The sequence below is a fragment of the Microvirga sp. 17 mud 1-3 genome (genome assembly GCF_003151255.1).
Lineage (GTDB): Bacteria > Pseudomonadota > Alphaproteobacteria > Rhizobiales > Beijerinckiaceae > Microvirga.
Window position 1 is genome coordinate 2,375,862 of record NZ_CP029481.1, and the last position, 55,201, is coordinate 2,431,062.

Sequence of the window (55,201 nt, forward strand, 5' to 3'; positions counted from 1 at the left end):
CGAGCCAACGCTCCGCAAGTGCTCGCGCCTCTGCCTTTCCCATACGACGAACCTTACGCAGGCCCAGCATCACGTTGCCGGCGGCTGTGAGGTGGGGGAAGAGATTGAAACTCTGGAACACCATTCCGGTCATCGACCGCTGGCGGGACAGCTCCCGATCGCTCAAACGGTGGCGGCGGCCGTTCTTTGTGCTGTAGCCGATGGTTTCTCCATCGAGCACGATGTCGCCGCTCTGGAACTCCTCGAGGAGGTTGACGCATCGCAGCAGCGTGGTCTTGCCCGATCCGCTCGATCCGATGATCGACACGACCTCTCCCTTATGAAGGGCCAGGTCGACGCCTTTGAGAACCTCTACGGCACCGAAGCGCTTGTGCAATCCGCGGATCTCGAGCAGCGGGCGTGTGGTTTCCATGGTCAGCGCCCCTGTACGCGTCGCTCGACGGCTTTGCCGAGCTGATCTAGAAAGATATTGGCGAGGAGATAGAGTGCTCCTGCGAAGACGTAGAACTCGATGGTCATGAAGGTGCGTCCGATGACTTCCTGGGTTCTAAGGAGAAGTTCGCCCACGCCGATGATCGAAAGGAGGCTGGAGCCCTTGATGAGTTCGACCCCCGTGTTGATCCATGGTGGCAGAGCGCTCCGCAGAGCCTGCGGCAGGAGGACATATGCAAGGGTCTGAGGAAATGTGAGGCCGATGCTGCGGGCCGCCTCGGCCTGGCCTGGCGGAATCGCCTGCAGGGCACCACGCATCAATTCGCCGATATGGGCTCCCGCGAAAAGCGACAGCGCAAGAACGCCGGCCTGAGTCGCGCTCAGGCTGACCCCGGCGACGGACGGGATGTAGAAGGCCGCGAGGATCAGGACCAGGACGGGCGTGCCCCGCATCACGTCCACATAAACCCGGAAGGGAAAGCGGACGATGGCCGGACCATAGACAAGCTGAATCCCGCAGATGCATCCGAGGACGGTACCGAAAAGGATGGCGGCGGACGCGACCTCGATCGTGAGCAGGAAACCTTCCCACAACGGCCAACGGGCGATCCAGATCTGGTTCAGGAACGGCTGCATGGGCTCAGAATTTCGGAAACAGACGTTCGAGGCGGCGCAGGAGCGCCGCGATGGCGAAACAGGTCGCGATATAGAGCCCGCTGGCGACGATCCACGTCTCCACGACGCGGAAAGTATCGACGTTGATCTTGCGTGCCTGGAATGTCAGCTCCGGAACCGCGATGGCGGCCGCAATCGAGCTGTCCTTGAACATGCCGATAAAGGTGTTGCCCATAGACGGAAGGGCATTACGCATCATGATCGGCGCGACAACCCACACGTTGGTCTGCACCCGTGTGAGCCCGATGGCCCGGGATGCCTCCACCACGCCTTTCGGCACGGCGACGAGGCCGGCGCGGAAGACTTCAGTGAGGTAAGCTCCTGCGTAGAGTGCGAGCGCTCCGATGAAGCTCTCATACTTGTCGAACCGGATCCCGAGCTGCGGAAGTGCGAAATATACGAGCAGGACCAGCACGAGGAGCGGCAGGTTCCGGATCAGCATCACGTAACCTCCCACCAGCACGCGTGCGATACGGGACGAACTGACGCTCGCAAAGGCCGCGACAAGCCCGATCAAGGTGCCGCATGCCACCGCCGCGACCGCCAAACCGAGACCGAGGGCGAGCCCCGACAACAGGTTGCCGAAGCTCGCCCAGACTGCTCCGAACTGAAGCGAGTATCCCATGAGCCGGGTGTCGAGGCCTACCGGAACTCGGACGGGAAGCCGATCTTCGGCTCCGGCGGCGTCTCGCCGAACCAGCGCTCGAAGGCGGCCTTATACAGCGGGAACGTGGTGCCCGTCATGGATTCACGGATGGCGACATTGACGAAGTTCAGCCAATCCTGATCGCCCTGCTTGACGATGCAGGAATAGGTCTGCGGGTTCCAGCTGAAGCCCGAATCCACGTACCGGCCGGCGTTCTGCTTCATGTAGTAGCGCAGGGACGAGGAATCCGTCGCGGCAGCGTCGGCCCGCCCTGAATTAAGGGCCTGGTACATGAGGTCGACGCTCTCGAACTGGTCGACCTTCGCCTCGGGAAGCGCATCATGAACCATCTTTTCCGCGAAGACGTTCTGGAGCACCGAGACCGTCACCTTGTTCCCGGCAGCCTTGAGAGCAGCGTAGTCGGCATAGCGGCCTCCCGAGACGAGCATGAGGCTGACGCCCTCGCGATAATACGGGATCGTGAAGGCCACCTGCTGCGCCCGCGCCGCCGTCACTGTCACGAACTGGCACGCGATGTCGACCTTGCCCGTTACGATGTTCGGAATACGGGCGTCGGAAGCTTGATTGACGAACTCGATCTTAGAGGGGTCATCGAACAGGCCTTGAGCGATGATCTTGGCGATCTCGATATCGAAACCGACCAAGTCGCCCTTCTCGTCACGGAAATGCCACGGGGGATTGGTGCTCCCGGTGCCGACGATGAGCTTTCCGCGGCTGAGAACTTCCTTCAGCTTTCCCTGGGCGGATGCGGTCTGGGCCGGCAGCATCGCCAGCGCGCACAAACCGATCCCGGCAGCAACCTTGATCGTCCACTTCAACACGGCATTCCCCTCTGGCTCGTTGTCCGCCCCGCGCCGCACCGCTTGCTCGCGCGCCCCCAAGACATTGTTGCGCGGTCGCGGTGCCTGCATGAGCCAGCGAAGCATTTGGCAGTTTCGGCCCCACTACAAGCGCGGGCTGTTCCACGGGACGAAACATATGAGAAGGGTCGTGAGCGAGTGCTCACGTGCGAGGTATCCCGAACGGCGCATGGTGTTGCCGCCTCGCTAACTTCTGAGCAAGGTCGCCCAACATGCCGAATGTGGTAATGCCCTCGATCGACACCTTTGCGATCAAGCGGCGTGATTCCTAAAACGGGGAGCTTGTCGCTTACGCGATTTCGGCGCGACTTCCTGCCCTGCCGCCTCCTAGTTAAGACGCAAAGGGCGGTGCTACCCTTCCAGGGCGCCGATCATCTCCACCCGCGTCGCATGTCGGCCGCCCTCGAATTCAGCGTTCAGGAACGCATCCACGATATCGAGCGCCAGCCCTTCGCCCACGATGCGCGCACCCATCGAGAGCATGTTGGCATCGTTGTGCTGGCGGATCATCCGGGCCGAGAATGTGTCGGCGCAGACGCCGCACCGGATGCCCTTCACCTTGTTCGCCGCCATCATGATGCCCTGGCCGGTGCCGCACAGGATGATGCCGAACCGGCAATCGCCGGACGCGACGAGCCGTGCCGCCGCTTCGCCGTGCGTTGGATAGGGCGTGCTCTCCGGCGTCGTCGGCCCGATATCGACCACCTCCCAGCCATGCGCCGCGATATGAGCCGCGATGGACTGCCGGAGCTGAATGGCGGCGTGGTCGCTGGAGAGGACGATGCGTTTGCTGGCTGTCATGAAGAACTCGTTTCGTGTCCTGAAGCAATTTGACGGCTTGGTCGAGTTGAACCGTCTCGGCCCGTCACTCCCACTCAGTTATAAACGAGAAGAAAAACAACTTTATAATCAATTTGGGCCGCTCATTAGGCCACCAATCAGATTTTCCTCACGAACTCCGACTTCAAGCTCATTGCTCCGAATCCATCGATCTTGCAGTCAATATCATGATCCCCATCGACCAGGCGGATATTCTTGACCTTGGTCCCCATCTTCACGACACCGCCCGATCCCTTGAGTTTCAGGTCTTTGATGACGGTGACGTTATCTCCATCTTGCAGCACGTTTCCGGCGGCGTCACGGTGAACACTTTCGTCCGACTCGGCCACGGCCTCGGCTTGAATCAACCATTCGTAGCCGCATTCGGCGCAGACGTAGAGCCCGCCACCATCTTCATAGGTGAGGCTGGACTGGCATTGGGGACAGGGGGGTAGATTACTCATAACAAACAATCCTAGAAACCCGCTCCGGCATACCCGAGAGCCTTCCCGATACCATGCCGGCATCATTGACCCGGTCATGGTATCAGCGCTTTTTCAACGGTATGCCTTCCGGATACCATGAGAAATGCCCTTGATGGTGTGGGAGATATAGCTATTGAGGCAAAATTTTTGAAATTGAATCAAAAATTTATACATCAATCTCACTCCCACTCGATGGTGCCGGGCGGTTTCGAGGTGATGTCGTAGGTGACGCGGTTGATGCCTTTGACCTCGTTGATGATGCGGGTCGCCACATTGCCCAGGAAGGCCATGTCGAAGGGGAAGAAATCCGCCGTCATGCCGTCGACGGAGGTGACGGCGCGCAGCGCGCAGACGTGGTCATAGGTGCGTCCGTCGCCCATGACGCCCACGGTCTTGACCGGCAGCAGCACCGCGAAGGCCTGCCAGATCGTGTCGTAGAGGCCCGCCTTGCGGATCTCGTCGAGATAGATCGCATCGGCCTTGCGCAGGATCTCGAGCTTCTCGCGGGTGATCGTGCCCGGCACGCGGATGGCGAGGCCCGGCCCCGGGAAGGGATGACGGGCTACGAAGGCCTCCGGCAGGCCGAGCTCGCGGCCGAGCACCCGCACCTCGTCCTTGAAGAGCTCGCGCAGGGGTTCCACGAGCTTCATCTTCATGCGCTCGGGCAGGCCGCCCACATTGTGGTGGCTCTTGATGGTGACGGAGGGGCCACCCGTGAAGGACACGCTCTCGATCACGTCCGGATAGAGGGTCCCCTGCGCGAGGAAATCGGCGCCGCCGATCTTCTTTGCCTCCTCGTCGAACACGTCGATGAAGAGCTTGCCGATGGTCTTGCGCTTCACCTCGGGGTCGGACACGCCTTCCAGCGCGCCGATGAAAAGGTCCTGGGCCTGAACGTGCACGAGGGGGATGTTGTAGGAATCCCGGAACAGGCCCACCACCTGATCGGCCTCGCCCATGCGAAGGAGGCCGTGATCCACGAACACGCAGGTGAGCTGGTCGCCGATGGCCTCGTGGATGAGCACGGCCGCCACGGCTGAATCGACGCCACCCGACAGACCGCAGATCACTCGCCCCTTTCCGACCTGGGCGCGGATGCGCTCGATGGCCTCCTCTCGGAAGGCCTTCATGGTCCAGTCGCCCCGGCATCCGGCAATGTCGCGCACGAAGTTGCGGATCAGCAGCTCGCCCTGCGGGGTATGCACCACCTCCGGGTGGAACTGCACCGCATAGAACTTGCGGCCCTCATCCGCGGTGATCGCGAAGGGGGCGTTGGGCGAGGAAGCCAGAGGCTCGAAGCCCTCAGGCAGCCGGGTCACGCGGTCGCCGTGGCTCATCCAGACCGGATATTTCTTGCCGACCTGCCAGACGCCCTGGAAGAGCGGGCTCTCGGTGAGGATCTCGATCTCGGCCCGGCCGAACTCGGAATGGTGCCCGCTTTCCACCTCGCCGCCGAGCTGCGCCGCCATGGTCTGCTGGCCGTAGCAGATGCCGAAGACCGGGGTACCGGAATCGAACAGCTCCTGGGGCGCCCGCGGCGAGGTCTCCATCGTGACCGATTCCGGTCCGCCGGACAGGATCACGCCCTTCGGCTTCATCTCCCGGAAGGCCTCGGCCGCCTTCTGGAACGGCACCACCTCCGAATAGACCCCCTCCTCGCGCACCCTGCGCGCGATGAGCTGGGTCACCTGGGAGCCGAAATCGACGATGAGGATCTTGTCGTGGGTCTGGGTCATGGGACGGTCTGGGGCCTCGGGGTCGGAAGCGATGCGAGTATGCGGCTCACTTATGGATTTCTGGTGAGGACGGCAACGTAGAAGCCATCCGTGCCAGTGCGTAGAGGAGTCATTTGCCAGCCGAGCTTTGTCGGGCGCAGGACTTTTTCCAAATCCGGCATCCCGGCCCGTGCGAGGATCTCCCGCCCCGGAACGGGATGGAATTGCTCCTGGCGTTCAAGAAAGGCCGAGAGCGCCTCGTCATTCTCCTCCGGCAGGATGGAGCATGTGATGTAGACGATGCGTCCACCAGGACGGACGAGGGCAGCGGCCCGGTCCAGCACCGCCTGCTGCTCCTTGCGGCGGACCTCCAGGCTGCCGGGTCGGAGCCGCCATTTGGCGTCCGGGTTGCGGCGCCAGGTGCCGACGCCCGTGCAGGGCGCGTCCACCAGGACGCAGTCGATCCGCCCGTCGAGATCCGTGACCGCATCGGCGCGGCCGCGCGGTGTGCGGACCTGGACGTTGCGGACGCCCGCACGGGCAAGACGCTCGTGAATGGGCGCGAGGCGGCGGGCATCGTTGTCGGTGGCGTAGATCTGGCCGTGATTGTCCATCATCGCCGCGAGCGCGAGGGTCTTGCCGCCCCCGCCGGCGCAGAGGTCGACTACTTGATCGCCGGGCTGCACGGCGGACAGGAGGCTTGCGAGCTGCGAGCCCTCGTCCTGGATCTCGATCCAGCCCTTGAGGAATTCCGGCTCGGCCTGGATCGCCGGGCCACGGCCATCCTCGCCGGGGGCGATCCGGAGGCCTAATGGCGAAAGGGGCGTCTCGACGGCACCGAGATGCGGCAGGGCATCGTGCGCCTGCTCCCGCGAGGCCGCCTTGAGAGTATTCACCCGCAAGTCCAGCGGCGCACGGGCTGTCAGCGCCTGCATCTCGGGCACGAGATCGTCGCCGAAGAGGCGCTCCAGGGACGGTGCGATCCAGTCCGGAAAGTCTCCGGCAGCGGGTGCGGGTGCCCCGTCGAGAGTGGCGTTCGTCAGCCTTTCCCGCTCGGCCTCGGTGAGTGGTTCGGGCGCGAAGCGCTCGCCCGAGAACAGGCCCGCAATGGCCTCGACGTCGAGGCCGCGCTGGAGCCGGAGCGTTCCGAGCATGACGGCGCGGGGTGTCCCCTCGCCCATGATCCAGGCGGCGGACGCCTTCCGGCGCAGGGCGTCATAGACGAGGCTCGCGATGGCGGCCCGGTCCTTGGACCCGGCGAAGCGGTGGGACAGGCCCCAATCCTTCAGGGCATCCGCGGCCGGGCGGCGGCGGGCGTCAATGTCGGACAGAACCTCGATGGCGGCGGCGATGCGGGCTGCAGGTGTCATAGGAATACAACACTCGACCTTGGCCGTGGAAATGACACAATATTACCAATCTTCGATCCCGTTCCGAACCGATGCCGGAAGGGCGCGTGCACGATGCACGCGGCTTTCAACCAGGGCTTCTTGGAGCTTCTCACGATGTCGATCAAGCTGACTCGCATCCTTGCCGTCGGTCTCACTCTTGCTATCGCAGCCTGCGCCACCACTCCGCCCCCGGCGGTGGACATGAACCCGCCTCCACGCAAGGCGATGGACGCGAAGACGCAGCTCGAAAGCGGCCGCAAATTCTAAAACGCGATGGCGGGACGGGTCCGGGATCCGTCCCGCCATCGAAAGGCTTTTAGGCCCTGCCCGGCCAGATCACACGCCCAGTTCAGCGGCAAAGATCCGCAGGGCGAAGATGATCCACATGATGAGCAGGATCAGCACGCCGGCCACGAAGGCCATGAAGCGCCGCGGCACCCGGTTCGACGTGACGTGGATCCCCGCATGGACGAGCCGCGTCACGACGAAGAGCCAGGAGAGGATCACGAAGACCAGGTCCGCCTTCTTGGTGATCAGTGCGAGTGCCACCAGAACGTAGAACAGAACCGGGACTTCGAGCTGGTTATGGTAGGCGTTGGACACCTTGGTAACCTGATCCGGCCAGTTGCGCTCGCCGAGCGCGATGTCCCGGATCTTCACGTTGCCGGCCCGGAGAACCCCCATGCGGGAGCGCCCGGTCCAGAACAGAAGGACGAAGGTGAGCCCGACCAGGACGAAGACCGGGAGAAGGACGGCGGTGATGCTCATGCGGAACCCTTGTCAGCCCGGTTTTCGGGCCAAGCTTAGCTGCGGCCCGGATAATTAGGGCTTTCCCGCGTGATCGTCACGTCGTGCACGTGGCTTTCGCGCAGGCCCGCATTGGTGATGCGGATGAACTGTGCCTTTTCGCGGAACTCCACAAGGGTCCGGGCGCCCACATAGCCCATGGAGGCGCGCAGGCCGCCGGCGAGCTGGTGCAGGACTCCGGCGGTCGGGCCCTTATAGGCCACCTGCCCCTCGACACCTTCGGGAACGAGCTTCAGGGTGTCGCGCACCTCCGCCTGGAAGTAGCGGTCCGCCGAGCCCCGCGCCATGGCGCCGACCGAGCCCATGCCGCGATAGGCCTTGTAGGAGCGCCCCTGGTAGAGGAAAACCTCGCCCGGGGTCTCGTCGGTGCCCGCAAGCAGGGAGCCGACCATGGCCGTGGAGGCGCCGGCCGCAAGGGCCTTGGCGAGATCGCCCGATACCTTGATGCCGCCATCCGCGATGACCGGGATGCCCGCTTCGGACGCCGCCTCGACGGCCTCCATGATGGCCGTGAGCTGGGGCACGCCGACGCCCGCCACGATGCGGGTGGTGCAGATGGAGCCGGGCCCGATGCCGACCTTCACGGCATCGGCCCCGGCATCGATGAGGGCCTTGGCGCCCTCGCGGGTCGCCACATTGCCGGCGATGACCTGGACGGCGTTCGAGAGCTTCTTCACCCGGCTCACGCTTTCCAGCACCCGGACCGAATGGCCGTGGGCGGTGTCGACCACGATCACGTCGACGCCCGCGTCGATCAGGCGCTCGGAGCGCTCGAAGCCCTGGTCGCCCGTGGTGGTGGCGGCGGCGACCCGCAGGCGGCCCTGCTCATCCTTGGCGGCGTTCGGATAGGCGACCTGCTTTTCGATGTCCTTTACGGTGATGAGGCCGATGCAGCGGTAGTGGTCATCCACCACCAGAAGCTTCTCGATGCGGAACTGGTGCAGAAGGCGGCGGGCCTCGTCCTGGCTCACGCCTTCACGGACCGTAATCAGCCGGTCTTTGGTCATAAGCTCGGAAACCGGCTGGGCAGGATTGTTGGCGAAGCGTACGTCCCGATTGGTAATGATGCCGACAAGCTTTCCCTTCGAGCCGCCGGGCCCGCGTTCCACCACCGGGATGCCCGAGATGCCGTTGTGCTTCATCACGGCCAGGGCTTCGGCCAGGGTCTCGTCCGGATGGATCGTGATGGGGTTCATCACCATACCGGACTCGTAGCGCTTGACGAGGCGGACCTGATCGGCCTGGGCCTCCGGATCGAGATTGCGGTGGATAACCCCGATGCCGCCGGCCTGGGCCATGGCGATGGCCATGCGGCCCTCCGTGACCGTGTCCATGGCCGAGGCGATGATCGGGAGGTTGAGGCGGATGGACTGGGTGAGCTGGGTGGCCAGCTCCACCTCGCTGGGCATGACCTCGGAGCGTCCGGGCCGCAGCAGCACATCGTCGAAGGTCAATCCCTCGATGAAACGATCGGCGATTGAGGCCATGGCCAACTCCTGGTTTTCGAGAATGGGGCGCCGGGGCAGCGGCGACGAGTTGGCGAGGGTCCGTAGCATGGGCGGCCCTATTCGCAAAGCGGTAAAACCCTGTTGGAAAAGAAGATCTGCCGTGCGACGGACCCGCTAGGCAAGCGGCCCACTTGCGGGTAATTGCCAAAGGTCATGCGCCAATCCCGCCTCCTGCCTCTCATCATCGCGACAGCGCTTTTCATGGAGAACACGGACTCGACCGTGATCGCCACCTCGCTGCCCATGATTGCGCAGGATATCGGCGAGGATCCCATCGCGCTCAAGCTGGCGCTCACCTCCTATCTGGTAGGGCTTGCGATCTTCATCCCGATCTCGGGCTGGATGGCCGACCGGTTCGGCTCCAAGACGATCTTCCGGGCCGCCATCGCGGTCTTCATGGCCGGCTCCCTGGCCTGCGCCGCGGCCGGATCGCTCGGCGGCTTCGTCCTCGCCCGCTTCATTCAGGGCATGGGCGGCGCCATGATGGTGCCGGTCGGGCGCCTCGTCCTCTTGCGCAGCGTACCGCGCAACGAGGTGGTCCAGGCCCTCGCGACCTTGACCATTCCGGCCCTGATTGGGCCCATCGCCGGACCTCCCTTAGGCGGCTTCATCACCACCTACTTCGACTGGCGCTGGATCTTTTTCATCAACATCCCCATCGGCATCCTCGGCATCGTGCTGGCAACGATCTTCGTCCCCGAGATCAAGGAAGAGGAGACGCCGCCCTTCGATTTCGTCGGCTTTCTCCTGGCCGGAGCGGGATTCGCCCTTCTGATGCTCGGCTTCGCGTCGGGCGGGCGCCACCTGATCCCGCCCTCCGTCTCGCTGGCCTGCGCGCTGATCGGGGCCTTGGGCATCCTCCTCTTCATCCGCCATGCCCGGCGCACGCCCCATCCGGTCCTCCGGCTCGACCTCTTCAAGATCAAGACCTTCCGGGCAAGCGTGACGGGCGGCTCCCTGTTCCGGGTCGGCGTCGGGGCCATTCCGTTTCTCCTGCCTTTGATGCTCCAGGTCGGATTCGGCCTCTCGCCGCTTGCGTCCGGCTCGCTCACCTTCATCGCGGCCGTGGGCGCCCTGTTCATGAAGACCATGGCGAAGCGCATCCTCGAACAGGTCGGGTTTAAGCGCCTCCTGACCATCAATGCGGTCATTGGTGGAGCCTTCATCGCGACCAACGGGTTCTTCACCCCCTCGACACCCCATTGGCTGATCATGATCATCCTGTTCATCGGCGGATGCTTCCGGTCGCTCCAGTTCACGAGCATCAATGCCCTCGCGTTCGCGGACATTTCGAACCGGGACATGAGCTACGCCACCAGCCTGTCGAGCGTCTCGCAGCAGCTCGCCCTCAGCATGGGCGTGGCGCTGGGCGCCTTCGCGCTCGAGGCTGCCTCGGAATTCCACGGGTCGTCCACCATCGTGGCGCATGATTTCGGACCGGCCTTCTGGATCGTGGCCGGGGTGGCCACGCTTTCGACCTTCGCGTTCATGCGCCTGCCGCACGATGCGGGGGCCGAGATGTCCGGTCACAAATCTTTGAAGCTCCAGCCGGCGACCGGCCTGGGCGACGGCACCCGGGCGCCTTAATATTCCCATTCGTTCGGGAACCGGAGGGCCGCCATGGACCAGCGCATCATCGATCTCTACGACCACTTCACCCATGGCGGCATGAACCGCCGCGCCTTCCTCGACAAGCTGACGAGCCTTGCCGGAAGCGCCGCGGCAGCCGCTGCCCTCCTGCCCATCCTGCAGAACGACTACGCCAGGGCAGACACGGTAGACGAGAAGGACCCGCGCATCGCCGCCACGACTGTCGACATTCCCGGCGTTCAGGGGCTCAAAGGCTACCTCGTCCGTCCGAAATCCGCCGGCGGCAAACTCCCGACCGTCCTCGTGATCCACGAGAACCGGGGCCTCAACCCGCATATCAAGGATGTCACGCGCCGGGTGGCGACCGAAGGCTTCATTGCGCTCGGCCTCGATTACCTGTCGCCCATGGGCGGCACGCCGGCTGATGAAGACAAGGGCCGGGAGATGATCGGCCAGCTCAAGCAGCCGGACGTGATCGCCGCCGGCAAGGCGGCCGTGGCCTATCTGAAGGCCCTGCCCGACGGCAACGGCAAGGTCGGCGCGGTCGGCTTCTGCTGGGGCGGTGGCGCAGTCAACAACCTCGCGGTGGCGGATCCGGACCTTTCCGCCGGTGTCGCCTATTACGGCGCCCAGCCGAAGGCCGAGGACGTGCCGAAGATCAAGGCTGCTCTCCTGCTCCATTACGCGGGGCTCGACGAGCGCATCAACGCGGGCATCCCGGCCTATGAAGCGGCCCTCAAGCACGCCGGCAAGACCTACGAGCTCTATGTCTACGAAGGCGCGAACCACGCCTTCAACAACGACACCAACGAAGCCCGCTACGACAAGGCAGCAGCCGACCTCGCCTGGAACCGCACGGTGGCCTTCCTGAAGAAGCACCTCGGCTGAGAGTTGCCCGCGTCGCTTCGAGGGAGAGGCGACGGTGAATGTCTTCAGCATAGCTGGGGCGCTGCGTGACCTGGTTCCCTCTCCACAAGTGGGAGGAGAGTAGGTCGGCGCTTTCTGACGAACACCCAAGGTCAGTGGGGAGGATTGTCCTCGAAAGCCTCAACCTGGATGCGGCGGCCGAGCATGAAGGCGTCGGCGACGAGGCGGAAGGGAGCGTCGTCCACCTCCGACCGTCCCTCGGCCAGCAGGGTCTCGAAGCGGCGGTATATGGCCGGGTATTCTTCGGATTCTTCCTCCACCACGAGGGAGCCGTCGATCTCCAGGCGGCTGCCGCCATGGGAGAGCTTGAGCAGAGGCCCGCCGACGCAATCGACCTCGATATCCCAGGTCTGCGGCCCGGTCTGCCGCCAGTCGAACACGGCCTGCAGATCCGTGTCCTCCGGGCCGGTCGACAGGCGCAGGTCTGCCGCGATGGGCGCATCCCGGTTGGCCGGGAACGCGAGGTCCGCCTGCCGGATGAAGACGGGCGTCGGCATGATCTTGGTCACGATAGACAGGGCGTTGATGCCCGGATCGAACACGCCGAATCCGCCCGCCTCCCAGATCCATTGCTGGCCGGGATGCCAGTGCCGCACGTCCTCTTTCCAGGTGACGAGGAGGCGCCGGACCGTGCGCCCTGCCAAGGCGTCGCGGGCTACGTCCACGCCCCGGTTATACTGGGCGTGCCATGTGGTGAAGACGACCTTGCGCATTTCGTTCGCAAGTCGGCGAAGATCCTCGAGTTCGCTCAACGTGGCAGCAGGGGGCTTTTCGAGGAGGACATGTTTTCCGGCTTCCAACGCATCCCGCGCGATGAGGTGGCGCACCTGTGGAGGTGTGCAGATCGCGACCGCGTCGAGGTCCGTCACCTCACGAAGCATCTCCCGGTAATCCGTGAAGGTGTGCCGTGCCTCGTCCGGCTTGAGGCCGCGCTGGCTGGCCACGGCGGTGAGCTCGAGGTTCGGATTGGCGCGGATGGCCGGCAGGTGCTGATCCTGCGCGATCTTGCCGAAGCCGATGATGCCGATCCTGTGAACCATGCCCTGCCCTCCTGCCCTTCGTGGCCGGCCCGAAAATGGTGCTTCAGGACAAAGGCGACCTGTCAGCACCGCCCCGGAAACCGGTGGCCATCACATAGAGTTCCGACGAGTCGGCGCGGCTCGCCGCCGGCTTCACGTGCCGAACCGTGGCGAAATCGCGCTTGAGATCGGCGAGAAGCTGGCTCTCGGTGCCGCCCTGGAAGACCTTGGCGATGAACACGCCGCCCGGTGCCATGATCTCCCGCGCAAACGCGATAGCGGCCTCCGCAAGCCCCATGATGCGCAGGTGATCCGTCTTTTTGTGGCCAGTCGTGTTGGCGGCCATGTCAGACATGACGATGTCGGCCGGCCCGCCGAGCATCTCAATGAGCTTGTCGGGTGCGGACTCGTCCAGGAAGTCGAGCTGCACGAACTCTACCCCCGGCATCGGGTCGATGGGCAGGAGGTCGATTCCCACGACCCGGCCCTTCTCGCCCACCTTGCGGGCCGCGATCTGCGACCAGCCGCCGGGCGCGGCGCCGAGATCGACCACCCGCTGACCGGATTTCAGGATGTGGTACTTCTCGTCGATCTCCAGGAGCTTGTAAGCCGCCCGCGAGCGGTAACCCTCGCGCTTCGCCCGCGCCACATATGGGTCGTTCAGCTGCCGCTCGAGCCACTTCTGGGACGAGAGCGAGCGCTTGTTGGCAGTCTTCACGCGCTGCTTGAGGGTGCGCGACCCTGCTCCGGACTTTGGAGTACTCACCGACGGTTCTCCCGCCATACGCTGTCTTCACGCATCATGTTCATCAAAATTCCTTCGCGCAGCCCTCGGTCGGCGATGCGCAGGCGGTCCGAGGGAAAAGCCCGCCGGATCGCCTCCAGGATGGCGCAGCCCGCAAGGACGAGATCCGCCCTGTCGCGGCCGACGCAAGGATTGGCGGCGCGCTCCTGGAAATCGGATCCGAGCAGGCCCTCAATGACCGCCGTGATGTCCCGGTTCCGCATCCACATACCATCCACCCGCCGCCGGTCATAGCGGGGAAGGCCGAGATGGATGCCGCCGACGGTTGTGACCGTGCCGGACGTGCCGAGCAGGTGAAAATTCGGCGCCCTCCCGGCCTCCGCCGCCACCAGCGCAAAGTCGAGCAGGAGTTCGGTAACCTCCTCGACCATGGCCTCGAAGCTCTCGGGCGTCACGTCGATGCCCCCGTGACGTTCAGCCAGGGTCACGACGCCCACAGGCAACGAATCCCAGGCGCGGATGCGCTTGCAGGGATCGGCGAACATATGCGGTGCCTGCCCGTCGAGCCAGGCGATCTCGGTCGAGCCGCCACCGATATCGAAGACAATGACGGATTCGGCCCTCGGATCGACCAGGGAGGCACAGCCCGTGACGGCAAGATACGCCTCGGTCTTCCGGTCAACGATTTCGAGTTCCAAATCCAGGTCGGCGCGCACCCGCTCCACGAAAGCGAGACCGTTGGTCGCAAGACGGCACGCCTCCGTGGCTACGAGACGGGCACGCCTCACGCCTTTTGCGGCCATCTTGTCACGGCAGATGCGCAGGGCGTCGAGCGTCCGCTCGATCGCGTCCTCGCTCAGGTGATTGCCGAATCCCAGACCCTCGCCGAGACGCACGATCCGCGAGAACGCGTCCACGACCCGAAACCCGGAATGAGCGGGCTCGGCGATGAGCAGCCGGCAATTGTTGGTGCCGAGATCCAGGGCCGCATAGCTGCGCGCGGAACGACGGCGTCCATTCCGCCGCCCCGCGACCCCAAGCGGACGATCCCCGCGCCACGGCACATCCTTCACGCGGTCCGCGAGCGGATTCGGTCTGTCCCCCTCTGCCTCGGCGATCGCATCGTATTTAACGGTCAAAACTACATCCCCGGCATCGAACGGATGCCTGTTTGGCCCGAAGAGTAACAACCCCTTTGACACTCTGCCAAGGGTCGGGGATGCGTTTTGGACGGCGCAGAGGGAGAGTCTCAGACGGACAATCCGCGGAAGCGGTCGGTCAGATCGGTGAGAATATCAGCGCCCACATTGGCGAAGGCGACGCGCAGGTGCCCCTCCTGCCCCGGTCCGAAATAGCTTCCCGGCAGGCACAGGACGCCGCGCTCCGTGGCGAGCTTTTCGGCGACGGCTTGGGAGGATACGCCCGCAAAGGGGTGTCGAAGATAGGCGAAATAGGCGCCGACCGATTCGATCTTCCACTCGGGCAGCGGCTCCAGGGCGCGATGGAACGTGGCCGCACGCACGTTGATCTCGGCCCGGTTGGCCTCGCGCCAGTCCCGCAGAGCGTCGATGGCCCAGGGCAAAGCCGCCTGCGCGGTGCGCGGTGCGCAGATCTGGATGCAGTCGAGGATCTTCCCCAATTGCTCGATCAGCCCCGCATCCGCCACGACGGCGCCCATGCGGTGGCCGGGAATCGCATAGGATTTGGAGAACGAGTAGAGCTGGATCACGGTCGGGCGCCAGTTGGGTGTCGCGAACAGACCGTGGGCGCGGTTGATGCCGGCTGGCAGGAAATCCCGATAAGTCTCGTCGATAACGAGATAAATCCCGCGCCGACGGCACAGGTCCGCGAAGGCTTCGATCACGTGAGCCGGATAGACGGCGCCAGTCGGGTTGTTGGGCGTGACGAGGACGAGGGCCTTCACCTTGTCGTCGATCAGGGCCTCGGCATCCTCGACCCGCGGCACGAATCCCGCCTCCGGCCGACATGGGAGGGGCTTGGCCTCGATTCCCAGCATGTCGAGGCTCATCTGGTGGTTGAAGTACCAGGGAGTGGGCAGCAGCACTGCGTCACCCTGGCGGGCGAGGAGCATCATGACGGCGAAGAAGGCCATGTTGCAACCGGCCGTGATGGCCGTGTCGGCAGGCGCAATCGGCCCTTCGTAGATCCGCGACAGCTCGGCCGCATAGGCCTCCCGCGGGCCGGAATCGCCGTCGATGGGCCCATATTGCGCACCGGCCGGGGAGCCTGCCGAGGCGGCAAGGCGCTCCAGCATCCCCGGATGCGGCGCATTCCCGGGCACGGCCTGGGACAGGTTGATGAGCGGGCCGCGGGACCCGTCATAGCGCTTTGTCCAGGCCTGCGCCTCCGGGATCGGAGGGCTCCCGACATCCGCGATCAGGGGATTGATGGGGTTCAGGGCGGCGCTGGCCATGGGAACGATTCACCTTGGAATAAAAAAGGATGGGCTTCCGGCGAAAATTCACCGAAAAAGCCCATCCTTCAAGAAAGGATTCCCGGCGAAACGCCAGGAGGACGCAAAGCCGGCTTAGTCCTTCGCGCGCTCTACGTAGGAGCCGTCCTCGGTCATGATGACCACGCGGGTGCCAGCCTGGATATGGGGCGGCACCATGGTGCGCACGCCGTTCGACAGCATGGCGGGCTTGTAGGACGAGGAGGCAGTCTGGCCCTTCACGACCGGCTCGGTCTCGGTGATCTCGAGGGTAACGCGGGCCGGCAGCTCGATGGCGATCGGAACGCCGTTATGGGTCGAGAGCATCACGGCCATGCCTTCCTGGAGGTAGGGCTTCTGGTCGCCGATGATGTCCTCCGGAACGGCCACTTGGTCGTAGGTCTCCGGGTTCATGAAGTGGAAGCCCTCGCCGTCCTCGTACAGGAAGGTGTGCTCGCGATCCTCCACGAAGGCCCGCTCGACCTGCTCAGTGGTGCGGTAGCGCTCGGAGACCTTCACGCCGTCGGAAATCCGGCGCATGTCGAGCTGGGTCACCGGGGTGCCCTTGCCGGGATGGATGTTCTGGGCGGTAAGGACCACATAGAGCCGGCCGTCGATGTCGACGACGTTGCCTTTGCGGAGCGTTGAGGCAATGACCTTCACGGGAAGCTTTCCTTGTGACAGATAGGCGCGTCCCGAGGCCGGCAATCCAGCCCCCGAGGGACGCTCGAAAATGTTATTCGGTGCCGCAACTAGCCTATCTTCGCGAAAATCGCCAGCCTGACCGCACAACCCCCTGAGACAAACCCTTGGAACGGACCAACGCCCAGCCCGCTGCCTCCCCCTGGTGGACGCCCCATGTCCATGCGGACCGGCGCCCGTTTCTCCTGGCCCGCAACCGGATCCAGGCTGCCTTCCGGCGCTTTTTCGAGGAGCGCGATTTCATCGAGGTCGATACGGCCACGCTCCAGGTCTCGCCCGGCAATGAGGCCCATCTCCATGCCTTCGCGACCGAGGCCGTCGGCATGGGCGGCGCCGCAACCCCGCTCTATCTGCACACCTCGCCGGAATTCGCCTGCAAGAAGCTCCTGGCCGCCGGCGAGACGCGGATCGCCTGCTTCGCCCATGTCTATCGCAACCGGGAGCGCGGCCCCCTGCACCATCCGGAATTCACCATGCTCGAATGGTACCGGTCGGGCGAGACCTACGAGGCCCTGATGCGGGACTGTGCCGAACTCCTCGGTCTCGCGGCCGAGAAGGCCGGCACCCGCACGCTCACGTACCGAGGTCGGACGGTGGATCCCTTCGAGGAACCGGAGCGCCTGAGCGTCGCGGAGGCCTTCCGGCGCTACGCTTCCATCGATCTCCTGGCCTCCATCGACCGGAGCGGTGCGACCGACCGGGAGCGCCTCGCCGCCTCCCTCGAGGAAGCGGGCCTGCGGGTCGCGGCGGACGATACCTGGGCCGACCTCTTCAGCCGGGTCATCGTCGAGAAGGTCGAGCCGCATCTCGGCCTGGAGCGGGCCACGATCCTGGACGAGTATCCGGTTGCGGAAGCGGCCCTCGCCCGTCCGGCCTCCGGCGACCAGCGGGTGGCGGAGCGGTTCGAACTCTATGCCTGCGGGGTCGAGCTCGCCAACGCCTTCGGGGAGCTGACCGATCCGGCCGAGCAGCGCCGCCGTTTCCAGGCCGAAATGGCCGAGAAGATGCGCGTCTATGGGGAAAGCTACCCGCTGGACGAGGATTTCCTGGCCGCCCTCACCCTGATGCCCCAGGCGAGCGGCATCGCGCTCGGCTTCGACCGGCTCGTGATGCTGGCGACCGGCGCCTCCCGCATCGACCAGGTGATCTGGGCGCCCGTGGCGGAGACGGCGCCATGACGGCGAATGCGAGGACCCTGCGCAGCCCGGCCGAGCTGGTGAAAGCAGGCCTCCTTCCGGTGGAGCGGGCGGAGGATGCGGCACGCGTCGGCGCCCGCTATGCGGTGGCGATTACTCCTGCGATGGCAGCCCTGATCGACCGCGATGATCCTGCCGATCCCATCGCACGCCAGTTCGTGCCGGACGCCGCGGAACTCGTGACGACTCCGGAAGAACGGCAGGACCCTATCGGAGACCTGCCCCATAGCCCCGTGGAGGGGATCGTCCACCGCTATCCCGACCGGGTCCTGCTCAAGGCCGTGCATGTCTGCCCGGTCTATTGCCGGTTCTGCTTCCGACGCGAGATGGTGGGACCGCAGGGGCTCGGCACCCTCTCGCCGGAGGCCATGGACGCGGCTTTCGCCTATATCGCGGCGCATCCGGAGATCTGGGAGGTCATCCTCACGGGGGGTGACCCACTTGTCCTTTCCCCGCGCCGGCTTGCTGAGATCACCGAAAGGCTCGCCGGAATCGCGCACGTGAAGGTCGTGCGTTTTCATACGCGTGTTCCCGTGGTCGAGCCCGAGCGGGTCGACGGGGCACTGATCGAGGCTCTTAAGGCCAGCCGCAAGACGACCTACGTGGCCCTCCACGCCAACCATCCGCGGGAGCTGACGGAGGAGGCCCGTGCGGCCTGCGCCCGCCTGATCGATTCCGGCATCGCAATGCTGAGCCAGTCCGTCCTCCTTCGCGGGGTCAACGACGACCCGGCCGTGCTCGCCGCCCTCATGCGCGCCTTCGTGGAGACGAGCGTCAAGCCCTACTACCTCCACCACCCGGACCTCGCGCCCGGCACGAGTCATTTCCGCCTGTCGATCGAGGAGGGCCGCGCCCTGGTGGCCGCCCTGCGCGGCCGGATCTCCGGCCTGTGCCAACCGACCTACATCCTCGACATTCCCGGCGGGCACGGGAAAGCCGTCATCGGCCCCGACGCACTTCAGGACGAAGGCGGCCACTACACGGTCACAGATTTCAAAGGCCAGGGGCATGCCTATCCACCGAAGGGAACGGATGGTTAGCGATATTGCCCGGCTGGGATTGCCGGTGCAGCGGCAAGGAATAACGGTCTTTCCAGCACGCGCATTACGTAACGTCCGAAGATGTTATTCCTGATTTAAATACTAATGAAATCTTTAGGCATCGGTCGCCAAAGGGCACGCGCTCGCGTCCGAATATGGAGGCGTAAAGGATTTTCCGGTCCAGGCCGCAGGCTGCGCTTGCCTTCTCGATGTCGAGCACCGAGGCAGCAAGAAAGCACAACCTCTCATTCAGAAATATAAAAACCTCAACTTGGCGAGGAAACAATCTGTGAATTTAATCATCCTACTCAGGTTTTTGAATGTCAGTGTAAAACTCTATTGAATTAATATATCGTTGGCTATATGTGGGCTATTTATAGATATAACATTTAATAAACCCACTTTCCCTTAAGCGAGATCCAAATGGCTAACGCGACGTATAGTTTCTCTCCCGTAACGTCTGTGCTGCGCATCAACAGTAAAGCAGCCGGAAATCAGTCTCACTCGGATGTCACGCGCCTCGGGGGACCTGAAGGGGGCTTTCATGTCGCCTTCAACACCAGCATCGGCACCTCCGTGGACGGCCGGTCATTCAGCGAAAGCGGTCGAGCCATCTCCCATGAATTCAAAGTGAATACGACAACATCCGGTACGCAGTTGGACCCGGCGACGATTTCGCTGTCCAACAGGAAAATCGTTACCCTTTACGATGACCATTCCAATGTGGATTCCAACAACTGGAAGGTTCGTGGGAATATACTCGATGCAACGGGCCAGGATAACGAAGAGTTTTTTCTGGATCGCGGCTATAAGCAAGGTTCGTCTTACCAAGGCTCCATGCATCCGGATGTAACGCTTGTGAAAGGCGGCTACGTCGCTTCATGGATGAGGGGCTGGTCCGAAACCGCTCATTTCTATGCGCAACGCTTCAATGCTGCTGGCACAAAGGTCGGCGAGCTGATCCGAATTCAGGACACGATGGGCGGCATCGACCTACCGACCTCCCAGTCCGTCGCGAGCCTCTCCAAGGGCGGCTTTGTGTCCGTCGCCTCGTCAGACGAGTTGGCCCTGGGTCTGATCTATTATTTCCAGAGGTTCGACGCCAATGGCCGCGCCCTCGACAAGAAGGCCGTGCCGATCACCACGCATGATCTGGCAGCCCATTATACCGCTTCTAGCTACGACGCGAACCCCGTGACCGTTAAACAAAGTATCAAGGCGGTCGGGCTGCGTGACGGCGGGTTCGCCGTCACCTATGTGACGCCTCTCGATCTCGGCCCAACCCAAAAGGATTGGGACATCGTGACACGCATCTACAACGCGGATGGCACTCCCAGAACCGAGGCCCTTCACGTCGGCACGGCGGCCAATAGCAGCACCGGCATCCAGGCTGGAATTCAGGGCGATCCGAATATCACGACCCTTTCCAACGATGCCATCGTGGTCAGTTGGACCAACCACACCGGTTCGGACACGAACATTCAGGGGCGCGTCCTCGATTCCCAAGGGAAGGCGCTGACCGATGTGGTCGACCTCGCCGCTTCCTCGCGCGGCGAGTCGGAGGCATCCCTGGCTGGCCTCTCCGCAGGAAAATTCGTCGCCACCTGGACGGTCGAGCGGGAATCCGGAGGCAACACGACTGGCATCCAGGGCCGTGAATTCCGTTTGAGCCGGACCACGGTGGGCGATGACAAGGGCGAGGTCCTTACGGGAGACAGCCTGGTGGATGTCATCCACGGCAACGGCGGTGATGACATCATCAACGGCAAGAGCGGTAACGACATTCTTTCCGGCGGGGAAGGCAAAGATGTTTTCGTCTTCGACCTGAAGCCCAATCGCCAGACCAATTTCGATAAGATCGCCGACTTTTCCCCCGTCGATGACAGCATCTACCTAAGCCACAAGATCTTTACCGGGCTCGGCAAGAAGGGCTCTATGAGCGATCCGGTCGCTCTCTCCAAAGCAGCCTTCTGGGTTGGGACCGCGGCACACGATGCCAATGACCGGATCATCTACAACAAGACGAACGGCGCCCTGTATTACGATCCCGACGGAAAAGGCGGGGCGGATCCCGTGAAGATCGCGGCTCTGACGAAAGGGTTGGCGCTGACCGAAAAGGACTTCTTCATCATCTGATGAAGGCTGCCTCGGGGCGCCTTCGGGTGCCCTGCGCTTCCTGTCGGAAGACTGGGAAGTCAGGCGCATCTTGCCGGGCTTCAATACTTTTAAAACCGCTCGTCACTCAAATCCCGGCTTGGATCCCCGCCCCTTCTTGATCTCCGAGCGCCGGGACTTCGTCTCCAGCCGGCGCTGTTTCGACGCGAGTGTCGGCTTGGTCTTGCGGCGGGGCTTCGGCACCTCGGTGGCCTGGCGGATCAGGTCGACGAGCCGTTGGAGGGCGTCCTCCCGGTTGCGCTCCTGGGTGCGGAAGCGCTGGGCCGTGATCACGATGACGCCGTCGGTGGTGAGGCGGCTCCCGGCGAGCTTCATCAGGCGGATGGCGACCTGGTCCGGCAGGGAGCGGGAGCGCCGCGCGTCGAAGCGCAGCTGCACGGCGGTCGCGACCTTGTTGACGTTCTGCCCGCCCGGCCCGGAGCCGCGGATGAACGTCTCGTCGATCTCGGATTCGTCGAGCGCGATGGTGTCGGTGACCGGGATCATGATCGCCTCGGGTAAACGGGTCGGGACACTGGCCCAGTCCGGCCCGCCTGTCCATGGTGAGCTTCGCATTTTCCAGCAAGCTGCGGAGGAAGCTTCACCGGCCGCTTGCCGCAGGCGTCGATCCGGTCTAAGCGCCTCGTGCCCTTCCCCTATCCGGCTTCCCATGTCCGCCGTTCTCGCCAGCCTGGTCCCGACCTTTCTCATCATCGCCACCGGCTGGCTCTGCCGCGCCACCGGCTTCGTCGACGACAAGCAATGGATGGGGCTGGAGCGGGTCACCTATGTGGTGTTCTTCCCAGCTTTGTTCATCGACACGCTGGCGCGCGCCGACCTGCACTCCGTCCCGATCGCAGGCGTCGGCGGGTCTCTCGTCGCAGCCATCCTGATCGTGAGTGCCCTCGCTCTCGCCCTCAGACCGCTCCTAGAGCGGAAGTTCGGCGTCGATGGGCCGAGCTTCACGTCCGTGTTCCAGGGCGCCACCCGCTGGAACACCTTCGTAGCGCTCGCCATCGCGGGCAGCCTCTACGGCGAGCGCGGCGTGGCGCTGATCGCGGTTGCGGTCGCGGCCATGGTGCCGCTTCTCAACCTGCTCGCGATTTCGGTGTTCATCCGCTATGCGGGCCGCCCCCGGCACAGTCCCCGGGAAATCCTGCGCATGGTGGCGTCCAATCCCCTGATCTGGTCCTGCGTGGTGGGCCTCGCCCTCAATTTTCTTGTCCCGCCTCTGCCCAAGCCTCTCGTCGGCTATGTGGACCTCCTCGGCCGGTCGGCCCTGGCTGCGGGGCTTCTAGTGGTCGGCGCGGGTTTCGAAATCCGCCGCCTCGCCCGCCCAGGTGTAGCTCATGCGGTCTCCACCGTGCTCAAGCTCCTTGTCCTGCCGCTGGTCGCCGTCGGCCTCGCCAGACTCAGCGGTGTCACGGGTGACGATATCGCCGTCACGGTCATTGCCGCATCAGTGCCTTCGGCGAGCTCCGCCTATGTCCTGGCACGCCAGATGGGCGGGAATGCGCCGCTGATGGCCGAGATCCTGATCCTCCAGCTTCTGGTCGCGGCTGTCTCGCTGCCCGTGCTGATTGCCTTTCTCTGACCTTTTACAACTTATGCGCTAATACGCGATCTTGTAATATTACGGGTTGTGCTGCTATCTAAGCGCAACCCTCTCCAAACAGGTCAGCGAACGCGCTCCATGTCCAAGCCTCCGCTCCGCGCCAGCCCAGCCCCCTCGCCAGCCGATACGGAGACGTCCGGCGCCCCGGGCATCCATGCGCCCACGGCCGAGACGGCTCAGTACATCGCGGAATTCACGGCGGAATTGTCTTTCCTCGCCCGGCGCTCGAACCTGGACCTCCTGGCCTATCTGCTCGATATGGCCCGCCTGGAGGCGACCCGAGCCGTCCAGGGCAGTGCCCGCCGAGGCTGAGCCTCAGCGGCTTGCGATCAGCGAGACCGCATTGCCGCCATGGCGCTCGAGGCGCCCGGCAATCTCCAGCTCCAGCAAGGTCGTCTGAACCTGCCCGATCGGCAGGCCCGACAGGCGGACGAGGTCGTCCACCGGAACTGGGGAGGGCCCGAGCAGGTCGATCAGCTCCACCCGTGCCGGGCCGTCCTGGCGCTCGTCCCTCACCTCGCCCCCCCGATCATCGAAGACAGCTCCAAGGGGCGGTCGCGGAACGTCCGGCAGGTCGAGTTCGTCCCAGAGTTCCTCGGAGACGACACGAGAACGCGGCTCCTCGGCGCCGGAATCGGGACGCCAGCCCGTCGCCACGAGGGGCTCCAGCACGGCCGTGATGTGCTCGATCCCCGCGCAGAGGGTTGCGCCCTCGCGGATCAGGTCGTTCGTTCCTTCGGCCCTGGGGTCCAGAGGCGAGCCCGGCACGGCGAAGACCTCGCGTCCCTGCTCGAGGGCGAAGCGCGCCGTGATCAGCGAGCCGGAGCGGCGCGCCGCCTCGACCACCACCACGCCGTAGCACAGGCCCGAGACGATCCTGTTCCGGCGCGGGAAGTCCCGGCCGCGGGGCTCCCAGCCGAACGGCATCTCGGAGACCACAGCCCCGCCCCGGTCCAGAATGGCATCGACAAGCGGCGCATTTTCGGACGGATAGATCCGGTCATGCCCGCCTGCGAGGACTGCGACCGTACCCGGATCGAGGGCCGCCCGGTGGGCGCGGGTATCGACGCCGCGGGCGAGGCCCGAGACGACTACGTAGCCGGCCTCGCCGAGCTGACGCGCGAGGCGCTCCGCGAAGGCGAGCCCGGCCGCGGAGGCGTTGCGCGAGCCGACGATGGCGACGGCAGGACGGGCGAAGATCTCGCCCGAGCCACGCACGGCGATGAGCGGCGGCGCCGTGTCGACGGCCTGGAGCGCCTTCGGATAATCGGGCTCGCCCATGGCGACGAAGCGGGCGCCGAGGCGGGCGGCGGCGGCCATCTCCTTCTCGGCCTCTGCCCGGCTCGTCACCTTGAGGATCAGGCGTCCGCCCCGGCGGGCGAGGTCAGGCAGTGCCTCGAGAGCGGCGGCGGCACCGCCATAGCGGTTGACCAGGGCGCGGAAGGTCCGCGGCCCCACATTCTCAGATCGGATCAGGCGCAGCCAGTCGAGGCGCTGCTCGTCCGTGAGGCGGGTCCCGCTCATCCCTTCTGCCCGATCTTGCCTTCCGTGCCGGCGACCAGGCGGCTGATATTCTCGCTGTGTTTCCACCAGAGCAGGACGACGAGGATCAGGATGACGCCCGCCATCCTGGGTTCGCCCAGAGCCCAGAGCACCAAGGGCGTCGCAGCCGTCGCGGCGAGGGCCGCAAGGGACGAGTAGCGCTTCAGATAGGCGAGCGAGAGCCAGATGAGCGCGAAGATGAGGGCTGCGAGCGGCATGAGGCCGATGAGGACGCCCACGAAGGTTGCGACCCCCTTTCCGCCCTTGAAGCCGAGCCAGACCGGGAAGAGATGGCCGAGAAAAGCCCCGAGCGCCGCGATGGTGGCGAGATCCTGCCCCCAAAATCCGGCCACGAGCACCGCCACCGTGCCCTTCAGGGCATCGCCCACGAGGGTTGCGGCCGCGATGTCCTTGCGGCCTGTGCGCAGGACGTTCGTGGCGCCGATATTGCCGGAGCCGACCTTCCGGATGTCGCCGAGGCCCGCCAGGCGGGTGAAGATCACGCCGAACGGGATCGAGCCGAGGAGATAGCCGAAGACCAGGGCGATCAGCAGGTGGAAAAGGTGCACGTCGTCGGACATTCGCGTCTCTTCAGTTCAGGCTGCGGTCGAAGACGATCCTGCCCGCAACGACGGTCATCGTCACCTGTCCTTCCAGACGGGCCTCGTCGAAAGGCGTGTTTTTCGACAGCGAGCGCAGGTCCCGCTTGTCGAGGACGTAAGGCGCCTCGGGATCGAACAGGATCAGGTCGGCGGGAGCGCCCCGCTCCAGCCGTCCGCCCGGAAGCCCAAGGATTTCCGCCGGTCGCGTGGACATGGCGCGTAGGAGTTTCGCAAGGGAAATCTGGCCGGAATGGACGAGCCGAAGGGCGGCGGAGAGCAGGGTTTCGAGGCCGACGGCCCCGTTCGCCGCCTCCGCGAAGGGCAGGCGCTTGGTCTCCACATCCTGTGGATTATGGTCGGAGACGATCACGTCCACGGCGCCCTCGGCCAGGGCCTCGATCATGGCCTGCCGCTCGTCCTCGTGCCGGAGCGGCGGCGAGAGCTTCAGGAAGGTGCGGTAATCCCCGATATCGTTCTCATTGAGCGCGAGATTGTTGATGGACACGCCGCAGGTGACCGGCAGCCCCCTCGCCTTCGCGGCGCGCATGATCTCGACCGAATCGGCGCAGGACAGCATGGCCGCGTGATAGCGCCCGCCCGTCAGGCGCACGAGGCGGATGTCCCGCTCCAGCATCACGGTCTCGGCCTCATGCGGGATGCCCGGAAGGCCAAGGCGGGTGGCGAACTCGCCCTCGTTCATCACGCCGGCGGCCACAAGGTCAGGATCCTCCACATGGTGGACGATGAGGGCATCGAAATCCCGCGCATAGGTGAGCGCCCGGCGCATCACCTGCGCGTTGGTGACGGAACGCAGCCCGTCCGTAAACGCGATGGCACCGGCCTCGCGCAGGAGGCCGATCTCGGCCATCTCCTGCCCCTTCAGGCCCTTGGTGAGCGCAGCCGCCGGGCGAACATGGACGATGGACGTGTCCCGCGCCCGCCGCATGACGAAGTCGATAATGGCCGGGTCGTCGAGGACCGGATTGGTGTCCGGCATCGACACGATCGTGGTGACGCCGCCCGCGGCGGCCGCCTCGCCGGCGCTTTTCAGGGTCTCCCTATGCGCCGCTCCCGGCTCGCCGATGAAGGCGCGCATGTCGATGAGGCCCGGCGCAAGAACCTGACCGGCACAATCGACCACCTGTGCGTCCGCTGCGGCTGCGACCTGGGCGCCGACGGCCGCGATGAGGCCGTCCTGCACCAGGGCGCCTCCCCGCTCCTCGCGCCCGCTGGCGGGATCGACGAGGCGCGCATTCGTGAACAGGATGGGACGGTCGGAAACCATTACGCAATTTCTCCTTTCCCTCTCCCCTCTGCGGGAGAGGGTTCTTCCCTCACCTGTTCGGCAGGTGGCTTGCGAGAGCTTCGAGCACGGCCATGCGGACGGCGACGCCCATCTCGACCTGCTCGCGGATGAGGGACTGCGCCCCGTCCGCCACCTCGGAGGCAATCTCTACGCCCCGGTTCATGGGGCCCGGATGCATCACCAGAGCGTCCGGCTTGGCATAGCTGAGCTTTTCCTGGTCGAGGCCGTAGAAGCGGAAATACTCCTTCACGGACGGGACGAAGGAGCCGTTCATGCGCTCGAGCTGGAGGCGCAGCATCATGACGATGTCGGCACCGTCGAGGCCCCGGCGCATATCCGTGAAGGTCTCGAAGCCGAGCCGGCCGATATCCGGCGGCAGCAGGGTCGAGGGCGCCACGAGGCGCACCCTTGCGCCCATGGCGGCGAGCAGGATCATGTTGGAGCGCGCGACGCGGGAATGGAGGATGTCGCCGCAGATCGCCACCGTCAGGCCCTCGATGCGGCCCTTGTTGCGGCGGATCGTGAGCGCGTCGAGGAGCGCCTGGGTCGGGTGCTCGTGAGCGCCGTCGCCGGCATTCACCACCGAGCAGTCAACCTTCTGGGCGAGGAGATGCACGGCGCCTGCCGCGTGGTGGCGCACGACGATCAGGTCCGGCCGCATGGCGTTGAGGGTCGCGGCGGTGTCGATCAGCGTCTCGCCCTTCTTCACCGACGAGGAGGCCACCGACATGTTCATCACGTCGGCGCCGAGACGCTTGCCGGCGATCTCGAAGGAGGATTGCGTGCGCGTCGACGGTTCGAAGAACAGGTTGATCTGGGTCCGGCCCCGCAAGGTCGATTTCTTCTTCTCGACCTGGCGGCTGACCTCGACCTGCGCGTCCGCGAGATCGAGAAGGGCCTGGATATCCAATGGGGAAAGCCCCTCGATGCCGAGCAGGTGTCGATGGGGGAAAACGGGTGGGGGCGCGTCATTCATCTTAAAAAGATGGCTATAGGCGCAGTCGCCAGGAGCGGCAAGCGAAGTCTCGTGCGGCGCACACGAACTCCACACCCGCCAGACGGATCCTCCGGCCGTTGACAGGCGGGCAATGCAGCCCGATCACTGCGCCATGCACCGCCACGCTTTCCTTCTCGTGGGTCTCCTGGCCCTCCCGCTCCTGCCTGCAGCGCCAGCCGCCGCCAAGGACAAGCCACACCTGTCCGTCACGATCGACGTCGCATCGCTCGGCGCGCCGCCCGACGAGGCGGCGGGTCCAGCGGATCTCGCGGCTGTCCTGTCTGCGCAGGAGTCTCGGAATCCCGCTCGGCAGGAGAGCGCCGTCCAAGATGCCCGCCAGACTCTGGCGCGCTTCCTCGAAGGCATGGGCGCGCCGGTGGACAAGGACGAGTTGAAGAAGGCCCGCCGGCTCTTCAAGGACGCGATGGAGGTTCTGGAGGCGGCCCTTGCGCCCGTGAAGGAGCGATTCGACCGGCCCCGCCCCTTCCGGGCAAGCGATGAGGTCAGGCCGTGCCCGGTCCGGCTGCCCCGGAGCAGCTCCTTCCCGTCCACCCATGCGGCCACGGGAACGCTCTTCGCGGCCCTGCTCGCCCATGTGGCGCCCGAGCGGAGGGCCCTGCTGGAGGAGCGGGGCCTCGATTACGGCTGGAGCCGGGTGGTATGCGGCTTCCACTACCCCTCCGACGTGGAGGCGGGGCGCGCAGGCGGACGCCTGGTCGCCGCGGCCCTCCTGAAGGACCCGGTCTTCGTCGCGCGGCTCGATGCGACGGCTCCCCGGCTGCGGAAGGCTCTCGGCCTCTAGGCCGATCCCGATGTCCCCTCCTGGCCGATCTGCCCTATAGTCTGGGACGATATCGGCGGGACGCTCCATGACCCAGCAGACTCACGACGTCTTCAACCAGCCTCCGCCCTTCGGCGACGTGAACCTGATCGCCGCGCACCGGGCACTCTGCGACACCCTCGCGGCCAACGGAGTCGAGGTCGGGCCGGAGAGACTCGAAACCTTCGGCGCAGCCTGGGGCACCGCGGGACGGCTCGATCTTGGGCGCCTTGCCAACGAGAACCCGCCGAAGCTCCGGACTTTCGATTCCCGCGGCTTCCGCATCGACGCCGTAGAGTTCCACCCGGCCTATCACGCGCTGATGCAGGCCAGCATCGCAGACGGCCTCCATGCTTCCACCTGGGACGGCGCCGACCCTGCGCGGCCGAGGGGCCGGGGCCATGTGGCGCGCGCGGCCCGGCTCTATACGGTCGCGGGGGTGGAGAGCGGCCATGTCTGCCCCCTCACCATGACCCACGCCTCGGTCGCGGCGCTTGCGGTCTCCCCGACCCTCTTGAAGGAATGGCTGCCACGGATCGTCTCACGGGCCTACGATTCCCGTTTCATCCCGTTCTGGGAGAAGACAGGCGTGACCCTGGGCATGGGCATGACCGAGAAGCAGGGCGGCACGGATGTTCGGGCCAACACGACCCGCGCCGAGTCGAAGGCCGGGGACGAGTACCTGCTGACCGGCCACAAATGGTTCATGTCGGCGCCCATGTGCGATGCCTTTCTGGTGCTGGCGCAGGCGCCCGGCGGGTTGACCTGCTTCCTGATGCCCCGTTTCCGGCCGGACGGCTCCCTCAACGGGATCCATCTGCAGCGGCTCAAGGACAAGCTCGGCAACCGCTCCAACGCCTCCTCGGAGGTCGAGTTCGAGCGGGCCTTCGCCTGGCGGGTCGGCGAGGAGGGACGCGGCGTGCGGACCATCATCGAGATGGTGCAGCTCACCCGCCTCGACTGTGCCGTGGCTTCCGCCGGGCTCGTCCGGATGGGACTGGCCCAGGCCCTTCACCATGCCCGGCACCGCAGCGTCTTCCAGAAGAGGCTGATCGACCAGCCGGCCATGCGGGCGGTCCTGGCGGATCTCGCCCTGGAGAACGAGGCTATGACGGCCCTCGCCTTACGTGCCGCCCGCAGCTTCGACGACGCGCCGGAGGACGAGCGCGAGGCCGGCTACGCCCGGCTCGTCACGCCGGCAGCCAAGTTCGGGATCTGCAAGGCCGCGCCCCGCCTGATCTACGAGGCGATGGAATGCCTGGGCGGCAACGGCTACGTGGAGGAAAGCCCTCTGCCCCGCCTCTACCGGGAGGCGCCCGTCAACGCGATCTGGGAGGGCTCCGGCAACGTGATCGCCCTCGATATTCTCCGGGCCGAGACCCGGGAACCGGAGGCGGCCGCAGCCGCGCTCGACCATCTCATGGCCGGAATCGCCGACCTGCCGGGCGCCCGGGACGCGGCCCGGGACATTCTCCTGGCGCTCCATTCCCCGGACGCGGAGGCCAAGGCCCGGCTGATCGCCGACCGGCTCTATACGCTGGCCGCCACGGCAGCTTTGGCCGAGGCCGCTCCCCCCGAAATCGTCGAGGCCTATGCCCTCACGCGGCTCGACCGGCCGGCCAGGATGATCGGCGCGAACGAGGTCGGGAGTGCCGCAAAAACCTTGCTGGACAGGGCCTTGACCACCATATGACAAGGGTGGGGAGCGGCCGGATTTGACTTGTCGGCGTTCATCCACCACTTATCCCGCCCCGCGACGGTCGAGGGCCGACCGTCGGTTTTGCCGTCCCATTCGAGCTTTGGCTCGCGGCTACGTAGGAAGTCGCACATGAAAGTCGTCGTCGTCGAGTCGCCCGCCAAGGCCAAGACGATCAACAAGTATCTCGGCAAGGATTACGAGGTCCTGGCCTCCTTCGGGCACATCCGAGATTTGCCCGCCAAGGACGGCTCGGTCGACCCGGATGCCGATTTCCGCATGGTCTGGACCGTCGAGGACCGGGGCTCCAAGCGGGTGAACGATATCGCCAAGGCGATCAAGGGCGCCGAGAAGCTCATCCTGGCCACCGACCCGGACCGGGAGGGCGAGGCGATCTCCTGGCACGTGGTCGAGGCTTTGCGTGAGAAGCGCGCCCTCAAGGACCTGCCGGTCGAGCGCGTCACCTTCAACGCCATTACCAAAGACGCCGTACAGACGGCGCTTCGCCAGCCGCGCGAGATCGACCAGGCGCTGGTCGATGCCTATCTGGCCCGCCGCGCCCTCGATTATCTCGTCGGCTTCACGCTCTCGCCCGTGCTCTGGCGCAAGCTGCCCGGCGCCCGCTCGGCCGGCCGCGTCCAGTCGGTGGCGCTGCGCCTCGTCTGCGACCGCGAGCTCGAGATCGAGACCTTCAAGACCCAGGAATACTGGTCGCTCATCGCCACCCTGGCGACGAAGGACGGCGGCATCTTTGATGCCCGCCTCGTGGGTGCTGACGGCAAGAAGATCACGCGGCTCGACATCGGCAGCGGCGAAGAGGCCGAGGCCTTCAAGCGGGACCTGGAGCTCGCGACCTTCGCGGTGGCGAACATCGAGGCGAAGCCCGCCAAGCGCCACCCCTACCCGCCTTTCACCACCTCGACCCTGCAGCAGGAGGCCTCCCGCAAGCTCGGCCTGGCGCCGGCGCAGACCATGCGCATCGCCCAGCGCCTCTACGAGGGCGTCGATATCGGCGGCGAGACAGTGGGTCTCATCACCTATATGCGAACCGACGGCGTAGACATGGCGCCCGAGGCCGTGCAGGCCGCCCGCCGGGTCATCGGCAAGGAATATGGCGAGCGCTACGTCCCCGGCGTGCCGCGCAAATACACCACGAAGGCCAAAAACGCGCAGGAGGCTCACGAGGCCATCCGCCCGACCGATATGGGCCGCCTCCCGAAGCACGTCGCAAAGTATCTCGAACCCGAGCAGGCGAAGCTCTACGACCTGATCTGGACCCGCACGGTCGCGAGCCAGATGGAATCGGCCGAGCTGGAGCGGACCACGGTCGACGTGACCGCCCAGGTGGGCCCGCGCAAGCTCGATCTGCGCGCCACCGGCCAGGTGGTAAAGTTCGACGGCTTCCTGACCCTCTACAACGAGAGCCGGGACGACGATCCCGACGACGAGGAAGGCCGCCTGCCGCCCATGAAGGCGGGCGATTCCCTTGAGCGCCGCCGCATCGTGGCGAACCAGCACTTCACCGAGCCGCCGCCGCGCTATTCCGAGGCGAGCCTCGTCAAGCGCATGGAGGAGCTCGGCATCGGCCGGCCCTCCACCTACGCGGCCGTGCTCCAGACCCTGCGCGACCGCGAATATGTGCGCATCGAGAAGAAGCGGCTCATGCCCGAGGATAAGGGCCGCATCGTCACGGCCTTCCTGGAGAGCTTCTTCCGCCGCTACGTGGAATACGACTTCACGGCGGACCTGGAGGAGCAGCTCGACCGGATCTCCAACAGCGAGATCGACTGGAAGCAGGTGCTGCGCGATTTCTGGCAGGATTTCTCGGCCGCCATCGGCGAGACCAAGGAGCTGCGCACTGCCGAGGTGCTGGAAGCCCTCAACGAGCTTCTGGGCCCGCACATCTTCCCCGACAAGGGCGACGGCTCGAACCCCCGCACCTGCCCGACCTGCGGCACGGGGCAGCTCTCCCTCAAGCTCGGCAAGTTCGGCGCCTTCATCGGCTGCTCCAACTATCCCGAGTGCAAATACACGCGCCAGCTCGCGGCCTCAGGGGTCGATGGCGATGGGGAAGGCTCGTCCGAGAACGGCGGCACCCCGGGCGTGAAGGTTCTGGGCGACGACCCGGAGACGGGACTGCAGGTCACCCTGCGGGACGGCCGCTTCGGTCCCTTCGTGCAGCTCGGCGAGGGCGAGAAGCCGAAGCGCTCCTCGATTCCGAAGGGCATGTCTCCCGCCCTGGTGGATCTGGAGAAAGCCCTCAAGCTCCTGTCCCTGCCCCGCACGGTGGCGATGCATCCGGAGACCGGAGAGCCGATCCTCGCCAGCATCGGCCGCTATGGTCCTTACGTGCAACACGGCAAGACCTACGCCAATCTGGGCAAGGACGATGACGTGCTGGAGATCGGCGCGAACCGCGCCATCGACCTGATCATTGCCAAGGAGAGCGGCGCCGGCGGTTTCCGCCGGGGTGCCGCCGATCCGGGCCGGCCTCTCGGGGAGGATCCGGAAAGCGGAAAGCCCATCGTCGTGAAGGCGGGACGCTTCGGCCCCTACGTGACCGACGGCGAAACCAACGCCACCCTGCCCAAGGCCGTCGCGGCCGAGGCCGTGACCCTCGACGAGGCAATCGGCCTCCTCAATGCCCGCCGGGCCATGGGCGGGAGCAAGAAATCCGCCCGGGGCCGGAAGACAGCCGCTAAGAAGGCGCCTGCCAAGAAGGCTACCGCCGCCAAGGCTCCGGCAAAGAAGGCCGCTAAGAAAGCGGACGGAAAGACTGCCACAAAGGCAGCGGTTGCCAAAAAGCCCGCAACCCGCAAAGCTTCCGGGAAGGCCGCCAAGGCCTCCTGAGGAGCGCGATGGAACAGCTGATGGCCTTTCTCCCGCCCGAGACAGGCGAGACGGTGCTCCGTCTCGTGGTCGCGACATTGGCGGGGATGGCCATCGGCCTGAACCGGGACCTGAAGGACAAGCCCATCGGGATGCGCACCCTCGGGCTGGTATCCCTCAGCTCCGCCATGCTGGTGCTGTCGGGCTCGGTCTATGAAGGCCTGTTCTATGGTGAGGATGCCATGAGCCGCGTGATTCAGGGCATCATGACCGGGCTCGGCTTTCTCGGAGCGGGCGTGATCCTGCGTGATCGCAGCCGGATGGAGGTTCAGGGGCTGACGACGGCCGCAACCGTCTGGGTTGCGGCCGCCCTCGGAATCGCCGCAGGCCTCGGTGCCTGGATGATTACGGGCCTCGGATGCACCCTCGCGCTAGCGCTGCTCGTGCTGGGTAAACCCGTGGAGTCCTTCGTGAATCGCCTCTTCGGCAGCCGCGATCCTGGCAAAGAAACGAGCGGCTAGCCGACCAGGGCGTAAAGAGCCACGAGTGCCACGGCCGCAAGGCCGGCCAGGAACAGGCCGAGGGGCAGCCCCGTTCGGGATTGGGGCGCGAGAGTCTCCGGCTCGTCGAAGGCGAACGCCTCCCCGGCCGTACGAGCTGCACGGCTCAGATGGAGCTGTTGTGCCGTCCCCAGGGTCGTCCGCATCGTCACTGCGAGCCTCCGTTAAGCGTTCGCTAAGCCTAACCGTCCAACGTGAACAAGAGCTAAACTGTTCCGATGTCTGAAGGGAAGATGTTCTTTGGGCGAGGCCCCGGCCACGAAGGGTCTTCCCCGTTGGCGCATTTTGTGGCTTGTGCTTCATGATCGCACTTCACGTTTACGTTTTGTTCTCTTATGAATTAAAGAATGAAAACCAATGCCAAGAAACGCGAATCAGCACGGACGAAAGTCCCCATGACCGATAACGACGATCTCTTCGGCGGCGGGTCGGCACCTGCCCGGCGGGCCGCCCCTGCTTCGGCACGGAGCGCCGCGAAAGTCTCCCGCAGCGCTCCCGAGGGCACGCCCGGCGAAAGCGGCTACGATGCCTCCACCATCGAGGTGCTGGAGGGGCTGGAGCCCGTTCGGCGTCGCCCGGGCATGTATATCGGCGGCACGGACGAAAAGGCCCTCCACCACCTCTTCGCCGAGGTGATCGACAATTCCATGGACGAGGCGGTCGCGGGCCACGCGAGCTTCATCGAGGTGGAGCTGGAGGAAGGCAACTGGCTCTCCGTCACCGATAACGGCCGCGGCATCCCGGTCGACCCGCACCCGAAATTCCCGAAGAAATCCGCGCTCGAGGTCATCATGACCACGCTTCATGCGGGCGGAAAGTTCGACTCGAAGGTCTATGAGACCTCGGGCGGCCTGCACGGCGTCGGCGTGTCGGTGGTGAACGCGCTCTCGGATACCCTGGAGGTGGAGGTGGCCCGCGGCCAGACCCTCTACCGGCAGGTCTTCTCCCGGGGCATCCCGAAGACGAAGCTCGAGACGGTCGGGCGGGTCCTCAACCGGCGGGGCACGAAGGTGCGTTTCCGGCCGGACGTCCAGATCTTCGGTAAGGACGCCCATTTCCTTCCGCGCCGCCTGTTCAAGATGGCGCGCTCGAAGGCCTATCTGTTCGGCGGCGTCGAGATCCGCTGGAAATGCGCCCCTTCCCTGCTGGAAGGCGTCGACAACGTTCCGGCCGAAGCGACCTTCAAGTTCCCGAACGGGCTGAAGGACTATCTCGTCCACGACATCGAGGGGAAAGAGCTGGTCACCGACCAGATCTTCTCCGGCAAGATCACCAAGCCCGGCAGCCACGGCTCGCTGGAATGGGCGGTCGCCTGGATGACGAACGAGGACGGCTTCTCGATCTCTTACTGCAACACCGTTCCCACTCCCGAGGGCGGTACTCATGAGAACGGCCTGCGCATCGCGCTCCTGCGCGCGCTCCGCGACCATGCGGAACGCGTCGGCCAGCAGAAGCGCATGGCGGCGGTGACCACCGACGACGTGATGGCGACCTGCGCGTCCATGCTGTCGGTCTTCATCCGCGAGCCGGAATTCCAGGGCCAGACCAAGGACAAGCTGGCGACCGTGGAAGCAGGCCGCATCGTCGAATCCGCCATCCGCGATACCTTCGACCACTGGCTCGCGGCTTCGCCGCAGCAGGCCAACAAGCTGCTCGACTGGGTGATCGACCGGGCTGAGGAGCGCCTGCGCCGGCGCCAGGAGAAGGAGGTCGCCCGCAAATCCGCGACCCGCAAGCTGCGCCTGCCCGGCAAGCTCGCCGACTGCACCAATGCGGGCGCCAAAGGCTCGGAGTTGTTCATCGTCGAGGGTGACTCGGCCGGCGGCTCGGCCAAGCAGGCGCGGGACCGCGCCACACAGGCCGTGCTTCCTCTGCGTGGCAAGATCCTCAACGTCGCTTCGGCCGGCCGGGACAAGCTGCACCAGAACCAGCAGCTCTCCGACCTCGTCCAGGCGCTGGGCTGCGGCACGGGCTCCCACTACAAGGACAGCGACCTCCGCTACGACCGGGTCATCATCATGACCGATGCGGACGTGGACGGCGCCCATATCGCGTCGCTGCTCATCACCTTCTTCTACCGGCAGATGCCGCGTCTCATCGACGGCGGGCATCTCTATCTCGCGGTGCCGCCCCTCTACCGGCTCACTCAGGGCACCAAGTCCGCCTATGCCCGTGACGATGCAGATCGGGACCGGCTGCTCAAGACCGTGTTCAAGGGCAACGGAAAGGTCGAGATCGGCCGCTTCAAGGGCCTCGGCGAGATGCTGCCGAGCCAGTTGAAGGAAACCACCATGGACCCGAGGAAGCGCCTGCTCCTGAAGGTGGTGGTCGAGGCCGAGGACAAGCCGGAAGCCAGCGATGCGGTGGAGCGCCTGATGGGCAACAAGCCCGAAGCCCGCTTCGCCTTCATCCAGGAGCGCGCAGCCTTCGCGGACGAGGCAGCTCTGGACATCTGACACGGCGCCCCGAAAGGGGCGCCTGTCTCTTAGGCGGAGACCTCACGGCACCTTTCCGGCCAGGGTCAGGTCCAGCCAATCCAGCACGCGCCGGTTCAGGAGCGAGCGGTTCTGCATCTCGCAATGGTCCCCCGCCCCCTCGGCCGCCGTGAAGCGGATAAGGCTCTTCGGGCATTGCAGTGCCGCGAACAAAGCCTCGGCTCCGGCCGATAACGGATCGTTCTCGGCGGCCGTGAGCAGGGTCGGGCAGCGGATCTTCTCGACCCAGCCCTCCAGCGTGAGCTGTGAGGCGACGCGTATGTAGTCGCGCAGATTGTCGACCCCATGGACCCAGAAGCCGCGCTGGACGATGCTCCAGCGCATCTTCGGATTGGTGTCGATGACCTCCTGCATCCGGTCATAGACGCCCTGATCCAGCGCATTGAGATTGTCGATGTCCGCAGCGCTCAGGCCGAACTTTGCCGCAAAGCTCTTCAGACCCGGCCCGATGCCCCAACTGCCGGGATCGGCAATGCAGGCGGCAAGCCGAGGCTCGCCGGCGGCCGCGCGAGGCGCCAGGAACCCGCCCAGGCTCCACCCGCTGATCACGATGCGGTGCGGATCGACGATGTCCTGGTCGAGGGCGAAATTGACTACTTCCCGCACGACTGCATCCCAGTCTGGGCGCATCCGCATGCCGTGCTCGATCAGCATCTCGCCCTGGCCAGGGCCGTCGAAGATGAGACAATGATAGCCCCTCCGACATGCGGCCACCGCCGAGGCGAAGTACATCTCGGTGACGGTCGCGTCATAGCCGTTGGTAAGGATGAGTAGCGGGCAGCGCTTGGTTTCGTGGCCTTCCGCCGGGATCAGATAGGCTGGAAGGCTCGTGTCCTCGAACGGAATCCTGACGGACCTCACCGGAACGGAACGGAGGCGCAGTCCCTCGTTGAACGCGGCTATCTGAGTTCGGAAGGCCGAGACGAGCCGGGCATCGACCGGCTCGCCGTAAAGGGGGTGATAGGACGTCGCGTAGAAGCTGCTCGCCCTCAGGAAGAGTTCGCTGGCGCTTGCCCGGAGCCCCCGCTCCAGCGCGGCCTCGGCTTCTGCCCGCAGCCGGTCACCGGCTGCCATCCAGGCTTCGAAATAGGCCGTGTCGTCGCCGTCCCCCACGGCCTCCGCCACTGCAATGATCTCGCCGACATCCGCGCCCCCATAGGCCGTGTAGCCCAGCGGCCAGGTGCCGAATTCCTCATGCAGATCGTTCCTGAAAAACCGTCCCACCTGCCCTAGCGTCCGGGGCGGCGATAGGTGCTCTTCCGGGCAGGCTGGGCATTGCCGCTCGCCGTCTGAATACAGGTGAGCACTTCCACGTAGCTTGGATATCCGCCGATACTGGTCTCCTCGACGCAGCGTTTCCGGAGCGGCTCCGAAAATCCACTCCATTGCTTCCCGAGCTCGTCGCGGGCGGCCATCTCCTCCCGCATGCAGTTCGCCTGGGGCGACTTATCATTGGGGTCAAGCGCGACGGCGGCCTTGCAGGTGGCCTGCACCTCGAGACGGGGAACCTCGGCCGCTGCGGCCGGGAGAGCGAAGAGAAAGACCGGGACGGCGATGAGGCGCACCATGGCGAGCCCTCTGACGGCGCACGCGGAAACTCGGCATGCCCCGCATGCGAAAGCCCCCCGCCTGCTCTTCTACCACGTTCCAGGCGCCGCCGGGAGACACAGGGCAGCCCCGAGATCAGCCCCTCGCCCCGGTCACTACCCCCAAAGAGACATCGCAAAAAAAATTTGAAACTTGCGGAACCTTTCATCATGCCTCAACGTTGAAGGGCATCACCGGCTCATTCTGCCCCCACGGGCCGGTCCCTCAAAAGGTCCCGCAAGGGGCCTTTTTTTTGGCTGGGGCTCAGCCGGGTGTGGTGGGAGAGGATGCTCCCTAGCGACATGGCACGACGCATTCCCCTCCCCCTTGTGGGGAGGGTCAGGGTGGGGGTGCCGGCACTGAAGTCTCAGAACGTAGCGCTCACACCCCACTTCCACCTCCTCCCCACAAGGGGGAGGAGAACAGGTTGGCGCTTCCTGAGAACACCTGAGATACGGCGTAGCGGAGAGAGTCTCTCCCCTTCTGGATCCAAAGCCGCGCTTTGCGCGTCGTCATGGATGGGACCCGGGCTAGCCGCGCCCGGTTCCACATGCGACAAGACCCCATGAACGCGAAGAGACCCTTCCTTGGCTAAACGCTCCAAATCCTCCCAGGCACCGCTTCCCACCCGCGAGGATGTGGTCGCCTTCATTTCCAAGTCCCAGGGCAAGGTCGGCAAGCGGGAGATCGCCCGCGCCTTCAATGTGCAGGGCGGCGACCGGATCTGGCTCAAGCAGCTCCTGAAGGACCTGGAGATTGAAGGGATCGTCGACCGGCGCGGCAAGAGCGTCCACAAGGCGGGGCAGCTTCCCCCCGTGGTTCTCGCCGACATCAAGCGCCGGGACCGGGACGGGGAACTCGTGGCCGAGCCCACCGAATGGGACGAGGAGGAATACGGGCCGATCCCGACCATCGTCATCACGCCTCCCCGAAAGCCCAGGCCCGGAATGCCGGTGCCGGGCGTCGGGGACCGGGCGCTGCTGAGGGTCGATCCGCTAAAGGCCGGCGACATCCACCGCTATGCGGGCCGGGTCATGAAGATCGTCGCCAAGAAGCAGGCGCAGGTGCTCGGCATCTTCCGCGCCCTGCCCGAAGGCGGCGGCCGGCTGATACCGGTCGACAAGAAATCCCGCGACCAGGAACTCCTGATCCGCCCCGGCGACGAGGCCGAGGCACTGGACGGCGACCTCGTGGCCACCTCCGTGGTGAAGCACGGCCGGTTCGGCCTGCCCCATGCCAAGGTTAAGGAGCGGCTCGGCTCTGTGAAGTCCGAGAAGGCCGTCGGCCTCATCGCGATCTACGCCCACAACATCCCGAACGAGTTTCCCAAAGACGTGCTGGCGGAAGCCGAGCAGGCGCAGCACGTCACCCTCGCGGGCCGGGAGGACTGGCGGGACGTGCCCCTCGTCACCATCGATCCGCCCGACGCCAAGGATCATGACGATGCCGTCCATGCGGTGCGCGACGAGGATCCGGACAACGAGGGCGGCTTCATCGTCACGGTCGCCATCGCCGACGTGGCGGCCTATGTGCGGCCGGGCTCGCCCCTCGACCGGGAGGCCCTGGAACGCGGCAATTCCGTCTATTTCCCAGACCGGGTCGTGCCCATGCTGCCGGAGCGGATTTCCAACGATCTCTGCTCGCTGCGTCCTCACCAGCCTCGCCCTGCGATGGCCGTGCGCATGGTGCTGGGCGCCGACGGCCGCAAGAAGAGCCACAGCTTCCACCGGGTCATGATGCGCTCGGCCGCCAAGCTCTCCTACCAGCAGGCCCAGGCCGCCATCGACGGACGGCCGGACGAGATCACCGGACCGATCCTGGATCCGATCCTCAAGCCTCTCTGGGCCGCCTACGAGACCGCCCGGAAGGCGCGCGACATCCGCGAGCCGCTTTTCCTCGACCTGCCCGAGCGCAAGATCGTGCTGAAGCCCGACGGAACCGTCGACCGGGTCTTCGTGCCCGAGCGGCTGGAGGCCCATCGGCTCATCGAGGAGTTCATGATCCTCGCCAACGTGGCGGCGGCCGAAACCCTGGAAAAGGCCGATTCCGACCTGATCTACCGGGTCCATGACGAGCCTTCTCTCGAGAAGATGCGCGCCTTGAGCGAGGTTCTGGCCTCCATCGGCCTCAAGGTGCCGGCCCAGGGCGCCCTGAAGCCGGCCCTGTTCAACCGGATCCTGCGCCAGGTCGAAGAGTCGGAGCACCAGCTCTTCATCAACGAGGTGGTGCTGCGCTCCCAGTCCCAGGCGGAATACTCGGCCGAGAATTACGGGCATTTCGGCCTCAACCTCAGGCGCTATGCTCATTTTACCTCCCCGATCCGCCGCTACGCGGACCTCATCGTCCATCGGGCGCTGATCAGGGCGCTCAAGCTCGGGCAGGACGGCCTGCCGGCGGACACGACCCGCGCGGAGTTGATCGAGGTTTCTGCGCGCATCTCGGCAGCGGAGCGGCGCGCCATGGCGGCCGAACGTGAGACAATCGACCGCCTGATCGCCCACTTCCTTGCGGACCGGATCGGCGCCACATTCGAGGGGCAGATTTCCGGCGTCACCAAAGCCGGCCTCTTCATCAAGCTCAGCGAGACCGGCGCGGACGGCTTCGTCCCGGCTGGCACGATCGGCGCCGACTACTACCGCTACGACGAGAGGTCCCACTCCCTTCGTGGCGAGCGCACCGGCGAAACCTACAGGCTTGGAGATCCAGTCCAGGTGAAGCTGGTGGAGGCCGCACCCGTCGCCGGCGCCCTGCGCTTTGAGCTCCTCTCCGAGGGGCGCTATACCCGCAAGACCGCGGGCGGTACGAAGACACGCGGGCCTAAGGCCGCCAGGAAGGCGGAGAAATCCGGGCGCCGCGCCGCGCCCAAGGTCAGAGTCAAAAGGCGCGGCCGCGCCTGATCCGAGGAAGAGCCATGACCTTCGTGCCCCAGCCTGTCCCGCCCGAGCCCGTCAGCCGCATGGAAGCCGTGAAACGTGGCTTCCGCTGCCGGTGCCCGGCCTGCGGCGAAGGGAAGCTCTTCCGCAGCTTCCTGAAGGTGGTGGACAGCTGCGAGGCCTGCGGCACCGAGATGCATCATCACCGGGCCGACGACCTTCCGCCCTATATCGTCATGGTGATCGTTGGGCATATCGTCGGGTACGGAATCCTGATGTCGGAGACCCGCTTCGAATGGCCCCTGTGGATCCATCTTGCCATCTGGCCGGCGCTCACGCTCATCCTCAGCTTCGCCCTGCTGCAGCCGGTCAAGGGTGCTGTCGTCGGGCTGCAATACGCGCTAGGCATGCATGGATTCGGCGCGGTCCGTGCCCGCATGGCCAGGACAGGGGAGATCGAGCGTGACGGTGACACTGGATCAGATGAATCGCCGCGCCTCCGAGGCGCGTGATCCCGCCTACGCCAAGGTTCTTCCCAAGGACGCCGCGACCCTCATCATTGTCGACCGCAAGGGCCGGAGCCCGAAGGTGCTGATGGGCCGCCGGCACATGGGGCACCGGTTCATGCCGGGCGTCTTCGTGTTTCCGGGCGGGCGGATCGAGGCGGGCGACCGCTCCATGTCGGTGGCCGGAACACTCCATCCTCGTGCAGAGCAATCCCTCATGGCGCGGGTGCCCCGCCCCTCCGCGCAGCGCTGCCGCGCGCTGGCGCTGGCGGCCATCCGTGAGACCTACGAGGAGACTGGCATCCTCCTCGGCACCAAGGATTACGGCCCACCCGAGCGCGCGCCGGACGGAACCTGGGCCGCCTTCCGGGAGCGGGGCGTCCTGCCCGATCTGGAGACCCTCCAGGTGGTCGCCAGGGCGATCACGCCGCCCCGCCAGGTCAGGCGCTTCGACACCCGCTTCTTCGCCATCGACCGCACCGCCATCGCGGACGAGATTGAGGGCGCGGTCGGACCCGAATCGGAACTCGTGGAGACCACCTGGGTCACCCTGGAGCGAGCCAAGGCGCTCGACGTGCTTCCGATCACCAAGGTGATTCTGGAGGAGCTGGAAGCCCGGATTGCCAATGGCTTTGCCCACGAACTCCCCGTCCCGTTCTATTACCAGAAGCGCGGCCGCTTCGTCCGGGAGGAACTTTAGGAGCCGTTTCGGCCAGTCAAGGCATCATAGGACACCAGCCCGGAACGCAGGACGAAACGCCGAAATTGGCTCGCCCGGTCCTCTTAACCCTTGACGAAACGGGCGCAATCGGGCATGGAGCGGAAGGATTTTCGGCCGGGTTCGCCCGGCCTTTGCGTTTCGGCCAAATTCACTTCGCCGAAGCACCGGATTTACACGAGGTTTGACCATGGCCAAAGCCGCAACCATCAAAGTGAAGCTCGTCTCCACCGCAGACACGGGCTATTTCTACGTGACGAAGAAGAATTCGCGCACGATGACCGACAAGCTCTCCATGAAGAAGTACGATCCGGTCGCGAAGAAGCACGTCGATTTCAAGGAAGCCAAGATTAAGTAATCCGGCTTCTGGATCTCCCGGAATGATGAACCGCCTCCGAAAGGGGGCGGTTTTCTTTTGGCTAGGGGCACCTCGGCCGGAAGGAGCCGGAATACCGAAAGGTCTCAACCTGACGGGCGAGACCTCACGATTGGACGATGGATTGGGGAGCGTCTGGGGACGGGGAGCCCGGGAGGGCAGTTCATCCGTGCCTCTCCCGGGACTTGTCCGCTGCGCTGCAGAAGCAGCAGAATGACAGCGTGCGCCCGCTGGCCCAGGGACGCAACGGTGATGGCTGGGTAACCAGAACGGGCATCGGCCCGAAAGCATGAGCGGCGGGAGACAAAACTCTCCCGCCAGGAAGAAATGGGGAGGCCTCAGGCCACCTTTTCCATGGGGGCAGCCAGGGCTGCGGCCTGCTCGCGCTTAGTCTCCCGAGCCCGGAGCTGGGTGAGCTGGCCTTCGATCATGTGAAGGAGCGGCAGGTGCTTGTCGCCATGCTCCGCGACCACGGAGGACAGAACCTCCAGGGCCTTCGTCAGGCGCTCTTCCGTAATCGTATCCTGCGATTTCCAATGGCCGTTCATGAGGAGCCCTCCTGTCGCTGGCGCAGACATTGCGGGATGACCATGGCCTCCGAATAGTAAAGGTTTCGTGGAAATCACCCGCACTCGCGAAATCGACTTGGCCAACGGCAGTGGATGACCGCCCCACCCCATTCCGATGTCAGCCTTTACGCTGGGCGCGAAGGGACAACGGAGGATGGTGCCGCAAGTAACGTAAGGAAGACTTAAGCATAACCGGAGATTTCCACGGCTATGCTACGGGAACCGCAGCAACACCGCCGATCCCGATCGTCAGAACGCGAAGCGCCAGGGCTGAGGACTCATCTCGACCTGCTGGGGTTCGAGGCTGACAAGAGCAGCAATCTGCCCCCTCGCGACAATCTGCACCCGGTCGATCTCCATCCGGTTGTCCGTCGCGTCCGGCACCGAAGCGTGGCGGACCTCTACGACGGCCGGCCCATCCTCGACCGAGGGAGTGGCCGCCGTCATCTCGACGCGCAGATCGCTGCCCCCGGCACCGAAGGTTGGAAGAGGCATGTAGGAGTAAACGGGCTGCATCGCTGTTCCGGAAGAGATTCGCTCTCCGGAAGGCTAGTAAACAATTCCTTAACGCTCAAGGAGCATGAGCCTCGGGACCCCGCCTCTGTCGAAGTGCGGGGCGGATCCGCTAAACAAGGCATGCGCATAGCCGCCTCGCCAGACCCGGCAGGGCGCGCACTGAGCTCTTACATTTTTAGACAGGAAAGGTGGCCAGCTGGCGACGGTGTTGAGGAGGCAACGGTCCGTCTCCAGCTGGCCGGCCTACGAAGTCCCAGGAGATGCGGCGGACCTGAGCATCCGTAGGGCATGCACGCTCCGCCCTTGGCGGATGAATGACATGAACATATAGGAAACATTTGGCAGCACAAGCGCACAAAGTCGCCTAAATGCGGGAATTTCGCGAAGGTTATCACGAGACCTGTGGAAAACAAGAATCGTTTTGCCGGAAATTTCGAAGCATCCGGAAACAGGCACGAGGGTGGACCGGCACGTCGTCAGGCGGGAGGCGTATCCGCGTCGAGATAGGTCTTCACGGTCGCGAGGAATTTGGCCACCGAGATCGGCTTGGACAGATAGGCCTCGCAGCCCCCTTCCCGGATCCGCTCCTCGTCCCCCTTCATGGCGAAGGCCGTAATGGCGATGACGGGGATCGATTTCAGCTCCTCGTCGGCCTTGAGCCAGCGGGTGACCTCGAGCCCCGACACCTCGGGAAGCTGGATGTCCATGAGGATCAGGTCGGGCTTGTGGGCCCTTGCCAGCTCCATCGCCTCGATGCCATGCCCGGTCTTGAGGGTGGCGTAGCCGTGCGCCTCGAGCAGATCGTTGAAAAGCTTCATGTTGAGTTCGTTATCCTCAACAATGAGCACGGTCTTCTTCATTGCCGCTGTCCCAGGACTCCAAACCGGCTTTCCCGGTCCGCCACTTCATCGGATGATGACCGTAGATTGAAACCTATTGATGAAATGCAAACCCCGAAGATGAAACCATCCACCAAGAAAATTTCCGTAGAGGAAGCTGAGCGCTTGGCGCTCGACGTGTTCTCGCGCATCGCCGCCGACGGAGGGCGCCTCACCCGGTTCCTGGCCGTATCGGGGCTCGATGTGCAGACGATCCGCTCGGCCGCCGCGCTGCCGGGCTTCCTGGCCGGGCTTCTGGACTATGTGGCAGCCGACGAGCCGCTCCTGATTTCCCTGGCGCAGGAGATGGAGACGAAGCCGGAGCGGATCATGGAAGCTCATCGGACGCTGTCGCCCTCGGAGTTCGAATAGGAGCGCCGATGAGCGGGATCCTGTGCCGCGACTGTCTGGCGGAGACCGCTGCTTCCGTAGCGGAGCGCTGCGGCGCATGCGGGTCCCCTCGCCTGCTCCGGCATCCGGAGCGGGACACGCTGGCGATCGCCCATGTGGATTGCGACGCCTTCTTCGCGGCCGTGGAGAAGCGGGACGATCCAAGCCTCGCCGACAAGCCGGTGATCATCGGCGGCGGCAAGCGTGGCGTGGTCTCCACCGCCTGCTATGTGGCACGCACCTATGGCGTGCGCTCGGCCATGCCCATGTTCAAGGCCCTGCAGGCCTGCCCCCATGCGGTGGTCATCAAGCCGAATATCGACAAGTACCGGGTGGCCGGGCGCGCCGTGCGCGAGATGATGCAGGAACTGACCCCGCTCGTGGAGCCGGTCTCCATCGACGAGGCCTTTCTCGATCTTTCCGGCACCGAGCGCCTCCATCACGGCAGCCCGGCTTTCACGCTCGCGAAATTCGCCAAGCGGGTTGAGGCTGAGATCGGCATCACCGTGTCGGTCGGCCTGTCCTACAACAAGTTTCTCGCCAAGATCGCGTCGGATCTCGCCAAGCCGCGCGGATTCTCGATCATAGGCCGGCAGGAGGCTGCTGACTTCCTGGCCGGAAAGCCGGTCTCGATCATCCACGGCATCGGCGCCTCGGCCCAGAACCGCCTTGCCAAGGCGGGCGTCACCACCATCGCCCAACTGCGTGAGGTGGATCCCAAGCTCCTCTTCGCCGCTCTTGGCCGAGACGCCCAGCGCCTGTCGCGCCTCGCCGTAGGTCGGGACGACCGGCCCGTGAAGCCGGAGCGGGAGACGAAGAGCATTTCGGCCGAGACCACCTTCGACACGGACCTGCGTGCCTTCGAGGATCTGGAGCCCATCCTGTGGCGGCTCTCCGAGAAGGTATCCCGGCGCCTGAAGGCCGCCGGTTTCGCCGGGCGCAGCATCACGCTGAAACTCAAGGATTCGGAGTTCAGGCTCCTCACCCGCACGCGCTCGGGCCTGCCCGCGACCCAACTCGCCCAGCGCCTTTTCGATACCGGCCGGCAGATGCTGAAGACGGCCTGCGACGGCACCGCCTATCGTCTCATTGGCATCGGCGCAGCGGATCTCTGCGACGGGGCGGAGGCCGACAGGGGCGACCTCGCGGATCAGACCGTGGTCAGGCAGGCCCATATGGAATCGGCCATAGACCGGATCCGTGAGAAGTTCGGCACCGATGCCCTTCAGAAAGGCATCGTTCTGCGCAAGGGCCCGCCGAAACCTCAGCGCTGACAGGTGCTCTGCTTCTGGGCCGCCTGGACCTGGAGATTCTGAAGGTCGCCCTTCAGGGTGAAGTCGCCGTAATCGAGCCGGAGCGCCCGGCTGACGCCGTTCTCGTAGAGTTCGAACGAGACTCGGTAGACAGGCGTCCGGTCGGCCGAGCCTTCGGCGAAATAGCTCACGGTCATGGGCCAGCGCGGCACTGTGGCCAGATCGCCCTGACGGGCAGCTTCCTCGAGATTGGCCCCAGCGCCGCCTTCGATCCGATGGCCGATCACCGCCAGGGTATCGTAGACCTTCTGCCCGTTGTCGGATCCGTCATAGACCTTGGTGCTCAGGGTCGTCTCGCCGTTGCGACCCGCCTCGATCAGCCGCTTGAGATGCTCGGTCGGAAAGATCGCCTGTCCACCGGCCGAAAAATTCGCCTGCTTCGGCTGCTTCAGGGTGACGTCGAGGGACCCGTCGGGCTTGAGCCGCGCATTCCCGTCCACCCCGTCGCCGCCGCGTCCGCCCACCGACGAGACGGACCTGAAGCGCATGGAGCGGCCGTCACCGGTCTCGAATGTGGCGGTCTGCGTATCGAGGGTGCGCGAGCCGGTCTCGCTGCTGTCGAGCACCGTTACCTGGCGGTATTTCAGCGTATAGCCCTCACAGGCATCGCCGGCGAAATCCATGGCGATCCGACCCCGGGCGCTGTCCAGGCCACGGGAGCCTTCCGACCGCACCAGGGAGAGATCGTAGACCGCCCGGTGCGCCACGAGCGTTACAGGAGGCTTTGCCACCTCCGCGAAGGCCGGGAACGACAAGAGAGCAAGGGTCAGGCTCGACGCCGTCAACAGGGTGCGCATGGGTCCTCCTGGCTTTTGAAAGACAAAGATAGAAGCCTCCTGCGCCCACGGCAACGTTCCGGCTTGCGTCTATCGGGCTCATCCGCCACAACTCCGCCGGACCATCGCAAACCGAGGCTTCCATGAGCACCGTTGAAAAGAAACTCGAGGGCATGGGAATCACCCTGCCGACTCCTGCCGCGCCGGTGGCGAACTATGTGCCGTTCGTCCGCACGGGCAACCTCATCGTCATCTCCGGCCAGCTCTGCCTCGGTCTCGACGGCAAGCTCGCGGACGCCCACAAGGGCAAGCTCGGGGCCGAGATCGCCCCTGAGGTCGGCCAGCAGGCTGCCCGCCTCTGCGCCATCAACCTGCTCGCCCAGCTCAAGGCCGCCGTCGGCGACCTCGACAAGGTCGTGCGCTGCGTGCGCCTCGGCGGCTTCATCAATGCGGTTCCGTCCTTCGCTGGTCTCGCGCCCGTGATGAACGGCGCGTCCGACCTGATGGTCGAAGCCCTGGGCGACAAGGGCCGCCATGCCCGCTCCACCGTCGGCGTCGCCGAACTGCCCCTCGATGCCTGCGTCGAGGTCGAAGGGATGTTCGAAGTCCAATGAGCACGCCCTCCTGGCTCGTCGCGAAGCCCATCGCCCATCGCGGCCTCCACAACAAGGCCGAGGGAATCCTCGAGAACACGATCTCGGCTGCGGAGGCCGCCATCGCGCGCGGTTTCCCCCTCGAACTCGATGTTCAGCTCACGGCCGACAACGAGGCCATCGTGTTCCATGATTTCGAGCTCGACCGCCTCACCGGGCAGACGGGCCTCGTTGCGGAGCGCAAGCTCTCCGAACTCGTCGGCATCGACATCACGGGCGCCAAGGGCGGAGATAGGATCCCCTCCCTGAAGGAATTTCTTGCCAAGGTTGCCGGGCGCACGCCGCTGGTCGTCGAGATCAAGAGCAAGTTCAACGGCGACATGAGACTGACGAAACGCACCATCGAAGTGCTCGCCGATTATAGCGGCCCGTTCGTGGTGAAGTCCTTCGATCCGGACATCGTGGCTTATCTTCGCCAGCACGCGCCGAACATCACCCGCGGTTTCATCGGCGAGCTGGAATACGCGTCCAAGTCCGACAACTTCCTCTCCCCCGAGCAGAAGCACCGGATGGCGAACCTGCTCCACTTTGATGAGACGCAGCCTCAGTTTCTCTCCTGGCGCGTGAAAGACTTGCCCTGCGCTTCGACCTATCTCAGCAGGCTTCTGGGGCACATCCCGGTCATGACCTGGACCGTCCGCAACCCGGAGGACCGGGCGCGGGCCGAAAAGCATGCGGACCAGATGGTCTTCGAGGGCTTCCTCCCCTGAGACGGTCCGTCCCGATTGCAACGACCCCGCCGGGCCCCTAGCTTAAAGGTGCACCGGCGGGATCCTCCTCCATCGTGACGCTTCAGGCCCAAACACTCCAGGTCAAAGCCGCTCCCAGCCTGAAGGCCGTTCCGGCCTCCGCATGGGACGCCTGTGCCATGGGCGGCGCCAATGCCTCCGGCGATGAGGACCCGTTCAACCCCTTCGTGTCTCACGCCTTCCTGTCGGCCCTCGAAGAGGCGGGCTGCGTCGGCCCGAAGACCGGGTGGACGCCCCTACATCTCCTCGTAGAAGACGATGGCGGCACCCTTCGCGGCGCCGCTCCCTGCTATCTCAAGTCCCATTCCATGGGCGAATACGTGTTCGACCATGCCTGGGCCGACGCCTATGACCGGGCGGGCGGGCATTATTATCCCAAGCTCCAGGTCTCCGTTCCCTTTACGCCCGTGAGCGGCCCTCGCCTGCTGGCGGCGCATGACCCGGGCGGAGAGGTCCGGGCCCATCTGGTCGCCGGGCTTCGGGCCCTGCGTGACGAGACCGGCGCCTCCTCGATCCACGCTACCTTCCTCCAGGAGCAGGACCTGTCGGCCCTCGCGGCGCGGGGCTTCCTGCGGCGGGACGATCAGCAGTTTCACTGGTTCAACGAGGGTTATGGGAGCTTCGAGGATTTCCTGGGCGCTCTCGCGTCCCGCAAGCGCAAGGCGATCCGCCGGGAACGGCGCGACGCCCTCGCGAACGGTATCACGGTCGAGTGGATTACCGGCAGCGAGCTCCGGGAGGCGCATTGGGACGCGTTTTTCGCCTTCTACATGGATACGGGCTCGCGCAAATGGGGCCGGCCCTACCTGAACCGCCGGTTCTTCTCCCTCATCGGGGAGCGCATGGCGGAGCGGATCCTCCTGGTCCTGGCAAAGCGCAACGGGCGCTACATCGCCGGGGCCCTCAACCTCATCGGCGACCGGCGGCTCTACGGTCGCAACTGGGGCTGCATCGAGGACCATCCCTTCCTGCATTTCGAGGTCTGCTATTACCAGGCCATCGACTTCGCGATCGCCCGGGGCCTCGACCGGGTCGAGGCCGGCGCCCAGGGAGAGCATAAGCTCGCGCGCGGCTACCGCCCGGTCACCACTTCCTCGGCCCACGATTTCGCGGACCCGTCCCTGAGCCGGGCTATCGAGGCCTATCTCCAGCGAGAGCGGAGCTACGTGTCCGAAATCGCAGGAGAGCTCGCGGCCGCTACCCCTTTCCGGAGCGGCACGCGCGAAGAGGACTGAGCCGTCTCAGAGGGTCGATCCCAAAACGAAGACCCCGCCTCCTTTCGAAGACGGGGTCGATTAAGTGGGTCCCAGGTCCCGCGCCTCAGAGAGCGTGGAGGATGAGCCGAGCCCCGTCGATCAACGCCGACGTAGAGGTTCCCAAGGCATTCATGGTGAGTTCGAACGCCCAGTAGCAGCCAATGACGATGATCGGCACGAGGATCCAACCGAGGATTTCCTCGAACCAGATCCGCCGGCGACGCCGGATCCGGCGCTGTTCGCGCCAGCTCGGCTTCGCCTTGGCGATGGTCGATACGGCCTCGAGGGGGCCTTGGTGCAGCTCTGTGGTCATGCCTTAACCAGGGGTACCTTTGGAACGGTGCGGATGCCTCCGCCCCCATTACCACCGGACCCTTTGGGCTTCACGGACTTTTTTGCCTTCGTGCCCGAGGCTGACTTGGCCCGCGGCTTGCGCTTGGTTGTCACGGCCTTCTCGGGCTTCGGCTTTATCGGGCCCTCAAGGTACTCGAAGCCGAGCGTCTGGAGCCCGATCTCGTCCGTCTTCACCACGACTCGCACCGCGCCGCCGTCCTTCAGGCGTCCGAAGAGGACGTCGTCCGCGAGCGGCGTCTTAATGGTCATCTGGATCAGGCGACCCATCGGGCGGGCACCCATGGCCTCGTCATAGCCATGCTCCGTCAGCCACTCGCGGGCCTCGTCGGTCAGCTCGATGGTGACGTTGCGGTCGGCGAGCTGAGCCTCGAGTTGGAGAACGAACTTGTCCACCACCTTCTGGACCACTTCCTTCGGCAGGTGGCCGAACGAGATGATGGCGTCGAGACGGTTGCGGAACTCCGGCGCGAAGAGCTTGTTCACGGCCTCCGTATCGTCGCCCTCCCGCTTGGTCCGGGTGAAGCCATAGGCCGGGCGGGCCATGTCGGCGGCGCCCGCATTCGTGGTCATGATGATGATCACGTTGCGGAAATCGACCTGCTTGCCGTTATGGTCCGTCAGCTTCCCGTGGTCCATGACCTGGAGCAGGATGTTGAACAGATCCGGGTGCGCCTTCTCGATCTCGTCGAGCAGGAGCACGCAATGGGGATGCTGATCGATGCCGTCGGTCAGGAGGCCGCCCTGGTCGAACCCCACATAGCCGGGAGGGGCGCCGATGAGCCGGCTGACCGTGTGGCGCTCCATGTATTCCGACATGTCGAAACGCAGGAGCTCCACCCCGAGCGACAGGGCGAGCTGCTTCGCCACCTCGGTCTTGCCGACGCCTGTCGGACCCGCGAACAGATAGGCGCCGATGGGCTTCTCCGGGTCGCGCAGGCCGGCCCGCGCCAGCTTGATGGCCGAGGTCAGGGACTCGATGGCCTTGTCCTGCCCGTAGACCACCCGCTTGAGGGTCTCCTGCAGGTTGGCGAGCACCTCGGCGTCGTCCTTGGACACGGTCTTGGGCGGAATCCGCGCCATGGTCGCGATGGTGGCCTCGATCTCCTTGATGCCGATGGTCTTCTTGCGGCGGCTCTCGGGCAGCAGCATTTGGGACGCACCGGTCTCGTCGATCACGTCGATGGCCTTGTCCGGCAGCTTGCGGTCGTTGATGTAGCGTGCCGAAAGCTCCACGGCGGCCTTCACGGCCTCGTTGGTGTAACGGAGCTTGTGGAACTCCTCGAAATAAGGCTTGAGCCCCTTCACGATCTCGATGGCGTCCGGCACCGTCGGCTCGTTCACGTCGATCTTCTGAAAGCGACGGACGAGGGCCCGATCCTTCTCGAAATACTGACGGTATTCCTTGTAGGTGGTCGAGCCGATGCAGCGGAGCGTGCCCTGGGCCAGGGCCGGCTTCAGGAGGTTGGACGCGTCCATGGCGCCGCCCGAGGTGGCGCCCGCGCCGATCACCGTGTGGATCTCGTCGATGAACATGATGGCGTTGGGATGCGCCTCGATCTCCTTCATCACCTGCTTCAGGCGCTCCTCGAAGTCGCCGCGATAGCGGGTGCCCGCCAGGAGGGTACCCATGTCGAGGGCGAAGACCGTCGCGTCCTTCAGGACCTCCGGCACCTCGCCGCGCACGATCTTGCGGGCAAGCCCCTCCGCGATGGCGGTTTTGCCGACGCCGGGATCGCCCACGAGGAGCGGGTTGTTCTTCTGACGGCGGCACAGGACCTGGATCGTGCGCTGCACCTCGGCCTCGCGGCCGATGAGCGGATCGATCTTCCCGTCCTTCGCCTTCTTGTTGAGGTTGACGCAGTAAGCCTCTAGGGCATCGCCCTTTTTCTTGGCCCGCGCCTCCGGCTCGTCGGAGGTCGGACGCTCGGACGACTCCTCTTCCGCGCCCCGGGGGGGACGACCCTCGCTGAGACCCGGACGCTTGGCGATGCCGTGGCTGATGTAGTTGACCGCGTCGTAACGGGTCATGTCCTGCTCCTGCAGGAAATAGGCCGCATGGCTCTCCCGCTCGGCGAAGATGGCCACGAGCACGTTCGCGCCCGTCACCTCGTCTCGGCCGGAGGATTGCACATGGATGACCGCCCGCTGGATGACCCGCTGGAAGCCGGCCGTCGGCTTGGAATCCTGACGCCCGTCAGCGACCAGGTTCGCCAGCTCCGTGTCGACATATTCCACAAGGTTGCGGCGCAGAAGCTCGATGTCGACGTTGCAAGCGCGCATCACCGACGCCGCGTCCTGATCGTCGATCAGGGCGAGGAGCAGGTGCTCCAGGGTCGCATATTCATGGCGGCGCTCGCCCGCCAGGGCGAGGGCCCGGTGGAGGGCTTGTTCAAGACTGCGAGAAAAGCTCGGCAACGGCTTATCCTTTAAGAGATGGTGATCCCGGCTAATTCTTTTCCATTACGCATTGCAGGGGATGCTGGTGCTTGCGGGCGAAATCCATCACCTGCGTCACCTTCGTCTCCGCCACTTCGTAGGTAAAAACTCCACATTCTCCCACGCCGTTCTGATGAACATGCAGCATGATGCGGGTGGCGTCTTCGCGGTTCTTGTTGAAGAAGCGTTCCAGCACATGCACCACGAACTCCATGGGCGTGTAATCGTCGTTCAGGAGGAGAACGCGGTAAAGGTTGGGTCGTTTCGTCCGGGGCTTGGCTTTCGTGACGATTGCAGTCCCCGTGCGGCCGTCATCCCCGTCGCCCGGCGACTGGGATCCGGCTCCGGCCATGGAGAATGCATGCGCGCGAACCGAAGCGCCCTGAGGTATCCGCAGCATGGTTGTCAGACCGACCCTTTTCATCTGGTTGTTTCCCCGCGGCCGCCGGATCTCGTGTCCGGGCTCCGCCTGCCGCGACGTACCTCCAAATGTATAGTCGCTCCGTTCGGTTCGCTAGATCAACCAGATGGGTCGTCGCAGCCCTGTCCGAAAGAGCGACATCTTGGCCTCCCAATAGAACGAACGCCGCACGCAGAGAGCAGGCTGGGCTGTGGCATCACTCGGCGCCCCTAGAGCAGGCACAAAAAGAAAATGCCCGGCGCGGAGGCCGGGCATCGAAACTTCAGATCGAAGGAGTATCGATCAGGCGGAAACCGCCTTGGACATCCAGCCCTCGTAGGGGCGCAGGGCCTCGGACGCGAGGGTGGAGTAGAACTCGTTCAGCTTGGCCGAATGGCTGACGAAGCCATCGTAGGACTTGCGGACGAAATCGGCATGGATCTCCATGACCTTGTCGGGGGTCCGGGCGCCGAGCAGCTGCTCGACGGCCGAAGAGCCGTGCTCGAATGTCTTCTTGGCAAGCTCCGCAGAGTCGACCGTGAGCGCCTGAGCGCCCTGCGACAGGGTGCCCAGTACCTTCACGGCGGCCTCGAATTGCTCCTGGCCGAGCTTCTGAATCTGGTCGAAAGGCTGGATCATCTTGAACCTCAGCTGTTAACTTTTCGCTGGCGAAAAGCTCCGCCAGATGCGACAAATAGAAATATATGCACCGCACAAAAAATGTCAATAGAAATTGTGCATCGCACAATTTCGACTCCAAGGACCAGGCCTCGTTAACCCCCCCGTAACCGCATCCTCTTACGGTTCATGAGTGTGTTGCGCCGGCAACGATCTCCAAAAGGAGCGGTCGGCGTGGAGCCTGAGACCAGTGAAGACAGGGACGGTAACAGGATGAACTCGGTTCGCGTTTGGGTTCGAAATCGGAAATGGGTAGCGCTGGTCGGAGTGGTCGCCTCCGTCGCCGTTGCGTTAAGCTCCCCGGCCGAAGCGGCCCGCCGCAAGTCCAAGGGCGGCGGCTACAGCCCCCCCTATGCGTCGATCGTTGTTGATGCCAAGACCGGCAAGATCCTCGACGGCGAGAACGTCGATGCTCCGCGGATTCCGGCTTCCATCACCAAGGTGATGACGCTCTATCTTCTCTTCGAGCAGCTGGAGCGCGGTAAGCTTCGCCTGGACACGCCCTTGGAAGTCTCGGCCTATGCGGCCGCCCAGGCCCCGACGAAGCTCGGCGTGCGCGCCGGCTCGACCATCGAGGTCGAGGACGCCATCAAGGCGATGGTCACCCTCTCGGCCAATGACGTCTCGGTGGTGGTCGCGGAGAACCTCGGCGGCTCCGAGGAGGCCTTTGCACGGCAGATGACCCGCAAGGCCCGGGAGCTCGGCATGAACTCCTCGACCTTCTATAATCCCCACGGCCTTCCTCATTCGCCGCCGAACATCACGACGGCCCGCGACCTTTCGGTGCTTGGTCGCGCGATTCAGGACCGCTTTCCCAAGTATTTCTCCTATTTCCAGACCACGTCGTTCCAGTACGGCTCGCGTACGATCCGTGGCCATAACCGCCTCCTCGGCCGTGTTGACGGCGTGGATGGGATCAAGACCGGCTATACGCGCCTCTCGGGCTTCAACCTGCTGACCTCCGTGAACACGCCGTCGCGCAGCATTGTCGCGGTGGTGCTCGGCGGACGCTCGGCCGCCCTGCGTGACAGGCAAATGGCTGCCCTGATCGAGGAGCAGCTGCCGCGGGCCTATGCAGGCGCTCGCACCACGCCTCCGGTGACCGAGACTGCGGCAGCCGCGCAGCCTGTGCCTCAGCCGGTGGTGGTTGCCGACGCCTCGCCGACCCCGAGCGTGAGGATCGAAGCCAGTGCCGCTCCCGAGGTGGCCGCAGCACCGCCCCCGCCTGCCCGCAAGCCTCTGGACTTGAACAGCCTGCGTCCTGTCGTCGCCTCCGCGGCCGGGGCCAGCAGCACCACGACCCCCTCCTCCGGACCCAAGGTCCGCTGGCAGAAGGGTCCTCAGCCCCTTCCTCAGAACACCCAGGCCTATGCGGCCCTCGACACGGATGACGGCCCGTCCGACAAGGAAAAGGCTGCCCTCCTGGCCAAGATCGAGAGGGCAGCTCCGGCCGCCGCCGCTCCCTCGGCGCCTCCCCAGAAGACCGCCGCACGGCCGGCCACCACGGAATGGGTCATCCAGCTCGGCGCGACTGACGACGAGGACAAGGCCCGTGCGATGCTGGAGGCCGCCCGCGCCAAGTCCGGCCGGCTTCTCGCCAAGGCCTCGCCCTTCACCGAGAAGGTCGTCCAGAAGGGTAGCACCCTCTACCGGGCCCGTTTCTCCGGCTTCGACGAATCCGGTGACGCCGAGAAGGCCTGCAAGGCTCTCAAGAAGAACGGGTTTGCCTGTTTCGCAGCCCGCAGCTCCTGACGGAGCAGCTCATCTCGTCCGCGGCGGTGCATGTATCGTACCGCCGCCCCGCCTACCGGATCGCGCGTGGAGTATCAGCGATGTCGGCTCAACAAGATCTCTCTGGCTTCGTTTACCCGCGCCGCCAGGTGCGCCGTCCCCCCTGGTCGGGATGGAGTTTCTTCATGAGCGTCCGATACGCATGTCGGATCTCATCGACGCTCGCGCCCGGCTGAAGCCCCAGGACCTGATAGGCTTCATCTTTCGACATCGCGCCCGTCTGCGCATGAGTGCGCGTCCGCGTGTCGCCATCGCGCTGAGCGTGTTCACGCCAGCCGGAAAACCGGCGGTCAAGATAAGCCTCTAGGAGCGCCACGCCTTCGGGATCGAAGGTGCAGCATTCCTCGTAAACCTTGCGAAGGCCCGATTGGTCGAGGTCTGACAGGCTGCGCCCCGCGTGGGACCCGGCCAGGACGGAGCCGCCGAGAGCCCCGGTCGCATGGTCGATTTCCATCTCGATCATGGCAGAACGGATCCGCGAGAACCGGCCGTTCGATCTCCCGGCCCGCCGCCAGGGCAGAGCGGCGCCGTTCCACCAGCCGAGAGCCCAGGCACCGAACCCGCCAAGCAGTAGAGCCATATCGAAGCGCCCGCGCGCCGCCAGGAGCGCAGCTGCCCCGAGGGCCAGGATGCCACCGACGATCTTGACCGCCTTGGCAACCGCTGCAGCGTCGGTCCGCACGAAAACCTTGGCAAGCCACCAGACGAGGGCGGCGAGAGCAATCCCATAGAGCAG

55 protein-coding genes (2 of these 55 only partly in view) are annotated in these 55,201 nt (G+C 65.0%); 23 read left to right on the forward strand and 32 right to left on the reverse strand.

Features of this window, described 5'->3' with window-relative positions; all coding sequences use genetic code 11:
- The 8 genes from C4E04_RS11315 to C4E04_RS11350 all read right to left on the reverse strand — a co-directional run.
- On the reverse strand, positions 1–412 hold the 5' portion of the coding sequence (locus tag C4E04_RS11315; protein WP_109597578.1) for an amino acid ABC transporter ATP-binding protein. It extends 362 nt beyond the left edge of the window; the window shows 412 of its 774 coding nt (coding positions 1–412); the start codon lies at positions 410–412; the stop codon falls past the left edge of the window.
- A gap of 2 nt (positions 413–414) precedes the next feature.
- Positions 415–1,068: an amino acid ABC transporter permease gene (locus C4E04_RS11320; protein ID WP_109597579.1), complete on the reverse strand. Its 654-nt coding sequence runs from the start codon at positions 1,066–1,068 to the stop codon at positions 415–417.
- 4 nt (positions 1,069–1,072) lie between these two features.
- Complete coding sequence (locus C4E04_RS11325; RefSeq protein ID WP_109597580.1) at positions 1,073–1,732, reverse strand: amino acid ABC transporter permease; 660 nt, start codon at positions 1,730–1,732, stop codon at positions 1,073–1,075.
- Positions 1,733–1,749: 17 nt separating this feature from the next.
- Positions 1,750–2,541 (reverse strand): transporter substrate-binding domain-containing protein, encoded by a 792-nt coding sequence (locus C4E04_RS11330; RefSeq protein ID WP_162559505.1) that lies wholly within the window; start codon positions 2,539–2,541, stop codon positions 1,750–1,752.
- Between the two features lie 444 nt (positions 2,542–2,985).
- Positions 2,986–3,435: a ribose 5-phosphate isomerase B gene (gene rpiB, locus C4E04_RS11335; protein WP_109597581.1), complete on the reverse strand. Its 450-nt coding sequence runs from the start codon at positions 3,433–3,435 to the stop codon at positions 2,986–2,988.
- A 137-nt stretch (positions 3,436–3,572) separates the two neighbouring features.
- The gene (locus C4E04_RS11340; protein WP_109597582.1) at positions 3,573–3,917 is read right to left on the reverse strand and encodes a zinc ribbon domain-containing protein YjdM; all 345 of its coding nucleotides are present in this window, start codon (positions 3,915–3,917) and stop codon (positions 3,573–3,575) included.
- A 200-nt stretch (positions 3,918–4,117) separates the two neighbouring features.
- Complete coding sequence (gene guaA, locus C4E04_RS11345; RefSeq protein ID WP_109597584.1) at positions 4,118–5,674, reverse strand: glutamine-hydrolyzing GMP synthase; 1,557 nt, start codon at positions 5,672–5,674, stop codon at positions 4,118–4,120.
- A 50-nt stretch (positions 5,675–5,724) separates the two neighbouring features.
- Positions 5,725–7,023, reverse strand: coding sequence for an RsmB/NOP family class I SAM-dependent RNA methyltransferase (locus C4E04_RS11350; RefSeq protein WP_109597585.1), 1,299 nt, complete (start codon positions 7,021–7,023; stop codon positions 5,725–5,727).
- Between the two features lie 135 nt (positions 7,024–7,158).
- Here C4E04_RS11350 and C4E04_RS21105 point away from each other — a divergent pair, with 135 nt between their 5' ends.
- Positions 7,159–7,311, forward strand: coding sequence for a hypothetical protein (locus C4E04_RS21105; RefSeq protein ID WP_174219265.1), 153 nt, complete (start codon positions 7,159–7,161; stop codon positions 7,309–7,311).
- Between the two features lie 69 nt (positions 7,312–7,380).
- On the opposite strand, the gene C4E04_RS11360 is transcribed toward C4E04_RS21105, so the two are convergent.
- Both C4E04_RS11360 and guaB read right to left on the reverse strand, forming a co-directional pair.
- Complete coding sequence (locus C4E04_RS11360) at positions 7,381–7,812, reverse strand: MAPEG family protein (protein WP_109597587.1); 432 nt, start codon at positions 7,810–7,812, stop codon at positions 7,381–7,383.
- Positions 7,813–7,847: 35 nt separating this feature from the next.
- On the reverse strand, positions 7,848–9,338 hold the full coding sequence (gene guaB, locus C4E04_RS11365; RefSeq protein ID WP_109601036.1) for an IMP dehydrogenase: 1,491 nt from the start codon (positions 9,336–9,338) through the stop codon (positions 7,848–7,850).
- Positions 9,339–9,512: 174 nt separating this feature from the next.
- On the opposite strand from guaB, the gene C4E04_RS11370 reads away from it, so the two are divergent.
- Together C4E04_RS11370 and C4E04_RS11375 are read left to right on the forward strand one after the other, a co-directional pair.
- Positions 9,513–10,946, forward strand: coding sequence for a DHA2 family efflux MFS transporter permease subunit (locus tag C4E04_RS11370; protein ID WP_109597588.1), 1,434 nt, complete (start codon positions 9,513–9,515; stop codon positions 10,944–10,946).
- 33 nt (positions 10,947–10,979) lie between these two features.
- Positions 10,980–11,837 (forward strand): dienelactone hydrolase family protein, encoded by an 858-nt coding sequence (locus C4E04_RS11375; RefSeq protein ID WP_109597590.1) that lies wholly within the window; start codon positions 10,980–10,982, stop codon positions 11,835–11,837.
- A gap of 131 nt (positions 11,838–11,968) precedes the next feature.
- Here the strand turns inward: C4E04_RS11375 and C4E04_RS11380 are convergent, their stop codons facing one another.
- The 5 genes from C4E04_RS11380 to efp all read right to left on the reverse strand — a co-directional run bounded on the left by C4E04_RS11380 (position 11,969) and on the right by efp (position 16,755).
- Complete coding sequence (locus C4E04_RS11380) at positions 11,969–12,916, reverse strand: Gfo/Idh/MocA family protein (RefSeq protein WP_109597591.1); 948 nt, start codon at positions 12,914–12,916, stop codon at positions 11,969–11,971.
- A gap of 43 nt (positions 12,917–12,959) precedes the next feature.
- Positions 12,960–13,679: an RlmE family RNA methyltransferase gene (locus C4E04_RS11385; protein ID WP_109597592.1), complete on the reverse strand. Its 720-nt coding sequence runs from the start codon at positions 13,677–13,679 to the stop codon at positions 12,960–12,962.
- The gene (locus tag C4E04_RS11390) at positions 13,658–14,713 is read right to left on the reverse strand and encodes a Ppx/GppA phosphatase family protein (RefSeq protein WP_109601038.1); all 1,056 of its coding nucleotides are present in this window, start codon (positions 14,711–14,713) and stop codon (positions 13,658–13,660) included. The genes C4E04_RS11385 and C4E04_RS11390 overlap by 22 nt, the downstream gene beginning before the upstream one ends.
- 176 nt (positions 14,714–14,889) lie before the next feature.
- The gene (locus C4E04_RS11395) at positions 14,890–16,074 is read right to left on the reverse strand and encodes an aminotransferase (protein WP_109597593.1); all 1,185 of its coding nucleotides are present in this window, start codon (positions 16,072–16,074) and stop codon (positions 14,890–14,892) included.
- A 114-nt stretch (positions 16,075–16,188) separates the two neighbouring features.
- Positions 16,189–16,755 carry an elongation factor P gene (gene efp / locus C4E04_RS11400; RefSeq protein WP_109597594.1) on the reverse strand — a complete coding sequence of 189 codons (567 nt, stop codon included), beginning with the start codon at positions 16,753–16,755 and terminating at the stop codon, positions 16,189–16,191.
- Between the two features lie 146 nt (positions 16,756–16,901).
- On the opposite strand from efp, the gene epmA reads away from it, so the two are divergent.
- The 3 genes from epmA (at position 16,902) to C4E04_RS11415 (ending at position 21,166) form a co-directional block, all read left to right on the forward strand.
- Positions 16,902–17,972, forward strand: coding sequence for an EF-P lysine aminoacylase EpmA (gene epmA, locus C4E04_RS11405; protein WP_109597596.1), 1,071 nt, complete (start codon positions 16,902–16,904; stop codon positions 17,970–17,972).
- Positions 17,969–19,030 (forward strand): lysine-2,3-aminomutase-like protein, encoded by a 1,062-nt coding sequence (locus tag C4E04_RS11410; RefSeq protein WP_109597597.1) that lies wholly within the window; start codon positions 17,969–17,971, stop codon positions 19,028–19,030. The genes epmA and C4E04_RS11410 overlap by 4 nt, the downstream gene beginning before the upstream one ends.
- 423 nt (positions 19,031–19,453) lie before the next feature.
- Entirely contained in the window at positions 19,454–21,166 is a 1,713-nt protein-coding gene (locus C4E04_RS11415; protein ID WP_162559361.1) for a calcium-binding protein, read from the forward strand.
- Between the two features lie 102 nt (positions 21,167–21,268).
- Here the strand turns inward: C4E04_RS11415 and arfB are convergent, their stop codons facing one another.
- Positions 21,269–21,691: an alternative ribosome rescue aminoacyl-tRNA hydrolase ArfB gene (arfB, locus tag C4E04_RS11420; protein WP_109597599.1), complete on the reverse strand. Its 423-nt coding sequence runs from the start codon at positions 21,689–21,691 to the stop codon at positions 21,269–21,271.
- A gap of 163 nt (positions 21,692–21,854) precedes the next feature.
- On the opposite strand from arfB, the gene C4E04_RS11425 reads away from it, so the two are divergent.
- Both C4E04_RS11425 and C4E04_RS11430 read left to right on the forward strand, forming a co-directional pair.
- Positions 21,855–22,778 (forward strand): AEC family transporter, encoded by a 924-nt coding sequence (locus tag C4E04_RS11425; RefSeq protein ID WP_109597600.1) that lies wholly within the window; start codon positions 21,855–21,857, stop codon positions 22,776–22,778.
- A 99-nt stretch (positions 22,779–22,877) separates the two neighbouring features.
- Complete coding sequence (locus C4E04_RS11430) at positions 22,878–23,111, forward strand: hypothetical protein (RefSeq protein WP_109597602.1); 234 nt, start codon at positions 22,878–22,880, stop codon at positions 23,109–23,111.
- Between the two features lie 3 nt (positions 23,112–23,114).
- Here the strand turns inward: C4E04_RS11430 and dprA are convergent, their stop codons facing one another.
- From dprA to C4E04_RS11450, 4 genes are read right to left on the reverse strand one after another with little or no spacing between them, the layout of a single operon-like run.
- Positions 23,115–24,323, reverse strand: a complete 1,209-nt coding sequence (gene dprA, locus C4E04_RS11435) for a DNA-processing protein DprA (RefSeq protein ID WP_109597603.1) — start codon at positions 24,321–24,323, stop codon at positions 23,115–23,117.
- Positions 24,320–24,922 (reverse strand): glycerol-3-phosphate 1-O-acyltransferase PlsY, encoded by a 603-nt coding sequence (plsY, locus tag C4E04_RS11440; RefSeq protein WP_109597604.1) that lies wholly within the window; start codon positions 24,920–24,922, stop codon positions 24,320–24,322. The genes dprA and plsY overlap by 4 nt, the downstream gene beginning before the upstream one ends.
- Before the next feature lie 10 nt (positions 24,923–24,932).
- The gene (locus tag C4E04_RS11445) at positions 24,933–26,228 is read right to left on the reverse strand and encodes a dihydroorotase (RefSeq protein ID WP_109597605.1); all 1,296 of its coding nucleotides are present in this window, start codon (positions 26,226–26,228) and stop codon (positions 24,933–24,935) included.
- 49 nt (positions 26,229–26,277) lie between these two features.
- The gene (locus tag C4E04_RS11450; RefSeq protein ID WP_109597606.1) at positions 26,278–27,225 is read right to left on the reverse strand and encodes an aspartate carbamoyltransferase catalytic subunit; all 948 of its coding nucleotides are present in this window, start codon (positions 27,223–27,225) and stop codon (positions 26,278–26,280) included.
- 133 nt (positions 27,226–27,358) lie between these two features.
- On the opposite strand from C4E04_RS11450, the gene C4E04_RS11455 reads away from it, so the two are divergent.
- The 4 genes from C4E04_RS11455 (at position 27,359) to C4E04_RS11470 (ending at position 33,112) form a co-directional block, all read left to right on the forward strand.
- Positions 27,359–28,048 carry a phosphatase PAP2 family protein gene (locus C4E04_RS11455; protein ID WP_162559362.1) on the forward strand — a complete coding sequence of 230 codons (690 nt, stop codon included), beginning with the start codon at positions 27,359–27,361 and terminating at the stop codon, positions 28,046–28,048.
- A 67-nt stretch (positions 28,049–28,115) separates the two neighbouring features.
- Positions 28,116–29,759 (forward strand): isovaleryl-CoA dehydrogenase, encoded by a 1,644-nt coding sequence (locus C4E04_RS11460; protein WP_109597609.1) that lies wholly within the window; start codon positions 28,116–28,118, stop codon positions 29,757–29,759.
- Between the two features lie 135 nt (positions 29,760–29,894).
- Entirely contained in the window at positions 29,895–32,612 is a 2,718-nt protein-coding gene (gene topA / locus C4E04_RS11465) for a type I DNA topoisomerase (RefSeq protein ID WP_109597610.1), read from the forward strand.
- Positions 32,613–32,620: 8 nt separating this feature from the next.
- A complete protein-coding gene (locus C4E04_RS11470; protein WP_109597611.1) occupies positions 32,621–33,112 on the forward strand; it encodes an MgtC/SapB family protein in 492 nt (163 codons plus the stop codon).
- Here the strand turns inward: C4E04_RS11470 and C4E04_RS11475 are convergent.
- Complete coding sequence (locus tag C4E04_RS11475; protein ID WP_162559363.1) at positions 33,109–33,303, reverse strand: hypothetical protein; 195 nt, start codon at positions 33,301–33,303, stop codon at positions 33,109–33,111. The genes C4E04_RS11470 and C4E04_RS11475 overlap by 4 nt on opposite strands.
- A gap of 243 nt (positions 33,304–33,546) precedes the next feature.
- Between C4E04_RS11475 and parE the strand changes: the two genes are divergently transcribed.
- On the forward strand, positions 33,547–35,607 hold the full coding sequence (gene parE, locus C4E04_RS11480) for a DNA topoisomerase IV subunit B (RefSeq protein WP_109597614.1): 2,061 nt from the start codon (positions 33,547–33,549) through the stop codon (positions 35,605–35,607).
- Positions 35,608–35,649: 42 nt separating this feature from the next.
- Here the strand turns inward: parE and C4E04_RS11485 are convergent, their stop codons facing one another.
- Together C4E04_RS11485 and C4E04_RS11490 are read right to left on the reverse strand one after the other, a co-directional pair.
- Complete coding sequence (locus C4E04_RS11485) at positions 35,650–36,870, reverse strand: S9 family peptidase (RefSeq protein ID WP_109597615.1); 1,221 nt, start codon at positions 36,868–36,870, stop codon at positions 35,650–35,652.
- Positions 36,871–36,875: 5 nt separating this feature from the next.
- On the reverse strand, positions 36,876–37,214 hold the full coding sequence (locus C4E04_RS11490; protein WP_109597616.1) for a hypothetical protein: 339 nt from the start codon (positions 37,212–37,214) through the stop codon (positions 36,876–36,878).
- A 606-nt stretch (positions 37,215–37,820) separates the two neighbouring features.
- Here C4E04_RS11490 and rnr point away from each other — a divergent pair.
- The 4 genes from rnr (at position 37,821) to rpmG (ending at position 41,688) form a co-directional block, all read left to right on the forward strand.
- Positions 37,821–40,130: a ribonuclease R gene (gene rnr, locus C4E04_RS11495; RefSeq protein ID WP_109597617.1), complete on the forward strand. Its 2,310-nt coding sequence runs from the start codon at positions 37,821–37,823 to the stop codon at positions 40,128–40,130.
- A gap of 14 nt (positions 40,131–40,144) precedes the next feature.
- Positions 40,145–40,618, forward strand: coding sequence for a DUF983 domain-containing protein (locus tag C4E04_RS11500; RefSeq protein ID WP_109597618.1), 474 nt, complete (start codon positions 40,145–40,147; stop codon positions 40,616–40,618).
- Positions 40,590–41,312, forward strand: coding sequence for an NUDIX hydrolase (locus C4E04_RS11505; protein ID WP_109597620.1), 723 nt, complete (start codon positions 40,590–40,592; stop codon positions 41,310–41,312). Before C4E04_RS11500 ends, C4E04_RS11505 begins: the two co-directional genes overlap by 29 nt.
- Before the next feature lie 208 nt (positions 41,313–41,520).
- Entirely contained in the window at positions 41,521–41,688 is a 168-nt protein-coding gene (gene rpmG, locus C4E04_RS11510) for a 50S ribosomal protein L33 (protein ID WP_109597621.1), read from the forward strand.
- 356 nt (positions 41,689–42,044) lie between these two features.
- Here the strand turns inward: rpmG and C4E04_RS11515 are convergent, their stop codons facing one another.
- The 3 genes from C4E04_RS11515 to C4E04_RS11525 all read right to left on the reverse strand — a co-directional run bounded on the left by C4E04_RS11515 (position 42,045) and on the right by C4E04_RS11525 (position 43,651).
- Positions 42,045–42,254: a hypothetical protein gene (locus C4E04_RS11515; protein ID WP_109597622.1), complete on the reverse strand. Its 210-nt coding sequence runs from the start codon at positions 42,252–42,254 to the stop codon at positions 42,045–42,047.
- Positions 42,255–42,524: 270 nt separating this feature from the next.
- On the reverse strand, positions 42,525–42,791 hold the full coding sequence (locus C4E04_RS11520) for a hypothetical protein (protein WP_109597623.1): 267 nt from the start codon (positions 42,789–42,791) through the stop codon (positions 42,525–42,527).
- Positions 42,792–43,267: 476 nt separating this feature from the next.
- The gene (locus C4E04_RS11525; protein ID WP_109597625.1) at positions 43,268–43,651 is read right to left on the reverse strand and encodes a response regulator; all 384 of its coding nucleotides are present in this window, start codon (positions 43,649–43,651) and stop codon (positions 43,268–43,270) included.
- Between the two features lie 99 nt (positions 43,652–43,750).
- Between C4E04_RS11525 and C4E04_RS11530 the strand changes: the two genes are divergently transcribed.
- Together C4E04_RS11530 and C4E04_RS11535 are read left to right on the forward strand one after the other, a co-directional pair.
- Entirely contained in the window at positions 43,751–44,041 is a 291-nt protein-coding gene (locus tag C4E04_RS11530) for a DUF3572 domain-containing protein (RefSeq protein ID WP_109601040.1), read from the forward strand.
- Between the two features lie 8 nt (positions 44,042–44,049).
- Positions 44,050–45,333, forward strand: coding sequence for a DNA polymerase IV (locus C4E04_RS11535; protein ID WP_109597626.1), 1,284 nt, complete (start codon positions 44,050–44,052; stop codon positions 45,331–45,333).
- Here the strand turns inward: C4E04_RS11535 and C4E04_RS11540 are convergent.
- Complete coding sequence (locus C4E04_RS11540) at positions 45,324–46,169, reverse strand: cell envelope integrity EipB family protein (protein ID WP_109597627.1); 846 nt, start codon at positions 46,167–46,169, stop codon at positions 45,324–45,326. The two genes, C4E04_RS11535 and C4E04_RS11540, sit on opposite strands and share 10 nt — an antisense overlap.
- 122 nt (positions 46,170–46,291) lie before the next feature.
- Between C4E04_RS11540 and C4E04_RS11545 the strand changes: the two genes are divergently transcribed.
- From C4E04_RS11545 to C4E04_RS11555, 3 genes are all read left to right on the forward strand, one after another.
- A complete protein-coding gene (locus C4E04_RS11545; RefSeq protein WP_109597628.1) occupies positions 46,292–46,762 on the forward strand; it encodes a RidA family protein in 471 nt (156 codons plus the stop codon).
- The gene (locus tag C4E04_RS11550; protein ID WP_109597630.1) at positions 46,759–47,511 is read left to right on the forward strand and encodes a glycerophosphodiester phosphodiesterase family protein; all 753 of its coding nucleotides are present in this window, start codon (positions 46,759–46,761) and stop codon (positions 47,509–47,511) included. The genes C4E04_RS11545 and C4E04_RS11550 overlap by 4 nt, the downstream gene beginning before the upstream one ends.
- A gap of 74 nt (positions 47,512–47,585) precedes the next feature.
- The gene (locus tag C4E04_RS11555; RefSeq protein WP_245416084.1) at positions 47,586–48,785 is read left to right on the forward strand and encodes a GNAT family N-acetyltransferase; all 1,200 of its coding nucleotides are present in this window, start codon (positions 47,586–47,588) and stop codon (positions 48,783–48,785) included.
- An 85-nt stretch (positions 48,786–48,870) separates the two neighbouring features.
- Here the strand turns inward: C4E04_RS11555 and C4E04_RS11560 are convergent, their stop codons facing one another.
- From C4E04_RS11560 to C4E04_RS11575, 4 genes are all read right to left on the reverse strand, one after another.
- Positions 48,871–49,119 carry a hypothetical protein gene (locus tag C4E04_RS11560; RefSeq protein WP_109597632.1) on the reverse strand — a complete coding sequence of 83 codons (249 nt, stop codon included), beginning with the start codon at positions 49,117–49,119 and terminating at the stop codon, positions 48,871–48,873.
- Positions 49,116–51,575 carry an ATP-dependent Clp protease ATP-binding subunit ClpA gene (clpA, locus tag C4E04_RS11565; protein ID WP_109597633.1) on the reverse strand — a complete coding sequence of 820 codons (2,460 nt, stop codon included), beginning with the start codon at positions 51,573–51,575 and terminating at the stop codon, positions 49,116–49,118. Before clpA ends, C4E04_RS11560 begins: the two co-directional genes overlap by 4 nt.
- Positions 51,576–51,606: 31 nt before the next feature.
- Positions 51,607–51,948, reverse strand: coding sequence for an ATP-dependent Clp protease adapter ClpS (gene clpS / locus C4E04_RS11570; protein ID WP_109601042.1), 342 nt, complete (start codon positions 51,946–51,948; stop codon positions 51,607–51,609).
- Positions 51,949–52,299: 351 nt separating this feature from the next.
- Complete coding sequence (locus C4E04_RS11575; RefSeq protein WP_109597634.1) at positions 52,300–52,635, reverse strand: phasin family protein; 336 nt, start codon at positions 52,633–52,635, stop codon at positions 52,300–52,302.
- Between the two features lie 252 nt (positions 52,636–52,887).
- Here C4E04_RS11575 and C4E04_RS11580 point away from each other — a divergent pair, with 252 nt between their 5' ends.
- Positions 52,888–54,426: a D-alanyl-D-alanine carboxypeptidase gene (locus tag C4E04_RS11580; protein WP_109597636.1), complete on the forward strand. Its 1,539-nt coding sequence runs from the start codon at positions 52,888–52,890 to the stop codon at positions 54,424–54,426.
- A gap of 112 nt (positions 54,427–54,538) precedes the next feature.
- Here C4E04_RS11580 and C4E04_RS11585 read toward each other — a convergent pair whose 3' ends face one another.
- On the reverse strand, positions 54,539–55,201 hold the 3' portion of the coding sequence (locus tag C4E04_RS11585) for a DnaJ domain-containing protein (protein ID WP_371681991.1). It continues 6 nt past the right edge of the window; 663 of the gene's 669 nt are visible here — the last part of the coding sequence; the start codon falls outside the window, past its right edge; it ends in the stop codon at positions 54,539–54,541.

Bases quoted from the DNA above. Each gene is read 5' to 3' on its own strand.
- C4E04_RS11320 (WP_109597579.1), bottom strand. From the start codon at position 1,068: ATGCAGCCGTTCCTGAACCAGATCTGGATCGCCCGTTGGCCGTTGTGG.
- C4E04_RS11325 (WP_109597580.1), bottom strand. From the start codon at position 1,732: ATGGGATACTCGCTTCAGTTCGGAGCAGTCTGGGCGAGCTTCGGCAAC.
- C4E04_RS11330 (WP_162559505.1), bottom strand. From the start codon at position 2,541: ATGCTGCCGGCCCAGACCGCATCCGCCCAGGGAAAGCTGAAGGAAGTT.
- rpiB (WP_109597581.1), bottom strand. From the start codon at position 3,435: ATGACAGCCAGCAAACGCATCGTCCTCTCCAGCGACCACGCCGCCATT.
- C4E04_RS11340 (WP_109597582.1), bottom strand. From the start codon at position 3,917: ATGAGTAATCTACCCCCCTGTCCCCAATGCCAGTCCAGCCTCACCTAT.
- guaA (WP_109597584.1), bottom strand. From the start codon at position 5,674: ATGACCCAGACCCACGACAAGATCCTCATCGTCGATTTCGGCTCCCAG.
- C4E04_RS11350 (WP_109597585.1), bottom strand. From the start codon at position 7,023: ATGACACCTGCAGCCCGCATCGCCGCCGCCATCGAGGTTCTGTCCGAC.
- C4E04_RS21105 (WP_174219265.1), top strand. From the start codon at position 7,159: ATGTCGATCAAGCTGACTCGCATCCTTGCCGTCGGTCTCACTCTTGCT.
- C4E04_RS11360 (WP_109597587.1), bottom strand. From the start codon at position 7,812: ATGAGCATCACCGCCGTCCTTCTCCCGGTCTTCGTCCTGGTCGGGCTC.
- guaB (WP_109601036.1), bottom strand. From the start codon at position 9,338: ATGGCCTCAATCGCCGATCGTTTCATCGAGGGATTGACCTTCGACGAT.
- C4E04_RS11370 (WP_109597588.1), top strand. From the start codon at position 9,513: ATGCGCCAATCCCGCCTCCTGCCTCTCATCATCGCGACAGCGCTTTTC.
- C4E04_RS11375 (WP_109597590.1), top strand. From the start codon at position 10,980: ATGGACCAGCGCATCATCGATCTCTACGACCACTTCACCCATGGCGGC.
- C4E04_RS11380 (WP_109597591.1), bottom strand. From the start codon at position 12,916: ATGGTTCACAGGATCGGCATCATCGGCTTCGGCAAGATCGCGCAGGAT.
- C4E04_RS11385 (WP_109597592.1), bottom strand. From the start codon at position 13,679: ATGGCGGGAGAACCGTCGGTGAGTACTCCAAAGTCCGGAGCAGGGTCG.
- C4E04_RS11395 (WP_109597593.1), bottom strand. From the start codon at position 16,074: ATGGCCAGCGCCGCCCTGAACCCCATCAATCCCCTGATCGCGGATGTC.
- C4E04_RS11410 (WP_109597597.1), top strand. From the start codon at position 17,969: ATGACGGCGAATGCGAGGACCCTGCGCAGCCCGGCCGAGCTGGTGAAA.
- C4E04_RS11415 (WP_162559361.1), top strand. From the start codon at position 19,454: ATGGCTAACGCGACGTATAGTTTCTCTCCCGTAACGTCTGTGCTGCGC.
- arfB (WP_109597599.1), bottom strand. From the start codon at position 21,691: ATGATCCCGGTCACCGACACCATCGCGCTCGACGAATCCGAGATCGAC.
- C4E04_RS11425 (WP_109597600.1), top strand. From the start codon at position 21,855: ATGTCCGCCGTTCTCGCCAGCCTGGTCCCGACCTTTCTCATCATCGCC.
- C4E04_RS11430 (WP_109597602.1), top strand. From the start codon at position 22,878: ATGTCCAAGCCTCCGCTCCGCGCCAGCCCAGCCCCCTCGCCAGCCGAT.
- dprA (WP_109597603.1), bottom strand. From the start codon at position 24,323: ATGAGCGGGACCCGCCTCACGGACGAGCAGCGCCTCGACTGGCTGCGC.
- plsY (WP_109597604.1), bottom strand. From the start codon at position 24,922: ATGTCCGACGACGTGCACCTTTTCCACCTGCTGATCGCCCTGGTCTTC.
- C4E04_RS11445 (WP_109597605.1), bottom strand. From the start codon at position 26,228: ATGGTTTCCGACCGTCCCATCCTGTTCACGAATGCGCGCCTCGTCGAT.
- C4E04_RS11450 (WP_109597606.1), bottom strand. From the start codon at position 27,225: ATGAATGACGCGCCCCCACCCGTTTTCCCCCATCGACACCTGCTCGGC.
- C4E04_RS11455 (WP_162559362.1), top strand. From the start codon at position 27,359: ATGCACCGCCACGCTTTCCTTCTCGTGGGTCTCCTGGCCCTCCCGCTC.
- C4E04_RS11460 (WP_109597609.1), top strand. From the start codon at position 28,116: ATGACCCAGCAGACTCACGACGTCTTCAACCAGCCTCCGCCCTTCGGC.
- topA (WP_109597610.1), top strand. From the start codon at position 29,895: ATGAAAGTCGTCGTCGTCGAGTCGCCCGCCAAGGCCAAGACGATCAAC.
- C4E04_RS11470 (WP_109597611.1), top strand. From the start codon at position 32,621: ATGGAACAGCTGATGGCCTTTCTCCCGCCCGAGACAGGCGAGACGGTG.
- parE (WP_109597614.1), top strand. From the start codon at position 33,547: ATGACCGATAACGACGATCTCTTCGGCGGCGGGTCGGCACCTGCCCGG.
- C4E04_RS11490 (WP_109597616.1), bottom strand. From the start codon at position 37,214: ATGGTGCGCCTCATCGCCGTCCCGGTCTTTCTCTTCGCTCTCCCGGCC.
- C4E04_RS11500 (WP_109597618.1), top strand. From the start codon at position 40,145: ATGACCTTCGTGCCCCAGCCTGTCCCGCCCGAGCCCGTCAGCCGCATG.
- C4E04_RS11505 (WP_109597620.1), top strand. From the start codon at position 40,590: ATGAATCGCCGCGCCTCCGAGGCGCGTGATCCCGCCTACGCCAAGGTT.
- rpmG (WP_109597621.1), top strand. From the start codon at position 41,521: ATGGCCAAAGCCGCAACCATCAAAGTGAAGCTCGTCTCCACCGCAGAC.
- C4E04_RS11515 (WP_109597622.1), bottom strand. From the start codon at position 42,254: ATGAACGGCCATTGGAAATCGCAGGATACGATTACGGAAGAGCGCCTG.
- C4E04_RS11520 (WP_109597623.1), bottom strand. From the start codon at position 42,791: ATGCAGCCCGTTTACTCCTACATGCCTCTTCCAACCTTCGGTGCCGGG.
- C4E04_RS11525 (WP_109597625.1), bottom strand. From the start codon at position 43,651: ATGAAGAAGACCGTGCTCATTGTTGAGGATAACGAACTCAACATGAAG.
- C4E04_RS11530 (WP_109601040.1), top strand. From the start codon at position 43,751: ATGAAACCATCCACCAAGAAAATTTCCGTAGAGGAAGCTGAGCGCTTG.
- C4E04_RS11535 (WP_109597626.1), top strand. From the start codon at position 44,050: ATGAGCGGGATCCTGTGCCGCGACTGTCTGGCGGAGACCGCTGCTTCC.
- C4E04_RS11540 (WP_109597627.1), bottom strand. From the start codon at position 46,169: ATGCGCACCCTGTTGACGGCGTCGAGCCTGACCCTTGCTCTCTTGTCG.
- C4E04_RS11545 (WP_109597628.1), top strand. From the start codon at position 46,292: ATGAGCACCGTTGAAAAGAAACTCGAGGGCATGGGAATCACCCTGCCG.
- C4E04_RS11550 (WP_109597630.1), top strand. From the start codon at position 46,759: ATGAGCACGCCCTCCTGGCTCGTCGCGAAGCCCATCGCCCATCGCGGC.
- C4E04_RS11560 (WP_109597632.1), bottom strand. From the start codon at position 49,119: ATGACCACAGAGCTGCACCAAGGCCCCCTCGAGGCCGTATCGACCATC.
- clpS (WP_109601042.1), bottom strand. From the start codon at position 51,948: ATGGCCGGAGCCGGATCCCAGTCGCCGGGCGACGGGGATGACGGCCGC.
- C4E04_RS11575 (WP_109597634.1), bottom strand. From the start codon at position 52,635: ATGATCCAGCCTTTCGACCAGATTCAGAAGCTCGGCCAGGAGCAATTC.
- C4E04_RS11580 (WP_109597636.1), top strand. From the start codon at position 52,888: ATGAACTCGGTTCGCGTTTGGGTTCGAAATCGGAAATGGGTAGCGCTG.